53 protein-coding genes (1 of these 53 cut by a window edge) are annotated in these 48,152 nt (G+C 30.2%); 23 read left to right on the forward strand and 30 right to left on the reverse strand.

The window, feature by feature from the left end; all coding sequences use genetic code 11:
* The 8 genes from hisD to IUY40_RS09175 form a co-directional block, all read left to right on the forward strand.
* Nucleotides 1-1,226, forward strand: the 3' portion of a protein-coding gene (hisD, locus tag IUY40_RS09140; protein ID WP_195736558.1) for a histidinol dehydrogenase. It extends 100 nt beyond the left edge of the window; 1,226 of the gene's 1,326 nt are visible here — the last part of the coding sequence; the start codon falls outside the window, past its left edge; its stop codon occupies nt 1,224-1,226.
* 120 nt (nt 1,227-1,346) lie between these two features.
* On the forward strand, nt 1,347-2,396 hold the full coding sequence (gene hisC / locus IUY40_RS09145) for a histidinol-phosphate transaminase (RefSeq protein ID WP_195736559.1): 1,050 nt from the start codon (nt 1,347-1,349) through the stop codon (nt 2,394-2,396).
* A 110-nt stretch (nt 2,397-2,506) separates the two neighbouring features.
* Nucleotides 2,507-3,643 (forward strand): bifunctional histidinol-phosphatase/imidazoleglycerol-phosphate dehydratase HisB, encoded by a 1,137-nt coding sequence (gene hisB / locus IUY40_RS09150; protein ID WP_195736560.1) that lies wholly within the window; start codon nt 2,507-2,509, stop codon nt 3,641-3,643.
* A 70-nt stretch (nt 3,644-3,713) separates the two neighbouring features.
* Nucleotides 3,714-4,307 carry an imidazole glycerol phosphate synthase subunit HisH gene (hisH, locus tag IUY40_RS09155; protein WP_195736561.1) on the forward strand — a complete coding sequence of 198 codons (594 nt, stop codon included), beginning with the start codon at nt 3,714-3,716 and terminating at the stop codon, nt 4,305-4,307.
* Nucleotides 4,308-4,402: 95 nt separating this feature from the next.
* The gene (gene hisA, locus IUY40_RS09160) at nt 4,403-5,128 is read left to right on the forward strand and encodes a 1-(5-phosphoribosyl)-5-[(5-phosphoribosylamino)methylideneamino]imidazole-4-carboxamide isomerase (RefSeq protein WP_195736562.1); all 726 of its coding nucleotides are present in this window, start codon (nt 4,403-4,405) and stop codon (nt 5,126-5,128) included.
* A 76-nt stretch (nt 5,129-5,204) separates the two neighbouring features.
* Nucleotides 5,205-5,960: an imidazole glycerol phosphate synthase subunit HisF gene (gene hisF / locus IUY40_RS09165; protein ID WP_195736563.1), complete on the forward strand. Its 756-nt coding sequence runs from the start codon at nt 5,205-5,207 to the stop codon at nt 5,958-5,960.
* Between the two features lie 45 nt (nt 5,961-6,005).
* Nucleotides 6,006-6,605, forward strand: a complete 600-nt coding sequence (gene hisIE, locus IUY40_RS09170) for a bifunctional phosphoribosyl-AMP cyclohydrolase/phosphoribosyl-ATP diphosphatase HisIE (protein WP_195736564.1) — start codon at nt 6,006-6,008, stop codon at nt 6,603-6,605.
* A gap of 84 nt (nt 6,606-6,689) precedes the next feature.
* Nucleotides 6,690-7,415, forward strand: coding sequence for a hypothetical protein (locus tag IUY40_RS09175; RefSeq protein WP_195736565.1), 726 nt, complete (start codon nt 6,690-6,692; stop codon nt 7,413-7,415).
* 288 nt (nt 7,416-7,703) lie between these two features.
* Here the strand turns inward: IUY40_RS09175 and IUY40_RS09180 are convergent, their stop codons facing one another.
* The gene (locus IUY40_RS09180) at nt 7,704-8,402 is read right to left on the reverse strand and encodes a carbohydrate-binding family 9-like protein (RefSeq protein WP_195736566.1); all 699 of its coding nucleotides are present in this window, start codon (nt 8,400-8,402) and stop codon (nt 7,704-7,706) included.
* Between the two features lie 171 nt (nt 8,403-8,573).
* On the opposite strand from IUY40_RS09180, the gene IUY40_RS09185 reads away from it, so the two are divergent.
* On the forward strand, nt 8,574-10,229 hold the full coding sequence (locus IUY40_RS09185; RefSeq protein WP_195736567.1) for a M1 family metallopeptidase: 1,656 nt from the start codon (nt 8,574-8,576) through the stop codon (nt 10,227-10,229).
* A gap of 229 nt (nt 10,230-10,458) precedes the next feature.
* Here the strand turns inward: IUY40_RS09185 and IUY40_RS09190 are convergent, their stop codons facing one another.
* On the reverse strand, nt 10,459-12,003 hold the full coding sequence (locus IUY40_RS09190) for a hypothetical protein (protein ID WP_195736568.1): 1,545 nt from the start codon (nt 12,001-12,003) through the stop codon (nt 10,459-10,461).
* A 155-nt stretch (nt 12,004-12,158) separates the two neighbouring features.
* Between IUY40_RS09190 and IUY40_RS09195 the strand changes: the two genes are divergently transcribed.
* The 7 genes from IUY40_RS09195 (at nt 12,159) to acs (ending at nt 22,867) form a co-directional block, all read left to right on the forward strand.
* Entirely contained in the window at nt 12,159-13,334 is a 1,176-nt protein-coding gene (locus IUY40_RS09195; RefSeq protein ID WP_195736569.1) for a 2-isopropylmalate synthase, read from the forward strand.
* Between the two features lie 43 nt (nt 13,335-13,377).
* The gene (gene leuB / locus IUY40_RS09200) at nt 13,378-14,496 is read left to right on the forward strand and encodes a 3-isopropylmalate dehydrogenase (protein WP_195736570.1); all 1,119 of its coding nucleotides are present in this window, start codon (nt 13,378-13,380) and stop codon (nt 14,494-14,496) included.
* Nucleotides 14,497-14,766: 270 nt separating this feature from the next.
* Nucleotides 14,767-16,440, forward strand: a complete 1,674-nt coding sequence (gene ilvD, locus IUY40_RS09205; RefSeq protein ID WP_195736571.1) for a dihydroxy-acid dehydratase — start codon at nt 14,767-14,769, stop codon at nt 16,438-16,440.
* A 125-nt stretch (nt 16,441-16,565) separates the two neighbouring features.
* A complete protein-coding gene (gene ilvB / locus IUY40_RS09210) occupies nt 16,566-18,263 on the forward strand; it encodes a biosynthetic-type acetolactate synthase large subunit (protein WP_195736617.1) in 1,698 nt (565 codons plus the stop codon).
* Nucleotides 18,264-18,338: 75 nt separating this feature from the next.
* A complete protein-coding gene (gene ilvN / locus IUY40_RS09215) occupies nt 18,339-18,863 on the forward strand; it encodes an acetolactate synthase small subunit (RefSeq protein WP_039112029.1) in 525 nt (174 codons plus the stop codon).
* A 75-nt stretch (nt 18,864-18,938) separates the two neighbouring features.
* Complete coding sequence (gene ilvC, locus IUY40_RS09220) at nt 18,939-20,408, forward strand: ketol-acid reductoisomerase (protein WP_195736572.1); 1,470 nt, start codon at nt 18,939-18,941, stop codon at nt 20,406-20,408.
* A gap of 551 nt (nt 20,409-20,959) precedes the next feature.
* Complete coding sequence (gene acs, locus IUY40_RS09225) at nt 20,960-22,867, forward strand: acetate--CoA ligase (protein WP_195736573.1); 1,908 nt, start codon at nt 20,960-20,962, stop codon at nt 22,865-22,867.
* Nucleotides 22,868-22,953: 86 nt separating this feature from the next.
* Here acs and IUY40_RS09230 read toward each other — a convergent pair whose 3' ends face one another.
* Nucleotides 22,954-23,373, reverse strand: coding sequence for a hypothetical protein (locus tag IUY40_RS09230; protein ID WP_195736574.1), 420 nt, complete (start codon nt 23,371-23,373; stop codon nt 22,954-22,956).
* Between the two features lie 482 nt (nt 23,374-23,855).
* On the opposite strand from IUY40_RS09230, the gene IUY40_RS09235 reads away from it, so the two are divergent.
* The 7 genes from IUY40_RS09235 (at nt 23,856) to IUY40_RS09265 (ending at nt 29,323) form a co-directional block, all read left to right on the forward strand.
* Complete coding sequence (locus IUY40_RS09235; protein WP_195736575.1) at nt 23,856-24,986, forward strand: NAD(P)/FAD-dependent oxidoreductase; 1,131 nt, start codon at nt 23,856-23,858, stop codon at nt 24,984-24,986.
* Between the two features lie 2 nt (nt 24,987-24,988).
* Complete coding sequence (locus IUY40_RS09240; protein WP_195736576.1) at nt 24,989-25,702, forward strand: methyltransferase domain-containing protein; 714 nt, start codon at nt 24,989-24,991, stop codon at nt 25,700-25,702.
* Nucleotides 25,699-26,751: a type III polyketide synthase gene (locus tag IUY40_RS09245; protein WP_195736577.1), complete on the forward strand. Its 1,053-nt coding sequence runs from the start codon at nt 25,699-25,701 to the stop codon at nt 26,749-26,751. Before IUY40_RS09240 ends, IUY40_RS09245 begins: the two co-directional genes overlap by 4 nt.
* 77 nt (nt 26,752-26,828) lie before the next feature.
* Complete coding sequence (locus IUY40_RS09250; protein ID WP_195736578.1) at nt 26,829-27,257, forward strand: hydroxymyristoyl-ACP dehydratase; 429 nt, start codon at nt 26,829-26,831, stop codon at nt 27,255-27,257.
* Between the two features lie 25 nt (nt 27,258-27,282).
* Nucleotides 27,283-28,554 (forward strand): beta-ketoacyl-[acyl-carrier-protein] synthase family protein, encoded by a 1,272-nt coding sequence (locus IUY40_RS09255; RefSeq protein ID WP_195736579.1) that lies wholly within the window; start codon nt 27,283-27,285, stop codon nt 28,552-28,554.
* 17 nt (nt 28,555-28,571) lie between these two features.
* On the forward strand, nt 28,572-28,826 hold the full coding sequence (locus IUY40_RS09260; protein ID WP_195736580.1) for an acyl carrier protein: 255 nt from the start codon (nt 28,572-28,574) through the stop codon (nt 28,824-28,826).
* Nucleotides 28,823-29,323, forward strand: a complete 501-nt coding sequence (locus tag IUY40_RS09265) for a 4'-phosphopantetheinyl transferase superfamily protein (protein ID WP_195736581.1) — start codon at nt 28,823-28,825, stop codon at nt 29,321-29,323. Before IUY40_RS09260 ends, IUY40_RS09265 begins: the two co-directional genes overlap by 4 nt.
* A 93-nt stretch (nt 29,324-29,416) precedes the next feature.
* Here the strand turns inward: IUY40_RS09265 and IUY40_RS09270 are convergent, their stop codons facing one another.
* From IUY40_RS09270 to IUY40_RS09400, 27 genes are all read right to left on the reverse strand, one after another.
* Nucleotides 29,417-30,013: a 3'-5' exonuclease gene (locus IUY40_RS09270; RefSeq protein ID WP_195736582.1), complete on the reverse strand. Its 597-nt coding sequence runs from the start codon at nt 30,011-30,013 to the stop codon at nt 29,417-29,419.
* A gap of 1 nt (nt 30,014) precedes the next feature.
* Entirely contained in the window at nt 30,015-31,931 is a 1,917-nt protein-coding gene (locus IUY40_RS09275) for a DUF294 nucleotidyltransferase-like domain-containing protein (RefSeq protein WP_195736583.1), read from the reverse strand.
* 834 nt (nt 31,932-32,765) lie between these two features.
* The gene (locus IUY40_RS09280; RefSeq protein ID WP_195736584.1) at nt 32,766-33,203 is read right to left on the reverse strand and encodes a hypothetical protein; all 438 of its coding nucleotides are present in this window, start codon (nt 33,201-33,203) and stop codon (nt 32,766-32,768) included.
* 629 nt (nt 33,204-33,832) lie between these two features.
* The gene (locus IUY40_RS09285; RefSeq protein ID WP_195736585.1) at nt 33,833-34,627 is read right to left on the reverse strand and encodes a hypothetical protein; all 795 of its coding nucleotides are present in this window, start codon (nt 34,625-34,627) and stop codon (nt 33,833-33,835) included.
* 134 nt (nt 34,628-34,761) lie between these two features.
* Nucleotides 34,762-35,331, reverse strand: coding sequence for a hypothetical protein (locus tag IUY40_RS09290; RefSeq protein ID WP_195736586.1), 570 nt, complete (start codon nt 35,329-35,331; stop codon nt 34,762-34,764).
* Nucleotides 35,332-35,519: 188 nt separating this feature from the next.
* Complete coding sequence (locus IUY40_RS09295) at nt 35,520-36,110, reverse strand: hypothetical protein (RefSeq protein ID WP_195736587.1); 591 nt, start codon at nt 36,108-36,110, stop codon at nt 35,520-35,522.
* 3 nt (nt 36,111-36,113) lie between these two features.
* Complete coding sequence (locus IUY40_RS09300; RefSeq protein WP_195736588.1) at nt 36,114-36,704, reverse strand: hypothetical protein; 591 nt, start codon at nt 36,702-36,704, stop codon at nt 36,114-36,116.
* A 3-nt stretch (nt 36,705-36,707) separates the two neighbouring features.
* Nucleotides 36,708-37,304, reverse strand: coding sequence for a hypothetical protein (locus tag IUY40_RS09305; protein ID WP_195736589.1), 597 nt, complete (start codon nt 37,302-37,304; stop codon nt 36,708-36,710).
* 3 nt (nt 37,305-37,307) lie between these two features.
* Nucleotides 37,308-37,901, reverse strand: a complete 594-nt coding sequence (locus tag IUY40_RS09310; protein WP_195736590.1) for a hypothetical protein — start codon at nt 37,899-37,901, stop codon at nt 37,308-37,310.
* Nucleotides 37,902-37,904: 3 nt separating this feature from the next.
* The gene (locus tag IUY40_RS09315) at nt 37,905-38,495 is read right to left on the reverse strand and encodes a hypothetical protein (RefSeq protein WP_195736591.1); all 591 of its coding nucleotides are present in this window, start codon (nt 38,493-38,495) and stop codon (nt 37,905-37,907) included.
* A 3-nt stretch (nt 38,496-38,498) separates the two neighbouring features.
* Entirely contained in the window at nt 38,499-39,092 is a 594-nt protein-coding gene (locus IUY40_RS09320) for a hypothetical protein (RefSeq protein ID WP_195736592.1), read from the reverse strand.
* Nucleotides 39,093-39,095: 3 nt separating this feature from the next.
* The gene (locus tag IUY40_RS09325; protein ID WP_195736593.1) at nt 39,096-39,686 is read right to left on the reverse strand and encodes a hypothetical protein; all 591 of its coding nucleotides are present in this window, start codon (nt 39,684-39,686) and stop codon (nt 39,096-39,098) included.
* A gap of 62 nt (nt 39,687-39,748) precedes the next feature.
* Nucleotides 39,749-40,342 carry a hypothetical protein gene (locus IUY40_RS09330; protein WP_195736594.1) on the reverse strand — a complete coding sequence of 198 codons (594 nt, stop codon included), beginning with the start codon at nt 40,340-40,342 and terminating at the stop codon, nt 39,749-39,751.
* A 60-nt stretch (nt 40,343-40,402) separates the two neighbouring features.
* The gene (locus tag IUY40_RS09335) at nt 40,403-41,002 is read right to left on the reverse strand and encodes a hypothetical protein (protein ID WP_195736595.1); all 600 of its coding nucleotides are present in this window, start codon (nt 41,000-41,002) and stop codon (nt 40,403-40,405) included.
* A gap of 62 nt (nt 41,003-41,064) precedes the next feature.
* Nucleotides 41,065-41,658, reverse strand: coding sequence for a hypothetical protein (locus IUY40_RS09340; RefSeq protein WP_195736596.1), 594 nt, complete (start codon nt 41,656-41,658; stop codon nt 41,065-41,067).
* Nucleotides 41,659-41,720: 62 nt separating this feature from the next.
* The gene (locus IUY40_RS09345; RefSeq protein ID WP_195736597.1) at nt 41,721-42,314 is read right to left on the reverse strand and encodes a hypothetical protein; all 594 of its coding nucleotides are present in this window, start codon (nt 42,312-42,314) and stop codon (nt 41,721-41,723) included.
* A complete protein-coding gene (locus IUY40_RS09350; RefSeq protein ID WP_195736598.1) occupies nt 42,311-42,751 on the reverse strand; it encodes a hypothetical protein in 441 nt (146 codons plus the stop codon). Before IUY40_RS09350 ends, IUY40_RS09345 begins: the two co-directional genes overlap by 4 nt.
* Nucleotides 42,752-42,772: 21 nt before the next feature.
* Nucleotides 42,773-43,354, reverse strand: a complete 582-nt coding sequence (locus IUY40_RS09355; protein ID WP_195736599.1) for a hypothetical protein — start codon at nt 43,352-43,354, stop codon at nt 42,773-42,775.
* A 14-nt stretch (nt 43,355-43,368) separates the two neighbouring features.
* A complete protein-coding gene (locus IUY40_RS09360; RefSeq protein ID WP_195736600.1) occupies nt 43,369-43,707 on the reverse strand; it encodes a hypothetical protein in 339 nt (112 codons plus the stop codon).
* A 126-nt stretch (nt 43,708-43,833) separates the two neighbouring features.
* Nucleotides 43,834-44,418 carry a hypothetical protein gene (locus IUY40_RS09365; protein WP_195736601.1) on the reverse strand — a complete coding sequence of 195 codons (585 nt, stop codon included), beginning with the start codon at nt 44,416-44,418 and terminating at the stop codon, nt 43,834-43,836.
* A 12-nt stretch (nt 44,419-44,430) separates the two neighbouring features.
* The gene (locus IUY40_RS09370) at nt 44,431-44,736 is read right to left on the reverse strand and encodes a hypothetical protein (RefSeq protein WP_195736602.1); all 306 of its coding nucleotides are present in this window, start codon (nt 44,734-44,736) and stop codon (nt 44,431-44,433) included.
* Nucleotides 44,737-44,799: 63 nt separating this feature from the next.
* Entirely contained in the window at nt 44,800-45,405 is a 606-nt protein-coding gene (locus IUY40_RS09375) for a hypothetical protein (protein ID WP_195736603.1), read from the reverse strand.
* A 5-nt stretch (nt 45,406-45,410) separates the two neighbouring features.
* Nucleotides 45,411-45,683, reverse strand: a complete 273-nt coding sequence (locus IUY40_RS09380) for a hypothetical protein (protein ID WP_195736604.1) — start codon at nt 45,681-45,683, stop codon at nt 45,411-45,413.
* Nucleotides 45,684-45,765: 82 nt separating this feature from the next.
* The gene (locus tag IUY40_RS09385) at nt 45,766-46,353 is read right to left on the reverse strand and encodes a hypothetical protein (protein ID WP_195736605.1); all 588 of its coding nucleotides are present in this window, start codon (nt 46,351-46,353) and stop codon (nt 45,766-45,768) included.
* A gap of 2 nt (nt 46,354-46,355) precedes the next feature.
* The gene (locus IUY40_RS09390) at nt 46,356-46,922 is read right to left on the reverse strand and encodes a hypothetical protein (RefSeq protein WP_195736606.1); all 567 of its coding nucleotides are present in this window, start codon (nt 46,920-46,922) and stop codon (nt 46,356-46,358) included.
* Between the two features lie 128 nt (nt 46,923-47,050).
* Complete coding sequence (locus IUY40_RS09395) at nt 47,051-47,863, reverse strand: hypothetical protein (RefSeq protein ID WP_195736607.1); 813 nt, start codon at nt 47,861-47,863, stop codon at nt 47,051-47,053.
* 4 nt (nt 47,864-47,867) lie between these two features.
* Nucleotides 47,868-48,152, reverse strand: a 285-nt coding sequence (locus IUY40_RS09400; RefSeq protein ID WP_229335476.1) for a hypothetical protein, incomplete at its 5' end; no start/stop codon positions are given.

A 48,152-nucleotide genomic window follows, 5' to 3' on the forward strand; every position in this document is an offset into this window, starting at 1 on the left:
TTAAAGAAATACAGAAAAAAGGAGATGAAGCAATCACGAAATACACTTCTATCTTTGATGGTATTACTTTAGAAACTAATGAAGTATCGCAAGAGGAAATAAAGGAAGCCATAATTTCAATATCAGAAGAACTAAAAGAGGCAATTCAGCTAGCAAAAAACAATATTTATAAATTCCACTCAGCACAAAAAACGGAAAGAATAACAATTGAAACCACTGAAGGAGTCAATTGCTGGCAAGAAAAAAGACCTATTCAAAAAATTGGGTTATATATCCCTGGAGGCACTGCACCTTTATTCTCTACAGTTTTAATGCTTGCAGTACCAGCAGCAATAGCAGGTTGCAATGAAATCGTTTTGTGTTCACCACCTGATAAAAATGGAAAAATAAATCCTGCCATATTATATGCCGCAAATTTATGTGGCGTTACAAAAATCATAAAGGTAGGAGGGATTCAAGCCATTGCAGGAATGACCTTTGGTACTGAAACTATCCCTAAAGTATATAAGATATTTGGCCCAGGAAATCAATTTGTAACCGTAGCAAAACAATTAGCAACACAGTTTGGTGTAGCGATAGATATGCCAGCTGGCCCATCAGAATTATTAGTAGTTGCCGATGATAGTGCAGTTCCCGCTTTTGTAGCTTCCGATTTATTATCGCAAGCAGAACACGGAACAGATAGTCAGGTCATTCTAGTTTCTACATCTAAAACTCTGATTAATGCTGTAGAAAACGAAATTCAATCACAAATTGCTGATTTACCAAGAAAAACAATCGCCGAAAAAGCGATTGCAAATTCAAAATTGATTTTTGTCGAAAGCAATACAGTTGCTCTAGAATTAATTAATGAATATGGACCAGAACACTTTATTATCTGCACCGAAAATGATGATTTTTATTCGGATGGAATCTATAACGCAGGTTCCGTTTTTATTGGCAATTATACACCCGAAAGCGCTGGAGATTACGCATCAGGAACCAATCATACCTTACCAACAAATGGATATGCCAAGAATTACAGCGGAGTAAATCTAGATAGCTTTATGAAATCGATGACATTCCAGAAGATAACCGAAAAAGGAATTCAGAATATCGGAAAAGCAATAGAAGTTATGGCAGAAGCTGAAGGATTACAAGCACATAAAAATGCAGTGACTTTGAGATTGGCTGAGATAGAGTATAGAAAATCGAAGCAAGAGAATAGAGTTAAGACTAGACGGTAAATAAATGGATTAAAAAAATTTAGAGTAAAGACTATATAATAATATTTTGGAACAATCGAAATGTCTGTTCACTTGTTTCTATTAGTCTTGTCTCTTGCCTCTATAAATAAAAAGAACAACATGGAAAATTTTGATATAAATGCCTTGGTACGTGAAAACGTAAAAAAATTAAAGCCTTATTCGTCTGCGCGTGATGAATTTGAAGATTTTGATACTGCTGATATGGTTTTTCTGGATGCTAACGAAAATCCTTTTGAAAACGGCGTAAATCGTTATCCAGATCCACAACAAAATAACGTGAAGCAGATTTTGGCAAAGCAGAAAAATATAAACCGAAATCAAATATTATTAGGAAACGGAAGCGATGAAGTACTGGATTTATTGTTTCGTGCCTTTTGTGAACCCAAAAAAGACAATATAATTTCATTACCACCAACATACGGAATGTATAGCGTGTTGGCAAATATAAACGATGTAGAAAATAGAGAAGTTTTACTTTCAGAAGCTTTTCAGCCACAGATTGATAAAATCATAAGTGCTGTAGATAAGAATACTAAAATTATCTTTTTATGCTCACCTAATAATCCAACAGGAAACTCCTTTTCAGATGAAAGTGTGGTTGCATTATTACAGAATTTTAAAGGCTTGATAGTTATCGATGAAGCTTATATCGATTTCTCTAAAAAAGAAAGCTGGATTAACGAATTGGATGCATATCCTAATTTAATAATTACTCAAACACTCTCAAAAGCATATGGCCAAGCGGGGATACGATTAGGAATTTGCTACGCTACTGAAGCGGTTATCACTGTTTTAAACAAAATAAAACCACCATATAACGTAAACGAACTAACACAACAAAGAGCAAGTTTACGCTTAAAAGAAACAGCTAAAATAAATACAGAAATAGCCTCTATAATTGCACAAAGAGAGCAGTTACTTCAAGTATTACTTAATATAAGTTTTATCGAAAAAATACATCCAACAGAAGCTAATTTTATATTAGTAAAAGTAGATGATGCCAACAAAAGATACGATGAGTTAATTGCAAAAGGAATCGTAATTAGAAACAGAACAACGCAGCCATTATGCGATAATTGCCTGCGATTGACCATTGGAACTGAAACAGAAAATAAAAAATTAATTGAAGCATTGAAGCTATTGAATTAACCACAAAGCTTGCAAAGAATCAAACGAAGAACACAAAGTTATTATGCCACAGATTTAAATAATTAATTGGATTTAAAATTTGTGAAATTCGTAGCAAAAAAATATAAACCATGAAAAAAGTACTTTTTATAGACCGTGACGGAACAATGGTTCTAGAACCAGCAGATTACCAATTGGATAGTTTTGAAAAACTAGTATTCTACCCAAAAGCATTTCAATATTTGGCTAAAATTGCCAATGAACTGGATTATGAATTAGTAATGGTAACCAATCAAGACGGATTAGGAACTGATTCTCATCCTGAAGAAACATTCTGGCCAACACATAACTTTATAATAAAGGCATTCGAAAATGAAGGAGTAGTATTTAATGCTGTTTTTATAGATAAAACTTTTCCACACGAAAATGCCATAACTCGCAAGCCAAGAACAGGAATGCTTACGCAATACTTAAATAATCCAGCATATGATCTAGAAAATTCATTTGTTTTGGGAGATCGCTTGACTGATGTAGAATTGGCTAAAAATCTAGGTTCGAAAGCTATTTTCATCAATACAGATGAAGGTTTGGGTAGTACAGAAGTAGCTTCAAAAAGAGAAGAATTAGATCCTGTCGTTGCGTTGCAAACCACTGATTGGAAAACAATATATGAGTTTTTGAAGCTTGAAGCACGTTCAGCTACAATAACCCGTAAAACTAACGAAACTGATATTTACATCAACCTGAATCTTGACGGAACTGGGAAGAGTAAAATAGAAACCGGAATTGCATTTTTCGACCATATGCTAGATCAAATTGCCCGCCACGGACAAATGGATCTTGAAATCCTCGTAAAAGGGGATCTTGAAGTCGATGAGCACCACACAATCGAAGATACAGCAATTGCACTGGGAGAAGTATTTGCAAAAGCACTAGGAAACAAACTAGGTATTGAACGTTATGGTTTTTGCCTACCAATGGACGACTGTTTATCGCAAGTTGCAATAGATTTTGGAGGTAGAAACTGGTTGGTTTGGGAAACAGAATTTAAACGTGAAATGGTTGGGAAAATGCCAACGGAAATGTTTTATCATTTCTTTAAATCATTCTCCGATGGTGCCAAAGCAAATATTAATATCAAAGCCGAAGGTACAAACGAGCACCACAAGATAGAAGCTATTTTTAAAGCTTTTGCAAAAGCAATAAAAGTAGCGGTAAAGCGTAATACTGAGAAAATGATTTTACCATCGACAAAAGGAATGTTATAAAAAGGTTCAAAATAGTTTCAAGTTTCAAGTTCTGTAGCAACTTAAAACTTGAAACCTGAAACAAAAACTAATGAAAATAGTAATTATAGATTACGGCGCAGGAAATATTCAGAGCATTATATTCGCAATTGAAAGATTGGGGTTTAAAGCAGTTTTAAGCAATAATCCTGATGAAATACAAGCGGCAGACAAAGTTATTTTCCCCGGTGTTGGTGAGGCAAGTTCAGCAATGAAGATGCTAATTGAAAGTGGCTTAGAAACTTTGATTCCAGATCTAAAACAACCCGTTTTGGGAATTTGCTTAGGAATGCAATTAATGTGCAAATCGACAGAGGAAGGAAACACATCTGGATTAGGAATTTTTGACGTTGATATAATAAAATTCACATCTATTGTAAAAGTACCACAAATGGGATGGAACACTATTTATTATTTGCAATCACCTTTGTTTAAAGGAATTAACGAAAATGAATATATGTATTTGGTTCATAGTTTTTATGCTCCACTTTGCAAAGAAACAATTGCTACGACCAATTACGGAGTAGAATATGCTTCGGCATTGCAAAAGAATAATTTTTATGGAACCCAATTTCACCCAGAAAAAAGTGGGGATATCGGAGAGAAAATTCTTGGGAATTTTTTAAAAATTACCCTAGCCCCCTAAGGGGGAACACAGTAAAAATAAAGAAATAAATAATAATAACACAAATCCTATTTACCCCTAATAGGAATTCCCCTTCGGGGGCTAGGGGGATAAAAATGAGAATAATACCAGCCATAGATATCATAGAAGGAAAATGTGTTCGCTTATCCAAGGGCGATTACAATACCAAGATTATTTACAATGAAAACCCGCTTGAAGTAGCCAAATCATTTGAAGCACATGGAATAGAATACTTGCACTTAGTCGATTTAGATGGAGCAAAATCAAGCCAAATTGTGAATTATAAAATTCTGGAACAAATTGCAACAAAAACTAGCTTGAAAATTGATTTTGGTGGCGGATTAAAATCCGATGCTGATTTAAAAATCGCTTTCGAGAGTGGGGCAAACCAAATTACAGGTGGAAGTATCGCTGTAAAAAACAGAGCAATATTCGAAAAATGGATTGCCGAATACGGTTCTGATAAAATAATCCTTGGGGCTGATGCGAATAATGAAAAAATAGCCGTTTCAGGCTGGTTAGAAGATTCTAACGAAGATTTAGTTCCTTTTATACAAGCATATCAGAAAAAAGGAATTCAGTACGTAATATGTACCGATATTGCAAAAGACGGAATGCTCGAAGGCCCCAGTTTTGATTTATATACTAAAATTCTAACTGAAGCCAAAGAAATAAAACTTATTGCCTCTGGTGGAATTTCGACATTTGATGAATTGCCTAAACTAGCTGAGTTAGGTTGCGAAGGAACAATTATAGGAAAAGCAATTTATGAAGGAAGAATTTCATTGAAACAACTGGAAAACTACGTATTAAACAAATAGATTATTTCGCAAAGATTCACAAAAGTTGCGTATCTCTGTGAATCTTTGTGAATCTCTGTGTAACAATAAAGAAAATATGCTTGCAAAAAGAATAATTCCCTGTCTTGATATAAAGAACGGAAGAACTGTAAAAGGCGTAAATTTTGTGGATTTGCGTGATGCCGGAGATCCAGTAGAGCTAGCTAAAATATACTCTGATGAAGGTGCCGATGAACTGGTTTTTTTGGATATTTCAGCAACCGAAGAAAGACGAAAAACATTAATAGATTTAGTTCGAAAAGTAGCTTCTACAATTAATATTCCGTTTACTGTTGGTGGTGGAATTTCATCTGTAGAAGATGTTGCCCTTTTACTAAATAACGGCGCTGACAAAGTATCTATAAATTCATCCGCAGTAAAAAATCCGCAATTAATTAATGATTTGGCTCAAAAATTTGGAAGTCAATGCGTGGTTGTCGCCATAGATGCCAAACAAATTGATGAACAATGGATCGTACATTTAGTAGGCGGAAAAGTTCCTACCGAATTAAACTTATTCGATTGGGCTGTAGAGGTTGCAAAACGTGGAGCAGGTGAAATTTTATTTACATCAATGGATAACGACGGAACCAAAAACGGATTTGCAAATAAAGCCTTAGCTAAACTTTCTGAACTGGTTAATATTCCGATAATAGCATCGGGTGGAGCAGGAAATATGCAGCATTTTATAGATGCTTTTAAAGAAGGAAAAGCTGATGCAGCACTGGCAGCAAGCGTTTTTCACTTTAAAGAAATTAAAATTAAAACCTTAAAACAAACCCTTAAAAATAACAATATAGAAATTCGAATCTAGTCTTTTCTTTAAGATTTTCGACTTTATAACTTTCAACTAAATATTATGAATATAGATTTCTCAAAAAATAATGATGGGTTAATCCCTGCAATAATCCAAGATAGCGAAACTAAAAATGTTTTGATGTTGGGATATATGAACGAAGAAGCATATCAAAAAACCATAGAAACTCAAAAGGTTACTTTTTTCAGTCGTTCAAAACAAAGACTTTGGACAAAAGGAGAGGAGAGTGGTAACTTTTTGAATCTTGTAAGTATTAAAAATGACTGTGATGGCGATACACTTTTAATTCAAGCTAAACCTGCTGGACCAACTTGTCACACTGGTGCAGCTACCTGCTGGCAAGAAGATAATAAAGTGGCTTATGGATTTATCTCAAATCTCGAAAATACAATTAAATTAAGAAGAGAAAATGCTGATTCAGAAAAGAGTTATGTCGCTTCATTATTCAAATTAGGAATCAACAAAATTGCTCAAAAAGTAGGAGAAGAAGCCATAGAAGTAGTTATTGAAGCCAAAGATGATAACGATGATTTATTCTTGAGCGAAAGTGCAGATTTGTTATTTCACTATTTAATTTTACTGCAAGCAAAGGGCTTTCAAATTAATGATGTTATTGAAGTATTAAAAAAACGCCAGAAGTAGCTTTTATAAAAGTAGAAATAAATCTTTAGGAACTTATTTTTAAAACTCATATTCTTTTTTAATATTTACACAAATTATTAAATTATGGATATAGAAACATTCAGAAAACGTTTTGTAAGTCATTCTGATGAAGAATTAGTTTTAATGCTAACCAAAAATGCCAGTAAATATAATCCTGATGCATTGGTTGTTGCTAAAGAAATTTTGATAGCCCGAAATGTTGATATCAAAACTATTTTTAAAGAGGAAGAAGAAAGCAAACTAGAAGTTGAGATGGATGAAGATGAAGATGAAATAGAAAGAAAATATATCCAAAGCCTTTCTTCAATAGATCAAATCGGATATCTTTCAGAAAAAAGAGCAGAATTTGAGGAGAACATTGAGGAAATAGTCGAAAGCAATAATAAAAATCTAACCGATGAAGAGTTAATTGAAAATTTTGATAAAATATTAGATACCATCATGAAATCTGGTGATTTTGGAGACATAACTGATATTCATTCTAGAGAAAACTACTTTATTACAAGTAATAGTATCGAAAAAAGGCACCTAAAACTTTCGTTTATAATTATGATAAAAGTAGATTTTGTCAATATGATTGCTACGAGACATTTTAGAAAAAGATCCAATAAACAGATTTTTTACGGTCTTTTATTGCTAGCTCTTGGTTTGATTTTCACTATCGGAACTGGAGGGAATCTGATAATGTATGGTGCGATTTTATCAGGCCTAGGTTTGTTTTTGGCAGGAATTAAAGGAAAAATTTCAGTAAAGAGACAACTGAAAGAACTTTCCGAAGCTTACAGTTAAAGTTTTGACCCATTAATTCTTAAGAGCTTTTTCTTGCTGTCTGCGATATCTTTTGTGGTGAACCTCACCACAAAACGATATAGCTCTAATTATACATTTTAAAATATTTTAATTAGTATTTTTGCCATTCTGTGGAATAAGGAATCTTCATTGTAAATTTGATAAAAACTATAAAACTTTCCGTTACTTTCTTGCTGATATTGTTCCTTTATCAAAAAAAAAGATAAAACTAGAATAAAATCAGTGCAAATCTGTTTAAATCAGCGTCATCTATGAGCAATTTTATCTTTACTCTACAAACTCAAAAACCGCAAATTCCTGTGGCTGATGAAATCCAAATTGTAAACTCTTATAAGATTGTAAAGCTAGATATTCAGTAGTGTTACCATAATCTATTCTAAAAAGATTTCCTTTCCATTTAGTACCACCTATTGGAGTCGTAAACCCCGCATTTTTAATTGCATTTAAGCTCGAAAACGGAATTTTAATTTCAACATTATAACCATTCGCTGTAAATTTACTGGTAGTATTCATTCCCAAAATATCCAATTCCATATCCATATTCCATCCCCCACACAAAGGCGAAATACAGTTAATAATCATATCATAATTGCTAGAAAAAGCATTCACGCCAATCTCAAGATAATACTTAGAGTCTCCATCAGGATCAATAAACAATTCAACTAAATCATCAGTATTAAATATTGGAGCGTCCTGTTTTTTTGCTGAGCCAATAATTTCTGAATCAATACACTTATATGCAAAATACACATTATCAGCATCCCATGAAAGAGAAACATATGTTTCCTGCGTAGCTTTTAATCCAGAATCATGCATAACAAATGGTCCTAAAAATGGCGTTTTCCAATCAGAGAAATCACCATCAATAATTAAGGTATTTGCTATTTTATGAATAGGTAAGGTTTGCGAATAAGAAAAAAAAGAAATACTAAAAACTACACAATAAAATAAACGGGAAAGCCTCATAACTATATTTATAGTTTTATATCGTACTAAAATAAACAAGAAATTTTAGATAACAATAACCAATTTAGATAATTTGAAAATTGAAATTAGCATGAATTTAATCCGATTGGTTACATTTGTTGAAATAATAAATATTACAATAAAATTATCGATAATCCAAAACTACAATTCATGAAAAAATATTTTAGCATTATTTTTTTCGCAGCATTTGTTTTTAATCATGCAGACGCACAAGGACTTCTTAATAAATCCGAAACTGCTTTTACAAGACAAGACACCTTACGTGGCAGCATTACCAAAGAAAGAGCTTGGTGGGATTTAAAATATTATCATCTAGATGTAAAGGTAAACCCTAAAGATAGTACGATTACGGGATCAAATACAATTCGATATACCGTTTTACAAGATTACAACAAAATGCAAATTGATTTGCAAAAACCAATGGATATCTATAAAGTAATCCAAGATGGAAAAGAATTGAAATTTGAAAGAGAAGGAAATGCATTTTTCATTCAATTAATTGCAAACCAAAAAGTTAGTGAAGTAAAAGAAGTAAAAGTTTTTTTTGGAGGAAAACCTAAAGTTGCTATGCGTCCACCTTGGGATGGAGGCATTACTTGGAAAAAAGATCATAACGGAAATGATTTTATTGCCTCATCCTGCCAAGGACTTGGAGCCAGCGTATGGTGGCCAAATAAAGACCATATGTACGATGAAGTCGAAAATATGCTTATTAGTGTAAATGTTCCAGGGCATTTAATGGATGTTTCTAATGGACGTTTACAAAGTGTCAAAAAATTAAAAGATGGTACAAAAACCTTTAATTGGTATGTTGCAAACCCAATTAATAATTATGGAGTAAACATAAATATTGGGGATTACGTTAATTTCTCTGAAAAATATAAAGGAGAAAAAGGGGATCTAGATTGTGGCTACTATGTTTTAAGAGATAATTTAGCCAAAGCTAAAAAACATTTTAAAGAAGTACCAAGAATGCTTAAAGCATTTGAACATTGGTTTGGTCCGTATCCTTTTTACGAAGACAGTTATAAGCTAGTTGAAGCACCTTATTTAGGAATGGAACACCAAAGTAGCGTAACATATGGTAACGATTTTAAAAACGGATATAAAGGACGTGATTTGAGCGGAACAGGTTGGGGATTAAAATTTGATTTTATCATTATTCATGAATCAGGACACGAATGGTTTGCGAACAATATCACTTATAAAGATATTGCTGATATGTGGATTCATGAAAGTTTTACCAACTATTCAGAAAGTCTTTTTGTAGAATATTATTATGGTAAAGATGCAGGTGCAGAATATGTAATTGGATGCAGAAAAATCATCGCCAATGATAAGCCAATAATTGGAAATTACGATGTAAACAATGAAGGATCAGGAGATATGTATCCAAAAGGTGCTAATATGCTGCATATGATTCGTCAGGTAATTAACGATGATGCTAAATGGAGATCAATTTTAAGAGGTTTAAATAGTACTTTTTATCATCAAACAGTTACAGGTAAACAAATTCAGGATTATATTAATACAGAATCAGGGATTAATTTCAACAGGGTTTTTACACAGTATTTAACCACAACTCAAATTCCGGTTTTTGAATATATCTTTAAAAACGGATCTTTTGCATATCATTGGACTAATTGTATTGCTAAATTTGATATGCCCGTTAAAGTAAATTTAAATGGCGAAGAAATATGGCTGAAACCAACTACAGAATGGAAGTCGGAAAAAATAATAAGCGATAAACGAACGGTTGAAGTAGATAAAAATTTCTATGTAACAAGTTCTAATATCGTAGATTAAAGTAAATAAAAATTTCAATTATTAGAGTTTTAAATTTTAATTTACACATCTAACCATCTTCTGAATAAAACTAGAAAAGGCTTCCATAACTGGGAGCCTTTTCTAGTTATTTTAATATGATGAGAAGCATTAACAGCAAAAATCTAGGCAAAGGTCTGAAAGTTTGCTTTTCAGGTTAAAAAAACTTAAATCCAAGGAAAAGAAATCAATCGCTTGAAACCTTTAAAAACTACCTATTAATACGTTTTGCTTTTTCCTTCATAATATCTGCGATTTTTCGATTCTCAATTTTGCTTTCAAGCCAAGAAATAATATCCAAATATAAAAAAGCTCTTTTTTCGTAAGTATTTTTTTCTAACTCAATAAAACGCTCACGCATCTTTATAAATTCCTTCTTAATATCGTTAGGGTAGAAGTTATTCAGGTTTTTCAGGAACTTAATAATTTCTTTTTGAACTTCGTGTAAGTCATTCATTTTTAATAAAAACTTATACGTATTTTTCAATTGATTCTCTAAGTAATAATCCTTACCTAGTTCATAATGAACTATAAGACACAATATTCGGGAGAAACACATTAAATCTTCACGCATCGAAAGATTCTTATTATTTATAATTTTCTCTAAATAAAATATCGATTCATTATACTTTTCATTACCAAAATAAATACAAGCAATTTTATAAAAAAATAACATCTCATGATGCTCATCAAGGTGCTCGCTATGCAGTTTTATTTTATCTAGAATTTCGGGGATCAAATACTCACTTTCAGCAAAAGATGCATCAAGCATATGATAATTTAGTTTATTATTATATAAATACAAGAATGATAGTGAAGCGACATTGTCATTAACAGGAAAACGTGGATTATTAATAGTTTCTTCCAATAAAGTCAAATATTTTTTAAAATTTGACTTATATTTCAACATATAAAGCGACTCCAGGAAATAATTATTTCCTTTTAAAAAAAATACAGGATTTAGATAAATCATATTTGGATTATCATAAAACAATGTAACCCATTTATAAGAATATTTATAACTTGCTAAAAAGTCCTGAACCAAGAAACTACGCCATAAATTGGCATTATAAAACCAATATTTTTCACGAAAACCAAACTTACTTTCGTCTAATTTGGCAATATGCTTGTTAAAATAATCATCAATATATTTATATTCTTCATCACTCTTTACATAACCTGTTTTCAGCATTATACCATATAACTGCAGTGATAAATTAGAAAGCTTACTCGAGATTGTATTACAGTAGTTTAATTCTTTAGCCTGAATTACTAATTCGTCTGCACGTCCTTGAATACTTCGTGTAATGTACTGAGATTCAATTAATTTCTCAAACTCAACAATTTCATATGCCATATACTTTTCGTCGTTCTCCATTGCTTGTATTTTGGTTTTATCCAAAATCTTCAAGCTCTGTTTATACAACCCTTTATTATATAGAATAGCCGCAAAATCAATTTGTTCACGTAATTGATATCGAATGTTTTGGCTAGGAATATTCAAGCGGATACTAACTAAAATTTGCTTGTACAAATACGATTTAAGATTTGATAATTGTACTTTTTTAATAATCCCACTTTTCAAAATGGGCTTCTCATCGTACACTTCAGATTTGTCTAAAATATTAAAAAGTTCGATGAATTTTGTATTTGAGCTAGTCTCTAATCGACTGGCAAAAATCTTAAATTGTCTTTTTTCGGATTTGGAAAGGGATTTTATTAATACAAATAAAAAATCTTTTTGATGGTTAGCCATTGTAAAATATAATAATGTAATTTATTGATATTTAGAAAGTTAACAACTTTTAAATTGCGTTATGAACAGTATATTTTCATTATAATGAATTTCATACTAAAGTAATACAATATATGTTTGTTGTCAGGATGTGAAATTACATTAAATATATTAAAATGAATAGAGAGAAAGTTCAAATTTTTGACACCACCTTAAGAGATGGCGAACAAGTCCCAGGATGTAAGTTAGATACAAAACAAAAGTTAGTGATAGCAAAGCGCCTAGATGAAATGGGAGTTGATATTATTGAGGCTGGTTTTCCTGTGTCTAGTCCAGGAGATTTTTTATCAGTCTCTGAGATTTCCAAAATTGTAGAGAACGCTACTGTCTGCGGTCTTACAAGAGCTGTAAAAAACGACATCGATGTTGCAGCAGCAGCATTAAAACATGCAAAAAAACCAAGAATACATACAGGAATCGGAACTTCTGAATCTCACATCCTCCATAAATTAAATACAACTAGAGAAGATATTATAGCAAGAGCAAAGTTTGCCGTATCACACGCAAAATCATATGTAGAAGATGTAGAATTTTATGCTGAAGATGCTGGCAGAACCGATAATGCATTCCTTGCAAAAGTTTGTGAAGAAGTAATAAAATCAGGAGCAACGGTCCTAAACATACCAGATACAACAGGATATTGCTTACCTGATGAATATGGAGCAAAAATTAAATATTTAAAAGAAAACGTAAAAGGTATCGAGAATGTGATCCTTTCATGCCATTGTCATAATGATTTAGGAATGGCAACTGCAAACTCAATCGCAGGAGCTATAAATGGAGCAAGACAAATAGAATGTACTATTAACGGTATCGGAGAGAGAGCTGGAAATACTGCTCTTGAAGAAGTAGTGATGATATTTAAGCAACATCCTTACCTAAACTTAGATACCAACATCAATACACGTCAGTTAAACGAAATGAGTCGTTTGGTATCTGAAAGTATGGGAATGATAGTACAGCCAAATAAAGCTATAGTAGGAGCAAATGCTTTTGCACACAGTTCAGGAATTCATCAAGATGGTGTAATAAAAAATAGAGCAACTTACGAAATCATGGATCCGCTAGATGTAGGAGTAAATGAATCTTCGATTATACTTACAGCAAGAAGCGGTAGAGCAGCATTAGCATACCGTGCCAAAAAAGTCGGTTACGAACTTACCAAAGTACAATTGGATATTGTTTATCTTGAATTTTTAAGATTTGCTGATATCAAAAAAGAAGTAATAGATGAAGATATTCATCAAATCATAGAAGCTTGTAAAATAGAAAATGAATTGGTTAGAAGTTAATTATATAAAAAATAAGATTTAAATACATAAAGAACGAGGCATTATGAATTTGAAAATAGCAGTTTTATCCGGTGATGGAATCGGACCAGAGGTAATATTACAAGCCAAGAAAGCATTATATGCTATAGGAGAAGTGTACAATCATGAATTTGTATTTGAAGATGCACTCATGGGAGCAATTGCAATTGACAAAACGGGAAATCCATTACCAGAACAAACTTTAAACCTTTGCCTCAATACTGATGCTGTATTATTTGGTGCTATTGGAGATCCAAAATATGATAACAATCCAAATGCAAAAGTTCGCCCTGAACAAGGATTACTAAAACTGCGTAAAGAACTTGGTTTGTTTGCAAATATTCGTCCCGTAAAACCATACAAAGCATTATTAGATGCATCACCTTTAAAAAGAGAAATTATCGAAGGTGCTGATTTTACTATTTTCAGAGAATTAACAGGAGGAGCTTATTTTGGTGAGAAAAAACTAAACGAAGCAGGAACACATGCATCAGATTTATGTGAATATTCAGAAGAAGAAATTTCAAGGATTACACATTTAGCATTTAAAGCTGCACAAAATCGTCGTAAAAAAGTAACAATGGTCGATAAAGCCAATGTACTAGAAACTTCAAGATTATGGAGAAAAGTAGTAAAAAAAGTAAGTGAGAATTATCCAGATGTAACTTTAGACTTTCTATTTGTTGATAATGCGGCGATGCAAATTATTCTTAACCCAAGACAGTTTGATGTTATTTTGACAGAAAACTTATTTGGAGATATCTTATCAGATGAAGCAAGTGTAATAACAGGCTCAATCGGATTATTAGCATCGGCATCATTAGGAGGAAAAAATGCACTTTTTGAACCTATTCACGGATCCTATCCACAAGCAAAAGGAAAAAATATTGCCAATCCTATAGCATCAATAGTATCGGCTGCAATGTTATTAGAGCATTTTGGACTTTTTAAAGAAGCAAATAAAGTATACGAAGCTGTAGAAAAAGCAATTGAATATCAAGTAGTAACAACTGATTTAAAATCAGATTCAAAATTTGGAACAAATGAAGTAGGTGAATTCGTTTCAAATTTTATCTTAAGCAAAGATGACTTGCTTTATTTTAATAATGATAACGTACATATCGGACAATCTACGATTGTTTAATGCATTTTGTTAAAATCATGATATTAATCACAAGAAGGAGTTGAAATGTTGAGATTTTATTTTTTTAGTAGTATTAGTTTTTATATATTTGACACATCTAAAAAATAAACATGAGAATTTCAATTATTATTATTTCTGTCATTAATGTCAATGTGGTAATCACATATACATAAGGGAATGGTATAAATATAATTGAAAAATAATATTATAAACCTTCCAAATAATGGGAGGTTTTTTTTTGAATAAAAATTAAAATACAAAAAACACATAATGGAATTAAATAAGTACAGCAAAGTCATTACTCAAGACCAAACACAGCCTGCAGCACAAGCAATGTTATACGGAATTGGTTTAACTGAAGAAGATTTAAAAAAAGCACAAGTTGGAATTGTAAGCATGGGATATGAAGGAAACACCTGCAATATGCACCTGAACGATTTGGCAAAAGATGTTAAAAAAGGAGTAGGAAATGCTGATTTAGTCGGATTAATTTTTAATACCATTGGTGTAAGTGATGGAATCTCAAATGGTACTGACGGAATGCGTTTTTCTTTAGTTTCTCGTGATGTTATTGCTGACTCTATTGAAACTGTTATGGGAGCACAATGGTACGATAGTTTAATTGCAATTCCTGGTTGTGATAAAAATATGCCAGGAGCCCTAATTGCAATGGGAAGAGTAAATCGTCCAGCACTTATGGTTTATGGAGGATCAATACATTCAGGAAAATGGAAAGGAGAATCACTAAACATCGTTTCAGCATTTGAAGCCTTAGGGAAAAAATTCCAAAACACAATTACAGATGAAGATTTTAAAGGAGTAATTCAAAATGCTTGTCCGGGAGCTGGAGCATGTGGCGGAATGTACACGGCCAACACCATGTCATCGGCAATTGAAGCATTAGGAATGAGCTTACCATTTAGTTCTTCATATCCCGCATTAAGTAATGAAAAAAAACAAGAATGTCTTGACGCAGGAAAAGCAATTAGAGTATTATTAGAAAAAGATATTAAGCCAAGAGACATTATGACTCATAAGGCTTTTGAAAATGCTATTACACTTGTAGCCGTTTTAGGAGGATCTACAAATGCAGTAATGCACTTAATTGCAATGGCACATTCAGTTGATGTTGAAATTACATTAGAAGATTTTCAGAGAATCAGTGATAAAACACCAGTTCTTGCAGATTTGAAGCCAAGTGGAAAATACATGATGGAAGACTTACATGATGTTGGAGGAGTTCCAGCAGTAATGAAATATCTATTAAAAGAAGGATTCATTCATGGAGATTGTTTAACAGTAACAGGAAAAACAGTAGCCGAAAATTTAGCTTCAGTTCCAGATTTAAATGATGGACAAGAAGTAATTTATGAAATCCAAAAAGCATTAAAACCAACTGGAAATATCCAGATATTATACGGAAACCTTGCATCAGAAGGATGTGTTGCAAAAATCAGCGGAAAAGAAGGAGAATATTTCGAAGGACCAGCTGTTATTTTTGAAGGCGAATTTGATGTTATTCCAGGTGTTCAATCCGGAAAAGTAAAACCAGGCGATGTAGTCGTCATCAGGAACTGTGGACCAAAAGGTGGTCCAGGGATGCCTGAAATGCTTAAACCTACATCGGCCATTATAGGAGCTGGATTAGGAAGTAGCGTTGCTCTTATTACAGATGGAAGGTTCTCTGGAGGTTCACATGGATTTGTGGTAGGGCACATAACACCAGAAGCTTATGATGGTGGTGGTATTGCATTAGTAAAAGATGGTGATTTAATTACTATTGATGCGGTGAAAAATACCATTAATCTGAAGATTTCCGACGAAGAATTTGCAGCTCGAAAAGCGAGTTGGATTCAACCTCCTCTAAAAGCGACAAAAGGAGTTTTGTTTAAATATGCAAAATCTGTTTCTAGCGCTTCTACAGGTTGCGTTACCGATAAATAGCATTCAATTACAATTTAAAAAGTTTAATTTCAAAATTCAAAAAAATGAAGGAATTATTGAAAGAAGAAAATGTAGATCTCAGCTCTCCTTCATTTGAAGGTTGGAGTCAAGAAAAAGATACCAATATGGGAAAGATAAAAATATCAGGCGCTGAAGCCGTTATTAGATGTTTGTTAGAAGAAGGAGTAGATTTAGTTTATGGATATCCGGGTGGAGCTATAATGCCAGTTTACGACGAATTATACAAATTTAAAGATCAATTACACCACGTTCTTGTACGCCATGAGCAAGGTGCAACACATGCAGCGCAAGGATATGCAAGAGCTACAGGAAAAGTCGGAATTGCAATTGCTACATCTGGCCCAGGGGCTACAAATTTAGTAACAGGAATTGCCGATGCACAAATTGACTCAACTCCAATGGTTTGTATTACAGGACAAGTAGGGAAACATTTATTGGGTTCTGATGCTTTTCAGGAAACAGATATCATCGGGATTTCGACTCCAGTAACAAAATGGAATTACCAAGTTACCGAAGCTTCAGAAATCCCTGAGATTATTGCAAAAGCATTTTATATCGCAAGATCAGGTCGTCCAGGCCCAGTTTTAATCGATATAACCAAAAATGCACAATTTGATGAATTCGACTTTAGTTATGAAAAATGTACAGGAATAAGAAGTTATACTCCAGTTCCAAAATTAAAACTAGATAAAGTAGCAGAAGCTGCCGAATTAATTAATAAGGCTAAAAAACCGTTTATCGTTTTTGGTCAGGGAATTATACTTGGTCAAGCCGAAGAACAATTAAAAGCCTTGATTGAAAAAACAGGAATCCCTGCAGGTTGGACAATTTTGGGACTTTCGGCTTTGCCTACAGACCACCCATTAAACGTAGGGATGTTAGGAATGCATGGTAATTACGGACCAAACTTACTGACCAATGAATGTGATGTTTTAATCGCATTAGGAATGCGTTTTGATGATCGTGTGACTGGAAATTTAGCAACCTATGCTAAACAAGCAAAAGTGATTCATTTTGACATTGATCCTGCCGAAATTGATAAAAATGTTAAGACAGAAGTTGCTGTTTTAGGAGATGTAAGAGAAGCATTGGATGCATTACTTCCGCTTATCGAAAACAATAAACACGAAGCTTGGCATAATATCTTCAAAGAAAAACATCAAATTGAATTTGATTCGGTTATAAAAGAAGAATTAAACCCAACAAATAATAAAGGAATTTCAATGGGTGAAGCCATGGAAATGATTAACAAACACTCCAAAGGAGATGCGATAATTGTTTCGGATGTTGGGCAACACCAAATGTTTGCTTGTCGTTATGCTAAATTTAACACAACCAAAAGCAATGTTACTTCTGGAGGTTTAGGTACAATGGGATTTGCTTTACCAGCAGCAATTGGAGCAAAAATGGGAAGACCTGATCGCGAAGTTGTAGCTATAATTGGAGATGGAGGATTCCAGATGACCATTCAGGAATTAGGAACAATTTTTCAGACCAAAGTACCAGTAAAAATTGTGGTACTTAATAATGAATTCTTAGGAATGGTACGACAATGGCAAGAATTATTCTTTGACAACAGATATGCTTCTACAGAAATGATTAATCCAAACTTTGTGGCTATTGCTGAAGGATACTATATCAAAGCCAAAAAAGTAACAAAACGAGAAGATTTAGATGCAGCTGTAGAAGAAATGATGGCTTCAGAAGACGCCTACTTCTTAGAAGTTATGGTAGAGAAAGAAAATAATGTATTCCCAATGATTCCAACAGGAGCATGTGTTTCTGATATCAGATTAAGCTAAATAAAAAGTTTAAGATTTAAAGTTTAAAGTTGAGCAACTTGGAACTTTAAACAAGAAAACTTTAAAAAAATAACTATGGAAAATAGAACATTTACCATTTCGGTATACTCAGAAAACAATGTGGGTTTATTAAATAGGATATCAGGGATATTCTTAAAGCGTCACATTAATATATTAAGTCTAAACGTTTCAGAATCAGAAATAGATAATGTTTCAAGATTTATTATCGTTGTAGAGACAACAGAAAAATGGGTTAAGAATATTGTTGGGCAGATTGAAAAACAAATCGAGGTAATAAAAGCTTTTTATCATACAGACGAAGAGACGATTTATTTAGAAAATGCTTTATTCAAGATACATTCAAGTTTGTTATTCGATGAAAAACAAATTCAGAATATCATTAAAGAAAGTCAATCTACAATCGTAACCGTTTCTCGTGATTTCTTTGTGATTTCCAAATCTGGAAGACGTTCAGAAATTGAAGAAGTACATGCTAAATTGAAACCTTACGGAATCATGCAGTTTGTACGTTCAGGAAGAATTTCGGTTTCTAAAGAAAAAATGGAAGTATCCACATTACTAGAAGAACTGAAACTGTAATCAGTTTTGGTTTACAACACCAACTAACTTATACAATTATTAAATTACACATTCATTAAATATTTTTTAAAAAAAATGGCAAATTATTTCAACACATTACCACTAAGATTACAATTAGAACAATTAGGCGTTTGCGAATTTATGGAACAATCAGAATTCGCTGATGGAATTGCTGCTTTAAAAGAAAAAAAAGTAGTTATCGTAGGTTGTGGAGCTCAAGGTTTAAACCAAGGTTTGAACATGAGGGATTCAGGACTTGATATTTCTTATGCTTTACGTCCAGATGCAATTGCAGAAAAAAGAGTTTCTTATAAAAATGCTACTGAAAATGGTTTTAAAGTAGGTACTTATGAAGAATTAATTCCAACAGCAGATTTAGTATGTAACCTTACTCCAGACAAACAACATACAGCTGTAGTTACAGCAATTATGCCATTAATGAAAAATGGTTCAACATTAGCATATTCTCACGGTTTTAATATTGTAGAAGAAGGAATGCAAATCCGTAAAGACATTACTGTAATTATGTGTGCTCCTAAATGTCCTGGTTCGGAGGTTCGTGAAGAATACAAAAGAGGATTTGGTGTACCTACATTAATCGCTGTTCACCCAGAAAACGACCCAAATAATTTAGGTCTAGATCAAGCTAAAGCTTACGCTGTTGCAACTGGAGGTCATAAAGCAGGAGTTTTAAAATCTTCATTTGTTGCCGAAGTAAAATCGGATTTAATGGGGGAACAAACTATCCTTTGCGGAATGTTACAAACTGGATCTATTTTATGTTTTGATAAAATGGTAGAAAAAGGAATCGAGCCAGGTTATGCATCAAAATTAATTCAATACGGATGGGAAACAATTACCGAAGCGTTGAAACACGGTGGAATCACCAATATGATGGATCGTCTTTCTAACCCTGCAAAAATCGAAGCTTACGAAATTGCAGATGAGTTAAAAGATATTATGCGTCCGTTATTCCAAAAACACCAAGACGATATCATGTCTGGAGAATTCTCCAGAAACATGATGATTGACTGGGCAAATGACGATGTTAATTTATTGACTTGGAGAGCTGCAACAGGAGAAACTAACTTCGAAAAAACGGCTCCAACAGAAGCTGCTATTTCTGAGCAAGAATACTTTGATAATGGAGTATTAATGATTGCAATGGTTAAAGCAGGTGTAGAATTGGCTTTTGAAACAATGACAGAAGCTGGTATCATTGAAGAATCAGCATATTATGAATCATTACACGAATTGCCTTTGATTGCAAATACTGTTGCTAGAAAGAAATTGTATGAAATGAATAGAATTATATCAGATACTGCTGAATATGGTTGCTATTTATTTGATCACGCTTGTAAACCGTTATTGACTGACTTCATGAAAACTGTTGATACAAATGTAATCGGAAAACCATTCTCAACTTCAAATGGAGTAGATAATGCAGTACTTATTGCAGTAAACAAAAGTATTCGCCAACATCCTATCGAAGAAGTAGGAGCTTGGTTAAGAGAATCAATGACTGCAATGAAAAAAATTGGATAATTAAAATTGGGAATTTCAATTTATGTTGAAGTTTGCGCTCTATCTCTGTTTTTATATAATATTTTGAATTAGTAAGCACTTATTAAGATAATATGGATATAGATGCATATTACTTTCACTTAACTACAAACAACAAGATAGTTAAGTGAAGTAATACCTGATAAAAGACCTAATTAAATTGTCTTTTATTATCCAATTAAATTAATAATGTTGCTGCTATTTTGAAAAAACAAAAAAGGTGGTCTTAAAGCACAAAAGATAAAAAATTATTGCCTCGCTCATAAAAATGATTGATTCTTATTTATTAAAATCAATCTTTTGAAGCGTTAAAATTAATTGTTGTTAATCTTGTTAAGACTAAAGGCGTGATGCTATTTATCATGCCTTTTTTAATGTAAAGTAATTTTTACATTAAATAAATAAATTTTAAACAAATGCAAATAAATTGCGTATTTTAAACATATATTGCAGTTTTTTATCACAATTAATAAATTAAATAGTTTTAAGAATAGAAAGAGATTTAATACTTTTATAAAAAAAATTGAGAAACAATGAGTTATTACAAAATTGAAAATTTAGAACAATATTTTAAGCACTACAATAAATCTGTTCGTGAGCCAAGAAAATTTTGGGGAAAAATAGCAGAAGAAAATTTCACATGGTACCAACAATGGGAAAAAGTTGTCGATTTTAATATGGCAGATGCAGAGGTAAAATGGTTTTCTGAAGCAAAAGTAAACATTACCAAAAACTGTATCGACAGACATTTAAGTAAAAGAGGAGAAAAAACAGCAATAATATTCGAACCAAACGACCCTTCAGAAAATTCATTACACATAACTTATAATGAACTATATGAAAGAGTGTCAAAAATGGCTAATGTTTTAAGAGAACAAGGAATAAAAAAAGGAGATAGAGTTTGTATTTATTTACCAATGATTCCCGAATTGGCAGTTTCAGTTTTGGCATGTGCTCGAATTGGAGCAATCCATTCTGTAGTGTTTGCAGGGTTCTCAGCATCAGCTGTAACAGCAAGAATAAATGATAGCGAGTGTAGGATGGTTATTACTTCAGATGGAGGATATAGAGGTAACAAAACTATTGATTTAAAAGCAATTGTAGACGAGGCATTAGAAACTTGTCCTTGTGTAGAAAAAGTTTTGGTTGCCAAAAGAACACAAACTAATGTAAACATGAAAGAAGGACGTGACCAATGGTTACAGCCACTTCTGGATACAGCATTAGATTATAATGTTGCCGAAATTATGGATGCTGAAGATCCGTTATTTATTTTATACACATCGGGTTCTACAGGAAAACCTAAAGGAATGGTTCATACCACTGCGGGTTATATGGTTTACACAGCCTATACATTTAAAAATGTATTTAGTCATGAGGAAAATGATATTTTCTGGTGTACTGCTGATATTGGCTGGATAACTGGCCACTCCTACATATTATACGGACCGTTACTAAACGGAGGAACTACAGTAATTTTTGAAGGCGTTCCATCATATCCAGATTTCAGCCGTTTTTGGGAAATTATCGAAAAACATAAAGTTACTCAGTTTTATACAGCACCAACAGCAATACGTTCATTAGCAAAAGAAAACTTAGATTATGTTCAAAAATACCCTTTAAAATCACTTAAAGTTATTGGATCAGTAGGAGAGCCTATAAATGAAGAAGCTTGGCACTGGTATAATGACCACGTAGGAGACAAAAGATGTCCAGTTGTAGATACTTGGTGGCAAACCGAAACTGGAGGAATCATGATTTCACCAATTGCATTTGTTACACCTACAAAACCAACTTATGCAACGTTACCACTTCCTGGAATTCAACCTGTATTAATGGATGAAAAGAGAAACGAAATAGAAGGAAACCAAGTTGTTGGAAGTTTATGTATTAAATTTCCATGGCCAGGAATTGCAAGAACAATCTGGGGAGATCACCAACGCTATAAAGACACTTATTTCTCAGCATTTCCGGGTAAATATTTTACAGGAGATGGAGCACTAAGAGATGAAGTAGGATACTACAGAATTACAGGTAGAGTAGATGATGTTGTAATTGTTTCAGGTCATAACCTTGGAACAGCTCCAATTGAAGATGCTATTAACGAACACCCTGCAGTAGCTGAATCTGCAATTGTTGGATTCCCACATGATATCAAAGGAAATGCCCTTTATGGTTTCGTAATCTTAAAAGAAACGGGAGAATATAGAGACAGAGCCAATTTAACTAAAGAAATCAACCAATACATTTCAGATCACATTGGCCCAATTGCCAAGCTAGATAAGATTCAGTTTGTATCTGGCTTACCAAAAACACGTTCTGGAAAAATCATGCGTAGAATACTACGTAAGATAGCCGAGGGAGATTACTCAAACTTTGGTGATACTTCAACATTATTAAATCCAGAAATTGTAGAAGAGATTATGAAAGAAAAAATCTAATATCTTTTTCAAAAAACTAAATTGCAAAGCTGTCTTTAATGGACAGCTTTTTTTTATATTTATTTTTCATATCAAACAACTATCCCTTATTTTATTATTAAGTCTATAAGTTCACCTTCGGTTTCAACTAAAGTACCATGTGGCAGATTCCCATTCTTATATTCTAACCACAAAGAGTTTAGCCACCAATCATTATGTTTAATTTCTATTGATTGTATAATTAATCCATAGTCATCAGATATATATGAGGCTAAATCAGAATGATTTGTTATTGAATATACTAGCTTAAAAACTTTTTCTCTCAAAGTTGCACTAATCGTCTTATCTATTTTCCTTTCTTTAAATTCTTCTTCAATAATATCAAATATACCCATCCATCTTTCAGAAAAAGCAACTTCGTCTCTTTCGTCTAAAATCCTATCAAAATCATCTTCATTATACTTCGACAAAATATGAGGTAAATCATTTTCAATAAAAGAGTTTAATCTTTTTAAAATTTGTTCCATTTTGCTATTTATTATATTATTAATTTCAACTTTACTATAGTTAGCTTCAAACTGCCAATCAAATTTTATTAGTTCCTACACAAAATCAATATATTTCATAATTGTTTAATTTTAATGAAGTATATCTCAAAACTTCACTTGAAATTTTGAAAATCTCTTAAATTGATGTTTTTTGTTTTTATCAGTTCATGTGAATCTGATGGCGAAACAAAAATAACAGAAGTAAACAAGGAATATACAATTAATCTGCCTAACTTTTTATCTAAAACAGATACAATAAGTGAAGTAGCTATTCCTTTATTAACAAAACACAAAACATTGGTTAGCAACTATTCAATCCCAAGCACCTATTTTTATCCCAAAATGATTTTTCTATTAAGAAATTACTTAAATTAGCAATAACGTTAAATCATTAGGGTTTTAGAATCTTATAAAACCAAATTGGCGACATCACATCTGTTAAAAACGAATAGTACCTACATATGAAAACAAATGCTGATGTAGTAATTATTGGTGGGGGACTGGCAGGGCTTACTTGTGGAATTCATTTGTCTAAAATGAAACTGCGAGTAATTTTAATTGAAAAAAACGAGTTTCCAAAACATAAAGTTTGTGGTGAATACATCTCTAATGAAATCAAACCTTATCTGGATTGGCTTGACTTAAAAATCCAAGATTTAAATCCTGCAACACTCACACAATTAGAATTTTCAATACCAAATAAAAAACTCATTCACTGCACGCTGCCACTTGGAGGATTTGGACTCAGTCGCTATACATTAGATCATTATTTGTATAAAAAAGCAATCGAAAATGGATGTGAGATAATACACGATACTGTTGAGGACATTCGTTTTGAAGAAGATTTATTTACTATTACAACCTCGGAACTAAAAACATTCGTATCCGATATAGCTATAGGTGCCTTTGGCAAACGTTCAAATTTTGACCAAAAACTAAAGCGTAAGTTTATTCTAAAAAAAGCGCCTTGGCTGGCTGTCAAAGGACATTATAAAGGTGAATATCCAAATGAACTGGTTGGGTTATACAATTTTGAAGGTGGCTATTGTGGTGTTTCAAAAGTCGAAAATAACATAATAAACATTTGCTATCTGGTTAATTTTGAGACTTTTAAAAAATATAAAAATATTGATGACTTTCAAACCAATATTATTTACAAAAACCCACATTTAAAAGCATTTTTCACCAATAGCACACCTTTATTCGATAAACCTCTAACTATAAGTCAGATTTCGTTTGAAGAAAAAACTGCAATAGAAAATCATGTACTAATGATTGGAGATAGCGCAGGTTTAATTCAGCCTTTATGTGGAAATGGTATGGCAATGGCGATTCATAGCGCCAAAATTGCTTCTGAATTAATTGTGGATTATTATACTAAAAAAAGTCTTTCTAGAAAAGAACTTGAAGAAGAATACATCAAATCATGGAATTACAATTTTAAGAAAAGATTAAAAACAGGTCGATTTATTGCTTCATTATTACAAAATAAAAAAAAATCAGCAGTTGTAATGTGGCTTTTAATTCAGTTTCCTTTCTTGCTGCCACAAATTATAAAAAGAACACATGGTAAATCTATAATTCTAAACTAAGAATGGCTATAAAAACCAAATATAGAACAGATGATCCTGAAATTATGGATGATTTCAATTTAAAAGGTGAAGTTTTGCAAAAAGCATTGGATAAAATTGCTAAAATAAATCAGTTTCTAGGAGGAAACCACCTAACTTTACAAGGAGTCAAAAAATTATTGAATGGTATTACCAAAGATCATCCAATAACTATTATTGATATTGGTTGCGGAAACGGAGATATGCTAAGAAAGATAGCCGATTATGGATTAAAATACGATTGGAATTTTAAACTAATAGGTATTGATGCAAATGAATTTACAATAAATTACGCCCGAAAATTATCTATACATTATCCCAATATAAATTACCGCTGCGAAGATATATTTAATGAATCATTTAGTAAATTAGAATACGATATTGCACTGTGCACATTGACTTTGCACCATTTTAAAAACAATGAAATAATTAATCTAGCAACCATTTTTAATACTAATGCAAGGCGTGGTGTAGTAATAAATGATTTACACCGAAGCATTATTTCCTATCGCTTATTTCAAGCAATGTGTTTTGTTACCCAATTAAACGGAATGTCAAAGAAAGATGGTTTAACATCTATTTTAAGAGGATTCACAAAAAGTGAATTACTTGATTTTTCAAAACAATTAAATTTAAAAAAATATACCATTCAGTGGAAATGGGCTTTCCGATATCAATGGATAATTTCAAAAATATGAGTGTAAAAATAGCCAGCGTTGCCAAGCAATTGCCTAAATATTCAAGAACAACCGATGAAATAATTCCTTTTTTAGATTCATGGCTCTTTGGTCAAGATGAACGCTTTATCCGAAAGGTAAAAAAAATTTTTGAGGGCGCTGCTGTCGATAAAAGATATTCTATCATGGATCCAATCGAAGTTTTTTCTACTACTTCTTTTGAGGATCGAAATGATATTTATATTCGTGAAGTTATTGATTTAGGAGAAAAGGTCTTAAAAAAAGCATTGGACAAATCAAACTGGAAACCCGAAAGTCTAGACTACATCATTACTGTAAGTTGTACGGGCATCATGATTCCTTCTTTGGATGCCTACCTTATAAACAAACTCAAACTGCGTCAGGATATTGTACGTCTTCCTGTAACCGAAATGGGCTGTGCTGCGGGGATTTCTGGAATTATTTATGCTAAAAACTTTTTAAAAGCCAATCCAGGAAAACGAGCAGCAGTAATTGCAGTTGAAAGTCCAACAGCAACCTTTCAATTAAATGATTTTTCAATGGCTAATATTGTGTCGGCTGCAATTTTTGGAGATGGTGCAGCTTGCGTATTATTATCTTCGCATGAAGCCGATAATGGTCCAGAAATTCTTGATGAAGAAATGTATCATTTTTACGATAATATTCATATGATGGGATTTAAGCTTGTAAACACAGGCTTGAAAATGGTTCTGGATATTGAAGTTCCGGAAACAATTGCATCACATTTTCCTGATATCATTCATCCTTTTTTAGCCAAAAACAACTTAAAGATAGAAAATATAGATCATTTGATATTTCATCCAGGAGGAAAGAAAATCATACAAACTGTAGAAGAATTATTCTCCAATTTAGATAAGAATATTGACGATACAAAAGAAGTATTAAGATTATACGGGAATATGTCCAGCGCAACTGTTTTGTATGTTTTAGAGCAAATTATAGACAAAAAACCTAAAAAAGGAGAGAAAGGCTTAATGTTAAGTTTTGGGCCAGGATTCTCGGCTCAACGCGTTTTATTGCAGTTTTAAATTAAACAGATTCACATAAAGTGTAGTTAATCGGTATAAAACTCAAATAAAGTTACACACTTACAAATTAACAAAAAATGACGAATCAGGATATTATATCAAAATTACCTTATAGCAAACCTTTTCTGTTTGTAGATGAAATCATTTCTATATCTGAAAATGGAGTAGAAGGAACGTACTTTTTTAACGAAAATTTAGATTTCTATAAAGGTCATTTTATCGCAAATCCTGTTACGCCTGGTGTAATTCTGACCGAAGTTATGGCTCAGATAGGATTAGTAAGTCTGGGTATATTTTTATTAAATAAAGAATTTAACAAAAACACTTCAATTGCCTTAACATCAATAGATATAGATTTTTTAAAACCAGTTTACCCAAATGAAAAAGTAATCGTTATTTCAGAAAAAATATATTTTAGATTTGGAAAATTAAAATGCAAAGTGAGTATGAAAAACCAACTCGGAATTGAAGTTTGTTCTGGAACGATTGCCGGAATGATTGTTTAAATTTTAATCTTTAAAATAAGATAAGATGCAAAAAAGAGTTGTCATTACGGGTCTTGGAGTTGTTGCCCCAAATGGAGTTGGACTTGATGCATTTACAAATGCAATAAAAAAAGGCATATCAGGTATTAAACACGATGCCGAATTAGAACGCTTGCAGTTTTCATGTCAGATCTCAGGAAAGCCTGAGTTATCTGCTGAATTGATTGGCACCTATTTTACAGAACTTGAATTACGCAATTTTAATGCCACCGGAATTCTATATGGTGTAATTGCTGGTTTAGATGCTTGGAAAGATGCAGGATTAGCAATTCTGAAAAATGAAGAGCCTGATTGGGATAGCGGAACAATTTTTGGAGCAGGAACCTCGGGGATAGAAAAATTTAGAGAAAGCATCTACAAAATAGATGATTTTCAAACGAGACGATTAGGAAGTACCGTTGTAGCACAAACCATGATTAGTGGTATAAGTGCCTATTTAGGCGGTAAACTAGGTCTTGGAAATCAAGTTACCACTAATTCATCAGCCTGTACAACTGGTACTGAAAGTGTTTTAATGGCATATGAACGAATCAAATTAGGACAAGCCAAACGAATTTTAGCAGGTAGTACTAGCGATTCTGGACCTTATATTTGGGGAGGATTTGATGCCATGAAAGTCTGTACATTCAAACACAATGACACTCCCGAAAGCGGCTCAAGACCTATGAGTGCTAGTGCTTCTGGTTTTGTTCCAGGAAGTGGGGCAGGAGCTTTACTGCTAGAAGATCTAGAAACTGCTCTTAATAGGGGAGCTCGAATTTATGCAGAAGTCTTAGGAGGAAATATAAATTCCGGCGGACAGCGCGGCAGCGGAAGCATGACTGCTCCAAATGCAACAGCTGTACAAAAATGTATTAGCAATGCATTAGAAAATGCTTCAGTTTCAGCCTCTGAAATTGATTTGATTAATGGACATCTTACGGCCACCTCCAAAGACGCTTTGGAGATAGAAAACTGGAGTATTGCATTAAATCGTAAGGGTAATGATTTCCCATATTTAAACGCGTTAAAATCAACTGTAGGACATTGCTTATCTGCTGCAGGAAGCATTGAGCTTGTGGCTTCGGTCTTGCAATTACATCAAGGGTTTATTTTTCCAAATGTAAATTGTGAAGATTTAAATCCTGAAATCACATCTATTATCGACAAATCTAAAATTCCAACTCGATTAATTAATTCTAATTTAAATATAGTTGCCAAAGCTAGCTTTGGTTTTGGCGACGTTAATGGCTGCGTAATTTTAAAAAAATACAACTAAAAAATAATTATTAAAATATGGATAACCAACATCTACTAACTGAATTAAAGAAAATCGTAAAGCCTTATACGAAAAATGATACTGCTTTTGAAAATTTTACTGAAGAAACAAATTTCATAACTGATTTGAATATTAATTCTGCCAATTTAGTCGACATTGTTTTAGATGTCGAAGAAGCTTTTGATATTATTATCGATAATGAATCAATGGAAAAAATGATTAATGCAAAAGCAGCTCTGAGCATTATTCAATCTAAGCTAAATGAAAAATGATTGGAAATGACATAATCGACCTAGAAACTGCACAACGAGAAAGTAACTGGAAACGTAAAGGCTTTTTGGATAAAATTTTCACTACTCAAGAACAATTGCTTATTTTAAATTCTGATTCACCCGAAATTATGGTTTGGAATTTATGGAGCCGGAAAGAAGCTGCTTATAAAATATACAATCGCGACACTAAAATAAATGGTTATTTTCCAAAGAAGTTAATTTGTTTTTACGAATGTGCAAATTTTGGAACCGTAACCATAAATAACATTCTGTATTATACGCAATCGACAATTACAAAAGAATACATAAAAACTATTGCAGTTTCTAAAAAAGAGGATTTAAACAGAATTATCACAGTAAACAACGATATTAAAATACTTAAAGACCAAGGGATTCCATATATAATTGACCCCATTACAAAAGCTGAAATACCAATTTCAATAAGTCATCATGGGCGTTTTATTGAATCTGTAAGAATTGATGAAGTAATAAAATAAAATGTAAATTAAATACGAATTCCTCAAATTTACTCTAATAGCTTTATTAAAATTTGCGGAATTCATTTTTGACTTTAAACTTTTTTATAAATATTAGTTTATACCCAATCTCGATTTGAGCTTCAAGAATAACAAAGCAATTTTATATGCATCTTCTGAGGAAGAATTTCTTTCAGTTTTTGGTATTTTATAAATATCGCATAATTCATCTAAAGAAAACTGCCTGTCGTTAATATCATGAAGTTTTCGATACATAACATCTACATCTAATGCTTCATTTTTCAGTCTTCCACAATCTAATTTTTCCAAGGCTGCGTTAATCATTTCAACATCAAAATTAATATGATGTCCGACTAGAACTCCATTTCCAATATATTCGATTAAGGCTTTAAGCGCATCTGGCTCTGGAAGTTTTTCCATTTTGCTTTCAATAATAAACTCGTTTGTAAGTCCATTATCATGAAAGAATTTATATTGTAATAAGACAGCTTCAAAACTATCCTGAATAAGAATACTATTGTCTTTTACTGCAAACGAACCAAAAGACAGGATTACATCTTTTGCTGGATTTAATCCCGATGTTTCAGTAGATAATACAACAAAGCGTTCTGATTTAGTCTCAAATTTGGCAAGATATTCTTTCCAGAAATCAGGGTATTCTTTATTGATATTTTTCAGCCATTCTAGCATATTACGAAAATTGGGTCAGTTGAAATTTATTTTTTATAAGCTCTTCTAGCTCTTTCATAGGAGCTAATGCATTTTTTAATTTTTCTTTATCGCTTTTTGATAGTTCAGTTAAGTTGATATACTGCCCTGAATCATCATTTTTTAATCCCTCAACGGTTCTAAACTTTGACAAGGTTAAAAAAGCTTCAGCACAACTAAGATAAATATCCGCATTTTTAGAATCAGTAATCGCTAATTGTTTGAATCTTAAATAGGTATTCTTAATTCCTTTTATATTAAAACTCAATATAAATAAACGTGCTCCATCAATTAATGGCATCAATGCGCGAGTTTTTATATCAAACTTAAATTTATGCGGCCCTTCCTCTTCAACATTAAATTTCTTAAAGAAACTTAAAGGTGAATTTTTTCTTAATGCATCATTTCCTAAGAAATCAAAAAACAAAGTGTTATTTATTGCATTCTTAAATATCACATTTTCTATCACTTCTTCAATTTTAGGTTCTCCAAAAACAATTTCGTAATCAAAAAATATACTACTTAAATCATTGCTATTTTCACCTGGAGTATTCATCCAACTGTTGTATTGTTTTGTCCAGTCTGTCAGTGATTTACACCATAACATATTACTTGCCATATGTCCGTTAGGACAATACTCATATCCAATTTTTTCTAAAGTTGCAGTAGTTCTTTTAGCCAAACGCAAAAAATAATCTTTTACATCACGATACTTATCCGGCGTTACATCTTCAAAAATTAAAATGCTATCCTGATCAGTCAATAAAAGTTGCTCTTTTCTTCCTTGACTCCCAATGCTTAACCAGGCAAATCGAGCAGGAGGTGAGCCCATTTCTAAAATTGAAAGCTCAACGGAACGTTTTATCAGTGCCAAATTAATCTCATTGGCAATATTACTTATATGTGAAAGCGGAATGTTCTTTTGAATATAATTTTGAATCAAATCTGATAAACGATCCCTAATTTGTTTTAACTCTTTAGGTAATTGCGAACGCTTAATCTCTTTTATCAATACACCTGGATTGCTAGCTTGTGCAACAATTAAATCATGCTCTGAAATAATTCCTTTTACAGCTGATTTATTTGTTCCATCTTTTGTAACACACAAATGACTCACATTATGCTTTAGCATTAATAATTGTGCTTCGGCTAATGAAACATTTTCTATTACAGTTACAACTGGCGAAGACATGATTTTATCTACTGTTTCATCTATTGAAAATCTCCCTGTTGCAATTTTAGATGACATATCAGCATCGGTAACAATACCAATTGGATTATTATTATCACAAATAACAATATTATCTACCATAGCATCAGTCATACGCAAAGCAACATCTTTTACAATATTGTTTGATAATGCTTTTAATGGCGAGATATTATAGCTTAGTGACTGTATATATTGTATTTCTGATTGTTGATCTGAATAGAATATATTATCTGAAATATGATTTCCTTTTAAATCTGAATTGTCTTTGGTTTGACGCGTATTTGCAGCAAAACTTTCTAACAAGAAATTTAAAACATCTGGATTATTTGCAACAAAAGGCCTAAATACCGCAATTGGTATTGCATAAACAATACTTTCTTCTCTGGCTTTTGCGGTCATCATATAGTTATTCTTGGCAAAAAAAGGACGCAAACCAAATATATCACCATCATGGCATTTATTTAATAATGTCTCTTCAGCATCAGCAATTACTGATAAATTTATAACACCAGAGGCAACAACGTAAAAACTATCGTGTAATGCATCGTTAATTTGAAACAATACTGCATGTTTTTCTAAATTAATAACACGAATATTGGTTGCAATATCAGATAACTCTTGAAAAGTTAAATTATTGAATGGCGGATATTCCTTCAAGAAATCTGCAATATGCTCAGCAATTGTATTCATAAGTTTGATAGATTTTTAGAAAGTATCGTTTGTAAAAATAATAAAATAAACCCTTACAATGAAAGTATAAATAGTTTTGAATTTATTTTTTACAATATATTAAGCTAAAATAAGCAATAAAAACCTTAATTAACAAAGATAGGGTTTGTTATGAATATTTTTAGGTTTAAAAACATTCTATTTTACATAATATAAATTATAGTTCATTTGTAATACACACTTATTAACAAATAATTTATGTCCCTAAAACGAAGTTCACTCGAAAATTACACGCTTTTTCTTGTAGAATTGCAGAAAATGCGACACACAAAGTTTAAACCTAAAACTTTTTTAAAACAGATTCGACCATTTTGTAAAACCGAACATCATACCTTTAAACTTTTGTATATACGTGTACGTGGTTCAAATCTAGGTATTTCTATTGATATACAAAAAGATTGTTTCGTTGTTCGTCAAAATCAATCCTTACACGAATTTATTTTTTATTGTGATTCCTCAAAGCATTTACTAACTAAATTCAACATTTGTTTGTGTTAATGGCGGTTTCAAAATCAAAAATATCATACATGAAATAGAAATACAAATCAGTATTATTTTTATGACTAATACTACCCCGACGCCTTATAGCTGTACAATATTTAATAAAGATAAAAGCGTACGACCTATAAAAATAGAATTCTGTAAATCAATATTTTACTTGCATAACTGGTGCAAAAATGTCGGGTTTGATTATCACTACATTAATATTTACAATAGAAAAACTGGTAATTATATCGCTCGGCAATACTGTAATGATTATATAATAGATAAGCCTTTGTATTAATTTACAAAGGCTTATTTACTTGGATAAAAATAATTGTATAAAGATAATAAGAATGCAAAAAGCAATAGAATAAATGTAAATATTATGGAATATTTATCTAATCGGTCTTTCCATAAAGCTTTGTTGTATTCCTTCTTAAAACCATTTGTTTTTATTTTAAGTAAACCCTCTGCTGTTATACTTACGCTATTATATTCTGGTTGTTTATATACATCATATTTAATCAATCCTTGGCTTTTAAGGTAACCTAAAGCTGTTGATAATTGATTAGGTCTGTCGTAATCATCTAACATGTTTTCAACCATATCACTATATTTCTTTCTTCTTTTAGGCGTTTTATATCCTTTAGGAAAGACATGTTCAAGTAGTTCCGCAGGATTTATTGCTCCATTCTCGTGAGAAAGGTACTCTAGTATAGCATCAAAAAAATCAAATGGTTTGTCGCGCATAATTATGTTTTTTATAATTAAAATTTTTATGAGGTATAATTATTTATTCTTTTATAACAATTGACAAAGTAAAATTAAAATTAATACAAAGTTTATCATGTTTTTTTAAGGTATATTTTTTACAACAATGCACTCACATGAATTAAATTATTCACTGATTACTCACTGAAATTATTACCTCTTGCGAAAAAATATTTTAAATTAAGTTTTCTCCTTTTTTATTTTTAAACCATAATGACATTTTACTGTGTTTCTATTTTACATAATAAAGTATTCTTTTAACTTACCTGTTAATAACATAAATTTCCGTGATTTACATTCCCTAAAGAAGAATTATATTCGCCTTATAACAGATACAACTCCAAAGTGCAAAATATTCAGGATCGCAATGTAAAACGTTTCTGTGAAATGCTAGGAATAAACCAAGGTACCTGGACATATGAACTTGGTGACGGCTGGAATCTGCAAAAAAAAAATAGCGAGACTCCCCTACCAAACAGATTTCTGTTTCTTTTAAAATTTATATAAAAATTATTTTCATAATAATTAAATTATTAGTAAATTCTGTGTTATCAACTACCCTTTTTACTAATTCTTTATCATCATAATAACCAAAAGTTGTTACCAAACTATTTAGAATTAATTTCTCTTCTTATATTTAAAAATATTTCTTCCTTATAATGAAATGAAGTGTCCTTCTGAATTTCAAAAATGGCGCTTTTATATTTTACCCTGCTATGCGAAGTATCCAAAGCTGTAATTGCCTTTACCTTTGTCATATACTCATTTTGATTGGCTTTATTACTTGTTATAAAATTTATTATTTCGGTACATCCTTCATTTATTACATCTTGAGATTCAAAACACAGTAAAGATTCACCTGTGTCTGATTTAACAAATTTTGTTTTTCCAGTACATTCTACATTGCCAATTGATTTTAAATTCCAATTAATTGTAATGTTATTGGATTGCTCATCATCTTCTATTTTTGGATTAAAAAAGATTAAATTCCAAAAAGGTTCTTTAAACTTATTTTGCATAAAAATTTGTTCATCGTATACATTTATATTAAATTTTTCTAATATATCTTTTGCATTTTCGTTGCCATCGTATTCTTCCATCAGGATAGCGGTGTTTTCTTCCCATCTTTCAAGCCATTCTCTATATTCAATCAGCTTAACAAATTCTCCTTGACTTGTAGTTTGAATTTTAATTGGATAAGTAAGCTGTTCTAAATTTTCTAGAAATGTTAAATAGCTATTTTTATGACTAGGTGTATTAATAACTTTTGTCTTGCTGATTTCGTAGGTATTAAAATTTGATTTTTTTTCTAAAGCTAGAAATTCAACATTAAAAGAGGTTTGGATTTCTTTTGCATTATCATTGACTATTGTGCTTATTTTATGTGTTATTTCGAACGTCATTTTCTGAGTTGTTTTTCTTGGGTGAATACTTTTTTAATCTTCATATCATGTGTTTTCGGAATTTGTCGAGCCAACATGAATAATGTCTATCTTAGAATTTAAACACAAAACATTATCATAATATTCTCTTACATTTAAGGGCGTGGTTCTATTGCAGCAGTATAATATGTTTCATTATCTATAAGTTTTCCGTTACTATCGTATTTTCTTATAATTGTTTTTCCCGTGATATATTTAATTTTGTGTATTGAGCTACCATTATTTAAAATACTTATATCTTTAATAGAATCTTTATAATAATATCTTTTTGTATCGGTCTTTATATTGCCAATAGAATCATATAAAGTTCTATTTTGAAGATAACCATTCTTAATTTGCATTATAGATTTTATCAATTCATTTTTATACATCTCTTGAATCTCTAATTTTCCATCGAGATTGCCGTTAGTATTGATTGAAAATTTCATAAATGATTCTTCTGTTTTTGCAATATAATTTCCCTTTTTTAAATTTACTTTTTGACTTCCGTTTACAGTTCCATTTTTGTATGTTTTTTTATAAAGCGCTATTGAAGGTTTATAAACTGTTGATTCATGGATAAAATAATCCTTTTCATCTATTGTTTGGTATTTAATGTACTTTATCTTCTGAGAAAAACATGTTATTTGTATAAGGCATAGTATTGTTGTTAGTATATATTTCATTCTGTTTTTTTATTTATTACTTTATCTAAGTCGTTTTAACGAGTGTGATAATCTCTAATGAAAAGAAGAGTTTGGTCCACATAATGCAAATAATATTGTGCTAGCAAGAAGGGTTATTTTTTTCATATTTCTTCATTCATAAATATACAATCAACTACATCGTAGTGTATATCTAGTTCTATTCATGATTACCAATTAATTTTTTTTACTACATAAAAAGATTCTTTTTTCCCTCTTATAGCTTTGAAATGAATAGAATCTTTAATTTTTTCAAAGTCATAAATCAGTGCTTTGTTTTCATTTCTAAATTTATCATAAGTTGTTAATTTTATTGTGTCTCCAAATTTTAAATTTTCCAAAGACCTAGTAATATTATTTTTTTTCAGTAATTCCTGAGCATCTTTTTTAGAAATTAAATGATTTCTTTCTTTTAAAATAATACTAATTGGTTTGTTTGTTGATGATTCATCAAAATCTAATTGATAAATTGGATCTGTTTTGTTTTGCTTTTTATAGACCTGAAAATCAACTACCTCATCCCATAAAGTTTTATTATCAACCCTATAGAGCCAAACAACATAATCAACCGAAGAATTCATTGTAACTTTAAATTCAATTGGAACTGATATTACCACGCTATCTTTGGTAGATGGATTTTTTAAACTTGGAAGAATTGTTACCATTTCCTTAGATTCAATTTGTTTAACTTCAATAGGTTCTTTTGATTCGCAAGAAATTAAAAACAAAAATGCAACAATACAACAAAACAAAAATTTCATAATCTACCAATTTATTTTTTTATCTAAATAGAAAAAGCTTTCATCTTCTTTCTTGACTTTAAACATAATAGTATCATTGATTTTATTAAGTTCATTAATAAAAAAAATATTTTGAGTTCTGAATTTATTATAAGTTGTAAGTTCAATAAAATCAATTTTTTCTAAATCTTTAACAGACTTATTAATATGATATTTTTTTATTAATGCCTCAGCATCTTTTTTAGAAATTAAATGATTTCTTTCCTTAATAATAATATTTATTAATTTATCATTTGATTTAATAAGATCTAATTTTAGTATCTCTTTTGTATTATTTTTTTTATTATAAACTTGATAATCTATATGGTTTGGGTTTAAAATTTTATTGTTAACATGATATGACCAATTTATATAATGTATAGGAGAGTTTATTTTTATTTCATATTCTGTGGGAAGGCATATAAGAAAGCTATCCTTTATGATACTTCGATTCATAAAATTATCTTCTATGGTTACAAGTTCATTAGATATAATTTGTTTAACCTCAATAGGGGCTTTTGAATTACAAGAAATTAAAAATAAGAAGATTAATATGTATATATAAGTGTGTTTCATGCTTTACCAATTAATTTTTTTCTTTACAAGAATTGTTTCACCTTTACCACTTCCTTTCCAAATATTAAAAATTATGGAATCATTTGTTTTCCTCAAATCGTAAATGATATTAACATTATCTTTTCTAAATTTATTATATGGAACTATTTTAATAGTATCGCCATATTTTAAATTATTTAAAGACTCATTAATATTATATTTATTGAGTAGATCTTTAGCATCCAATATAGATATTAAATGATTTCTTTCTTTTATAATAATATGAATAGGTTTGTCAGATGACAAATATGTATTTAATGAGTATATCGGTTTTGTTTTGTTTTGTTTGTTATAGATTTCATAGTCTGAAAGTCCTGCAAAGAGTCTTTTTTTATTAATAATGTAGGATAAATCAATCTCTCTAATTTTAGAAGAGGTTATTGTTATTTCAAATTCTGTTGGGATACTTATAAAAACGCTGTCTTTTATATATTTTTTTTTAAAATTTGCTTGAATAGTTACCATTTCATCGGAAATAATTTGCTTAACTTCAATAGGAGCTTTGGATTCACAAGAAATTAAAAATAAGAACATTAATATGTATATATAAGTGTGTTTCATGCTTTACCAATTAATTTTTTTATCTAAATAGAAAAAGCTTCCATCACTTTTCATTACTCTAAATTTTATTGAATCATTAATTTTGTTAAAATCATCAATCATCTCCTTATTTTCTATTCTAAATTTATCATAAGTTGTTAATTTTATGGTATCGTTAGAATTTAAATTATCTAAAGACCTGTTCACATTGTATTTTTTTAATAATTCCTGAGCCTCTTTTTTAGAAATTAAATGATTTCTTTCTTTAAGAATAATACTAATAGGATTACTATTTAGTGTTTCTTTAAAATCTAATTGGCGTATTTGTTTTGTTTTGTTTTGTTTGTCATAAACCTGATAATCAAAACGGCTTTCGTTTAGAATTTCACCATTAACATTATAATGCCAGGCTATGTAAGCAAGAGAAGAATTTATTGTTATTTCAAATTCTAAAGGAATACTTATGCGAATACTATCTTTTATTGAACTACGATCTTTATAATTATCTTCAAGAGTTACCATTTCATTAGAAACAATTTGCTTAACTTCAATAGGAGCTTTGGATTCACAAGAAATTAAGAATAAAGAGATTAAAATGTAGCAAAAATTATGTTTCATATTTTACCAATTGATTTTTTTATCTAAATAGAAAAAGCTTCCATCACCTTTCATTACTCTAAATTTTATTGAATCATTAATTTTATTAAAATCATCAATCATTTCCTTGTTTTCTATTCTAAATTTATCATAAGTTGTTAATTTTATAGTGTCTCTAAATTTTAAATTATCTAAAGACCTGTTGATATTGTATCTTTTTAGTATTTCCTGGGCATCTTTTTTAGAAATTAAATGATTTCTTTCTTTAAGAATAATACTAATTGATTTGTTTTTAAATGATTTCTCAAAATCTAATTGATGTATAGGCTTTGTTTTGTTTTGCTTATTATAAACTTGATATTCAACAAAATCATCCCATAGAGTTTTCCCATCTACCCTATAGTGCCAAGCTATATAGTTAACTGAAGAATTTATAATTATTTCAAATTCTGTCGGTATCGATATAACAATACTATCTTTAATAGATGGATTTTTTAAACTTGGAAGAATTGTTACAATTTCGTTAGAAATAATTTGCTTAACTTCAATAGGAGCTTTGGATTCACAAGAAATTAAAGATATAGAGATTAAAATGTAGAAAAAATTATGTTTCATATTTTACCAATTAATTTTTTTATCTATATAGAAAAAACTTCCATCTCGTTTCATTACTGTAAAATTAATAGAATCATTAATTTTATTAAAATCACTGATTATATGTTTGTTCTCTTCCCTGAATTTATCATAAGTGGTTAATTTTATAGTATCTTTAGATTTCAGATCCTCCAAAGACCGTTTAATGTTATATTTTTTCAGTAATTCTTGAGCGTCTTTCTTAGAAATTAAATGCTTTTTTTCTTTTACAATAATAGTGTCATATTTTTCGTTAAATGACTTTTCAAAATTTAATCGTAATATTTCTTCTCCTTTATTTTTTTTATTAAAAACTTGATAATCAATACGACTTGGGTTTAATGTTTTATTATCAACACGATAATACCAAGTAATATTATGAATCTGAGAATTTATTTTTATCACATACTCCGTGGGAATAGTTATACGAAAACTATCTTTTATTGCATTTCTATTCATATAATTATCTTCTATTGTTACAAATTCTTTAGAAGTAATTTGTTTAACTTCAACAGGAGCTTTTGAGTTACAAGAAATTAAAAATAAAGAGATTAAAATGTAGAAAAAATTATGCTCCATATTTTACCAATTTATTTTTTCCTTTATCTTTATCGGGTTTTTCTCTTTTCTATTCTGAATAACAAATATTATAGAATCAGGAATTCTGCGCAGCTCCTCAATAAATTTAGGGTTATCTTCTCTGAATTTTTTATACGATACTAGCGGTATCGTATCATCTATACTTTTTATATTCTCTACAGCAGTTTTAGGATTGTACTTTTTAATTAATTTTTGAGCTTCCTCTTGTGATATTTTTATTTTTCGTTCCACTAAATATATACTCTTTGGATAATTAGGGTATTGATATCTATCTAATGAAAAAATTACTTTATCAGTTTTACTGTTGTAAATTAAATAATTAGCATTTGTACATAAACTATTATCCTTTTCATAATAAATACCTACAAACGATATTTTCGGAAAATTATTTAGATATAAGTTAAATTCAAAAGGTATAGTCACTACTAAATCTTCTCCTTTTTCAGGAAACCTTATTTTGGTAATAGATACATTTTTCTCTGAAACTATTTCTTTAAAATATTTTTTTTCTTTGCAATTTGTAAAACATAGTGCAAAAAGTATTGTGCAGATAAGGAGTGTTATTTTTTTCATATTTCTTCGTTCATAAATATACAATCAACTACGTCATAGTATGTATCTGGTCCTATTCATGATTACCAATTTATTCTCGCCTTGGCATGTGTAGGTTTTTTCTCCCTTTTATTATGAATAACAAATGTTATAGAATCTGGAATTCTGCGCAGCTCCTCAATAAATTTAGGATTATCTTCTTTAAATTTTTTATACGATACCAGTGGTATTGTATCATTGGTGCTTTTTATATTCTCTACAGAAGTTTTTGGGTTATATCTTTCAATTAATTTTAGAACTTCTTCTTTTGAGATTTTCATTTTTCGTTCTACAATATATATTCCTTCGGGGTAATTAGGATATTTGAAATTATCAAGCGCAAAAAACATTTTATCATTATGACTGTCAAATATTAAATAATCATCAACTTCCGAACATAAATGATTATTTTTTTTATAATAAATATCTACACGCCATATATTAGAAAAATTATTAAGATATAAGTTAAATTCTATAGGTATTGTAATTACCAAATCTTCTTTATTTTTGGGGAATTCAGCCAATGTTATACCGACATTTTTTTTCGAAACTATTTCTTTAAAATAGGTTTTTTCTTTGCAATTTGTAAAACATAGTACAAAACACACAATACTAGTAAGGAAAGTTATTTTTTTCATATTTCTTCGTTCATAAATATACAATCAACTACATCGTAATATATCTAATTCTATTCATGATTACCAATTTATTTTTTCCTTTATTTGTATTGTTTTTTTTTCTTTTCGGTTCTTAATAACAAACTTTATAGAATCAGGAATTCTGCGCAACTCCTCAATAAATTTGGGGTTATCTTCTCTAAATTTTTTATACGATACTAGCGGTATCGTATCATCTATACTTTTTATATTCTCTACAGCAGTTTTTGGATTGTACTTTTTAATTAATTGTTGAGCTTCTTCTTTTGAGATTTTCATTTTTTGTTCAACCAAATATATACTCTTTGGATAATTAGGGTATTTAAAGTCATCAAGCGTGAAAATTGTTTTATCCGTTTGACTCTCATTTATTAGAAAATCTTGTACAATAACACATGGATGATGATTATTTTCATAATAAATATTAACACGACGTATATTAGGAAAATCATTTAGATACAAGTTAAACTCAACAGGTATATTAATTATCAAATCATCTTTTTCTTTATCCTTAGCAAATCTTAATTTCGTGATACTTACATCCTTTTCAGAAACAATTTCTTCAAAATATTTTTTTTCTTTGCAATTTGTAAAACATAATGCAAATAATATTGTGCAGATAAGGAGTGTTATTTTTTTCATATTTCTTCGTTCATAAATATACAATCAACTACATTATAATACGTGTCTAGTCCTATTCATGATTACCAATTTATTTTTTCCTTTATCTGTACTGGGTTTTTCTCTTTTCTATTCTGAATAACAAATGTTATAGAATCGGGAATTCTGCGCAACTCCTCAATAAATTTCGGGTTATCTTCTCTAAATTTTTTATACGATACTAGCGGTATCGTATCATCTATACTTTTTATGTTTTCTACAGCAGTTTTTGGGTTATATTTCTCAATTAATTTTTGAGCATCTTTTTTTGATATTTTTATTTTTCGTTCCACTAAATATATACTATTTGGATAATTAGGGTATTGAAATTCATCAAGCGAAAGAATAACCTTGTCATTCTCACTTTCAATCATTAAATAATCATCGATATCTGAGCATAAACGATTATCTTTTTCATAATAAATACCTACGTACCATATATTCGGAAAATTATTTAGATATAAAGCAAATTCGATTGGTATAGTCACTACTAAATCTTCTCCTTTTTTAGGAAACCTTATTTTGGTAATAGATACATTTTTTTCTGAAACTATTTCTTTAAAATAGGTTTTCTCTTCGCAATTTGTAAAACATAATGCAAATAATATTGTGCTAGCAAGAAGGGTTGTTTTTTTCATATTTCTTCGTTCATAAATATACAATCAACTACATTATAATACGTGTCTAGTCCTATTCATGATTACCAATTTATTTTTTCCTTTATCAGTATCGGGTCTTTTTCCTTTTTTTTCTGAATTACAAATGTTATAGAATCAGGAACTCTGCGCAACTCCTCAATAAATTTTGGGTTATCTTCTCTGAATTTTTTATACGATACTAGCGGTATCGTATCATTAGTACTTTTTATATTCTCTACAGCAGTTTTTGGGTTATATCGTTCAATAAATTTTTGAGCTTCCTCTTTTGATATTCTCATTTTTCGTTCCACTAAATATATACTATTTGGATAATTAGGGTATTGATAACGATCTAATGAAAAAATTATTTCATCACTCTTACTGTTGTAAATTATATAATCATCAACATCTGAGCATAAACGATTATCTTTTTCATAATAAATATTAACAAACCATATATTAGGAAAATTATTAAGATATAAGTTAAATTCAAGCGGTATAGTCACTACTAAATCTTCTCTGTTTTTGGGAAATTCAGCCAATGTTATACCAACATTTTTTTCCGAAACTATTTCTTTAAAATAGGTTTTTTCTTTGCAGTTTGTAAAGCATAATGCAAAAAGTAATGTACTAATAAGGAAAGTTATTTTTTTCATATTTCTTCGTTCATATATATACAATCAACTACATCGTAATACGTGTCTAGTTCTTCATCTCGTACTCCGTAAGTTATCAGTGTATGGGTTAAGGTTTTTTTTGTTGTAAATCTTCTATCTCTTATTTGTTGATGTGTTTTTAGTTTTCCTGTGAACAGATCATTCATAATTTCAGAATTTACAGGAAGAGACCTAAAGAAATTATCTTTTGCCCAGCTATTCTCTATAAATGACAAGACTGCATCAAGCCCTTTTGTTTTGGTGTTTTGCCAGCTAATCCACATATGCTCGTTAAAAACTTCATCTGATTCGGCTAGTATATCCTGAACCATCCATTCAAAAACAAATATCCCAAAAGCCGCAATTTGTGCACCCGGAACAAATGCTAATGCTGTAGAAACAGAAGGTGTGGTAAGGTTTCCGTTACTGCTAAGCATTGGTATTATTTTTATTATAAACTACCAGTTAATTTTCTCTCCTTTAACAAAAACTTTACCTTTATTTGAGGTGACTCTAAAAAATATTGAATCGTCAACCTTTCTTAAATCATTAATCATTGAATTATTTTCTTTTCGGAATCTACTGTAAGGAATTATTTTTATTGTATCTCCAAATTTTAAATTGTCCAACGATTGCTTGACATCATACTTTTTTAGTAATTCTTTTGCTAGATTTTTTGAAATTAAATGATTTCTTTCTTTTATGATAATATTAATAGGGTCATTAGATGATAAATAAGGCTTAAACGTAAGTATAGGTTTATTACTTTTTTTGTCAGAAATTTCGTAATCAACAATATTCATTAAAGTAACTTTGTCAATAAAGTTATAGATATTGATTGAAATTAGATTATTTGAGTTCATTATTATTTTAAATTCTTTTGGAAAATGGATATCAACACTATCTTTTTCTTGCGTTTTTTTATTATTTGTTATAGTAACCATTTCATTAGAGGTAAATTGCTCTATCGTTATGGGAGCTTTCTTTTTACAAGAAATTATTAAAAGCGATATGCTTATTAAAAATATTATTTTTCTCATTGAGTTTGGTTTTATTAATTGATAAAAACAGAATCTATTATTGTTATCTCTTGTTCTATATTTTTATCGAATAGGGTATAATAATAAACATTATAATATTCCGTAAATTCAAGATTTTTAATTTCTAATTGTTGGAAAGTTGTTATTTCTTCAAATGTTTTTAAATCTCCTTTTAAAATTTTATTTAAAATGTCTTGGCTTACATGAACAAAACCAAAACCATTTTCAATAGCCCAGTAACTCTGTATAAAATCTTGAGCATATTTTAATCCTTTACATTTAACATTTTGCCAATCTGCCCACATACTTTCATCTACAACTTCTTTCGATTCCTTAAGAGATCCTTTTACCATTCACCCAATTGCTTCTACACCAAAAGCAATTACTTGTAATTGAGGTATAATACCAACAAAAGTAGATAACGAAGGCATATTAAATTTTTCGTTATTGCTAAGCATTGGTATTATTTTTATTATAAACTACCAATTAATTTTTTCTCTTTTAACAAAAATTTCTCCCTTATTGAGAGTAACTCTAAAAAATATAGAGTCTTCAACTCTTTTTAAATCATTAATTATTTTGTTATTTTCATTTCTAAAATGATTATAAGGGATTAATTTTATTGTATCGCCAAATTTTAATTTATCCAGCGATTGTTTTATATTATATCTTTTTAATAATTCTTCAGCATCTTTTTTAGAAATTAAATAATTTCTTTCTTTTATAATAATATTAATTGGATTTTGAGATGATAAATAAGATTCAAATGTGAGTATAGGTTTTGTGTTTTTCTTATCAGAAATCTCATAATCTACAACGTCAGCTAACATCTTTTTATTAATCACATAATAAATATCCAAAGCTATAATGTTTTTTGAATTCATTACTATTTTAAATTCCTTTGGAAAATGGATATCAACGCTATCTTTTGAGTGTATTTTTTTTTCATTATATGTAATAGTAACAATCTCATCAGTGTCAATTTCTTCGATCAATATAGGTTCTCTATTTTTGCAAGAATTTATTAAACATGATATACATACTAAAACTATTATTTTTTTCATTTGAGTTAAGTTTTATGAATTAATAAAAATCGAATCTATTAAGATTAAGTTTGTTTTTCTTTCCTTATCGAATAAAGTGTAATAAAAAACAGTATAAGAAACTGATAATTGAGGATAACCGTTTTTAACTATTTCTTCTTGCTGAAAAGTTTTTATTTCGTTAAATGATTTAAGTTCACCTTTTAAAATTTTGTTTAGAAGGTTTTGGTCTACTTGCTGAATTAATCCAAAACCACTATCTGTTGCCCAACTATTTCGAATAAAATCTTGAGCATATTTTAATCCTTTACCTTTTGCATTTTGCCAATCTGCCCACATACTTTTTTCAAAAGCTATACCTAATTTCTTTTTATTGATTTAACAACCCAATCATTCATCAAATTATTTATCCAACCATTTAATTTTTTCACCAATAACTTTTGACTTTCCCTCAAAAAAACCAATACTAAAAATAAGGGAGTCTGGCACTTTACGCATCTCTTTTATAAATTGTGGATTATCTTGGATATATTTTTTATAAGAAACTAATTTCAGAGTATCTTTTCCTGTTTTTATATCATTGATAGAAGTTCTCGGATTGTATTTTTTTATTAATATTTCAGCTTGTTTCTTAGAAATATGTTGATATTGCGAAATAAATATTTTTTTTGGATATGTATTGTAATTTAAATCCTCTATTGCATATATAATTTTATCATTTTGAGCATTAAAGATCGAAAAATCTTCAATTTGTATTAATTGCTTCCTATCGATTCTACAATAAATTTTAACATCTTGAATTTTTGAGGAGTTTAAATTTAATTTAAATTCAATAGGTACATTCATACTTATACTATCCTTTTCTTCGGAACCACGAATTTTCGTAAAAGTAATATTCTTTTCAGATAGTACTTCCTGAAAATATGGTGTGTTGGACGGTTTACAACCTAATAATAATAATAATAAAATTATTATTATTGCTAAAAAAAAGAAAATGTACTTTTTCATAAAAATTATTGTTCGTTAATGAATATTGAATCTATTATATCAAATGTTTTTTCTGATATATCAAATGTTTTTTCTGATGTTTCTTCTTTTACTTTATAATGTATTACAGTGTAAAATTTATTTTCCGCATAATTTTCGGAGTTAGATTTTCTTAATTCTGTGAGTGTTTTGATTTTTCCTTTTAGTAACTTATCTAAAATAGATTGACTAACGTAGGTGCTTTCAAATTGATTTTCAATAGCCCAGTAACTCTGTATAAAATCTTGAGCATATTTCAATCCTTTACCTTTTGCCTATATACTTTTTTCAAAAGCTATACCTACTTTTTTTGTTGATTTAACAACCCAATCATTCATCAAATTATTTATTCAACCATTTAATTTTTTCTCCAATAACTTTTGATTCCTTTTTAAAAAAGCCAATACTTAGAATAAGAGAGTCAGGCTCCTTTCTCATTTCTTTTATAAAACTTGGGTTATCCTCAATATATTTTTTGTACGAAACCAATTTTATTGTATCTGCACCTGTTCTTATGTTGTTTATTGAAGCTAAAGGATTATATTTTTTTATTAATAATTCAGCCTCCTTTTTAGAAATATGTTTAATTTGACGTATATATATACTTTCGGGATAAATATTATTTTCTCCCTTTTCTATAACTGACATAACTTTATTACTCTTGCCATTGTAGACTAAAAAATCTTCAACCTGCATTAATTGTTTTCCATTTATTACATAGTAAATAACTAGAGATTTAATATCCGAATTATTTAAATTTAATGAAAATTCAATAGGGATACTTAAAGTAATACTATCACTTTGTACTGGACCACGAACTTTAGTAAGGGTAATTTCTTTTGTGGAAATTAGTTCCTGGAAGTAGGGGGATTTTCTAGATTGACATCCTACTAACAGATATAAAATTATTATTAAGATATTTTTGGTCATAATTATTGTTCATCATTAATGAATATTGAATCTACTATGTCAATTGTTTTTTCTGTATTTTCATCGTTTGTTTTGTAATGTATTAATGTATAGTTTTTATAACTATCGAAGTCATTGATATTTAAATCCGTTAATTCTTTAAGAGTTTTAGATTTTCCTCGTAATAGTTGGTCTACAGTTTCTTTACTTACTATTTGACTTTGAAAATTTTTCTTTCTAGCCCAAGAACTCTGTATAAAATCTTGAGCATATTTTAATCCTTTACATTTTGCATTTTGCCAATCTGCCCACATACTTTCATCTACAACTTCTTCCGATTCCTTAAGAGATTCTTTTACCATCCACCCAATTGCTTCTACACCAAAAGCAATTACTTGTAATTGAGGTATAAAACCAACAAAAGTAGATAACGAAGGCATGTTAAACTTTTCGTTGCTACTAAGCATTGGTATCATTTCTTTCATTTCTTTCAGCACCTCAAATTGTCCATAATATTTAGTAGCTTCTTTGGCAAATTTAACCGTTTTAGCTTTAAAATTATTTACTGCCATAAAACCTCTTCCTTCCATTGGTATATCTACAATTTTTTCGTCGATATAAATTTGGGAAGTATTTTTACTTGTTTTAAAAAAAGTAGCTCCTTCTTCAATAGTATAGCTGGCGGATTCTAATTTATTAGTATCTAAATTAATAGCTTCTACATAAATTTGTTTATATCTGCCTGAAATCTAAAAGTAGTTATTGTTCGAAGTTTAATCATTGAAAACTTTTTAACCGTTCCATCTGGCATTTTTTCAATAGCATATAAAATTATAGCTCCGTTATTAGAATATATTTCTGGAAGTCCATATCTATGATCGTTAATAGCCGGCTTTATAAACAAAGTAGTTTTCGAAGGATAAACATGTAGTAGGTTATTCACAGAGTTCCACTTTTGATTATAGTATTTCCAGGTCCAATAAAATTCTAAATGTATATTATAACTTAATTTTTTATCTTTTATGATATCATTATACCACTTTGGGCTCAAGAACAATTCTATTGTTATTCGGTGTTTTCCGTTTACTTCTCTAACAACAGCATCTCTAAAAACCTTTTGACCATCGAATTTGTTGTCGTCAAAATTGGGTGACGGTTTAAAAAGGGTGTCTTTATCCCAAAGCTGAAATGTAATATTTGTTCCCAAAGGAATTTGATTGCTTACATTTAATTGAAAGTAAACCGTTTCTTCTAAATATGCTTTAGGATTTATGCTATCTCGCTCTAAATTTCGCGTTCCTTCATAATCAGGACTCCACCAGGCCGAAAAAGTAATTTCTTGTTCTTCCTCTTCCTCTTCTTTTACCACATAATCCCCAAACTTTTTTCCACCATTTTTTCCATGAAAAGTAATCTCTTTTGGAGATTTAAAGTTCAATGGTCCTTCAGAAGCACTTATTGTAATAGACTCTGCTTCCTTATAGGATGTTCCAAATATGTTTCGTATTATATTTCCGCTTTCTTCTATCATATTACTATACTTTTACCTCTTTACCGCTATCAATATTTAGCTCATTAGCACTTTCCACATTTATAGATTCTTTAGTACTTGTGTATATACCTTTCTTCATGTTTTCAGTAATGTTTTTAGCTTTAGAATTTCTTCCTATCAATGCACTCTCTATAATATTACTTGCTGTAAGACTATAATTTTCTGTTGCCATTTCTATAATGCTCTCCCCAGCAATAACATTGACATTTTTTTGTGCATTAGCCACAATATCTTGTCCTGCAGACATAATTATACTTGTGCCAGCATT

Source organism: Flavobacterium sp. ALJ2, assembly GCF_015594725.1.
Lineage (GTDB): Bacteria > Bacteroidota > Bacteroidia > Flavobacteriales > Flavobacteriaceae > Flavobacterium.

Coding starts and splice junctions, on each gene's coding strand:
- ilvD (WP_195736571.1), top strand. CDS start 14,767: ATGGAATTAAATAAGTACAGCAAAGTCATTACTCAAGACCAAACACAG.
- IUY40_RS09245 (WP_195736577.1), top strand. CDS start 25,699: ATGAGTGTAAAAATAGCCAGCGTTGCCAAGCAATTGCCTAAATATTCA.
- hisF (WP_195736563.1), top strand. CDS start 5,205: ATGCTTGCAAAAAGAATAATTCCCTGTCTTGATATAAAGAACGGAAGA.
- IUY40_RS09325 (WP_195736593.1), bottom strand. CDS start 39,686: ATGAAAAAAATAACACTCCTTATCTGCACAATACTTTTTGCACTATGT.
- IUY40_RS09255 (WP_195736579.1), top strand. CDS start 27,283: ATGCAAAAAAGAGTTGTCATTACGGGTCTTGGAGTTGTTGCCCCAAAT.
- IUY40_RS09390 (WP_195736606.1), bottom strand. CDS start 46,922: ATGGAAGGAAGAGGTTTTATGGCAGTAAATAATTTTAAAGCTAAAACG.
- IUY40_RS09295 (WP_195736587.1), bottom strand. CDS start 36,110: ATGAAATTTTTGTTTTGTTGTATTGTTGCATTTTTGTTTTTAATTTCT.
- IUY40_RS09280 (WP_195736584.1), bottom strand. CDS start 33,203: ATGCGCGACAAACCATTTGATTTTTTTGATGCTATACTAGAGTACCTT.
- IUY40_RS09240 (WP_195736576.1), top strand. CDS start 24,989: ATGGCTATAAAAACCAAATATAGAACAGATGATCCTGAAATTATGGAT.
- hisIE (WP_195736564.1), top strand. CDS start 6,006: ATGAATATAGATTTCTCAAAAAATAATGATGGGTTAATCCCTGCAATA.
- IUY40_RS09385 (WP_195736605.1), bottom strand. CDS start 46,353: ATGACCAAAAATATCTTAATAATAATTTTATATCTGTTAGTAGGATGT.
- IUY40_RS09335 (WP_195736595.1), bottom strand. CDS start 41,002: ATGAAAAAAATAACACTCCTTATCTGCACAATATTATTTGCATTATGT.
- acs (WP_195736573.1), top strand. CDS start 20,960: ATGAGTTATTACAAAATTGAAAATTTAGAACAATATTTTAAGCACTAC.
- IUY40_RS09175 (WP_195736565.1), top strand. CDS start 6,690: ATGGATATAGAAACATTCAGAAAACGTTTTGTAAGTCATTCTGATGAA.
- IUY40_RS09370 (WP_195736602.1), bottom strand. CDS start 44,736: ATGTGGGCAGATTGGCAAAATGCAAAAGGTAAAGGATTAAAATATGCT.
- IUY40_RS09260 (WP_195736580.1), top strand. CDS start 28,572: ATGGATAACCAACATCTACTAACTGAATTAAAGAAAATCGTAAAGCCT.
- IUY40_RS09180 (WP_195736566.1), bottom strand. CDS start 8,402: ATGAGGCTTTCCCGTTTATTTTATTGTGTAGTTTTTAGTATTTCTTTT.
- IUY40_RS09355 (WP_195736599.1), bottom strand. CDS start 43,354: ATGAGAAAAATAATATTTTTAATAAGCATATCGCTTTTAATAATTTCT.
- leuB (WP_195736570.1), top strand. CDS start 13,378: ATGAATTTGAAAATAGCAGTTTTATCCGGTGATGGAATCGGACCAGAG.
- IUY40_RS09285 (WP_195736585.1), bottom strand. CDS start 34,627: ATGACGTTCGAAATAACACATAAAATAAGCACAATAGTCAATGATAAT.
- IUY40_RS09185 (WP_195736567.1), top strand. CDS start 8,574: ATGAAAAAATATTTTAGCATTATTTTTTTCGCAGCATTTGTTTTTAAT.
- IUY40_RS09395 (WP_195736607.1), bottom strand. CDS start 47,863: ATGATAGAAGAAAGCGGAAATATAATACGAAACATATTTGGAACATCC.
- IUY40_RS09250 (WP_195736578.1), top strand. CDS start 26,829: ATGACGAATCAGGATATTATATCAAAATTACCTTATAGCAAACCTTTT.
- hisA (WP_195736562.1), top strand. CDS start 4,403: ATGAGAATAATACCAGCCATAGATATCATAGAAGGAAAATGTGTTCGC.
- IUY40_RS09190 (WP_195736568.1), bottom strand. CDS start 12,003: ATGGCTAACCATCAAAAAGATTTTTTATTTGTATTAATAAAATCCCTT.
- hisB (WP_195736560.1), top strand. CDS start 2,507: ATGAAAAAAGTACTTTTTATAGACCGTGACGGAACAATGGTTCTAGAA.
- IUY40_RS09230 (WP_195736574.1), bottom strand. CDS start 23,373: ATGGAACAAATTTTAAAAAGATTAAACTCTTTTATTGAAAATGATTTA.
- IUY40_RS09365 (WP_195736601.1), bottom strand. CDS start 44,418: ATGAAAAAAATAATAGTTTTAGTATGTATATCATGTTTAATAAATTCT.
- IUY40_RS09305 (WP_195736589.1), bottom strand. CDS start 37,304: ATGAAACACACTTATATATACATATTAATGTTCTTATTTTTAATTTCT.
- IUY40_RS09195 (WP_195736569.1), top strand. CDS start 12,159: ATGAATAGAGAGAAAGTTCAAATTTTTGACACCACCTTAAGAGATGGC.
- IUY40_RS09315 (WP_195736591.1), bottom strand. CDS start 38,495: ATGAAACATAATTTTTTCTACATTTTAATCTCTATATCTTTAATTTCT.
- IUY40_RS09340 (WP_195736596.1), bottom strand. CDS start 41,658: ATGAAAAAAACAACCCTTCTTGCTAGCACAATATTATTTGCATTATGT.
- IUY40_RS09290 (WP_195736586.1), bottom strand. CDS start 35,331: ATGAAATATATACTAACAACAATACTATGCCTTATACAAATAACATGT.
- IUY40_RS09350 (WP_195736598.1), bottom strand. CDS start 42,751: ATGCTTAGCAGTAACGGAAACCTTACCACACCTTCTGTTTCTACAGCA.
- hisH (WP_195736561.1), top strand. CDS start 3,714: ATGAAAATAGTAATTATAGATTACGGCGCAGGAAATATTCAGAGCATT.
- ilvB (WP_195736617.1), top strand. CDS start 16,566: ATGGGAAAGATAAAAATATCAGGCGCTGAAGCCGTTATTAGATGTTTG.
- ilvC (WP_195736572.1), top strand. CDS start 18,939: ATGGCAAATTATTTCAACACATTACCACTAAGATTACAATTAGAACAA.
- IUY40_RS09360 (WP_195736600.1), bottom strand. CDS start 43,707: ATGGTAAAAGGATCTCTTAAGGAATCGAAAGAAGTTGTAGATGAAAGT.
- IUY40_RS09265 (WP_195736581.1), top strand. CDS start 28,823: ATGATTGGAAATGACATAATCGACCTAGAAACTGCACAACGAGAAAGT.
- IUY40_RS09345 (WP_195736597.1), bottom strand. CDS start 42,314: ATGAAAAAAATAACTTTCCTTATTAGTACATTACTTTTTGCATTATGC.
- IUY40_RS09300 (WP_195736588.1), bottom strand. CDS start 36,704: ATGAAACACACTTATATATACATATTAATCTTCTTATTTTTAATTTCT.
- IUY40_RS09330 (WP_195736594.1), bottom strand. CDS start 40,342: ATGAAAAAAATAACTTTCCTTACTAGTATTGTGTGTTTTGTACTATGT.
- IUY40_RS09275 (WP_195736583.1), bottom strand. CDS start 31,931: ATGAATACAATTGCTGAGCATATTGCAGATTTCTTGAAGGAATATCCG.
- IUY40_RS09235 (WP_195736575.1), top strand. CDS start 23,856: ATGAAAACAAATGCTGATGTAGTAATTATTGGTGGGGGACTGGCAGGG.
- IUY40_RS09310 (WP_195736590.1), bottom strand. CDS start 37,901: ATGAAACATAATTTTTGCTACATTTTAATCTCTTTATTCTTAATTTCT.
- IUY40_RS09320 (WP_195736592.1), bottom strand. CDS start 39,092: ATGGAGCATAATTTTTTCTACATTTTAATCTCTTTATTTTTAATTTCT.
- hisC (WP_195736559.1), top strand. CDS start 1,347: ATGGAAAATTTTGATATAAATGCCTTGGTACGTGAAAACGTAAAAAAA.
- IUY40_RS09375 (WP_195736603.1), bottom strand. CDS start 45,405: ATGAAAAAGTACATTTTCTTTTTTTTAGCAATAATAATAATTTTATTA.
- IUY40_RS09270 (WP_195736582.1), bottom strand. CDS start 30,013: ATGCTAGAATGGCTGAAAAATATCAATAAAGAATACCCTGATTTCTGG.
- ilvN (WP_039112029.1), top strand. CDS start 18,339: ATGGAAAATAGAACATTTACCATTTCGGTATACTCAGAAAACAATGTG.